The sequence below is a fragment of the Mycobacterium sp. SA01 genome (assembly GCF_041287105.1).
GTDB lineage: Bacteria > Actinomycetota > Actinomycetes > Mycobacteriales > Mycobacteriaceae > Mycobacterium.
Genome location: NZ_JBGGNO010000011.1, coordinates 57672 through 115342, shown reverse-complemented (window position 1 = coordinate 115342; position 57671 = coordinate 57672). Strand labels below are relative to the sequence as shown.

At 64.1% G+C, this 57671-nt stretch carries 54 protein-coding genes (2 of these 54 cut by a window edge); 33 read left to right on the top strand and 21 right to left on the bottom strand.

What is annotated here, in order from left to right; translation table 11 throughout:
• Positions 1-23 carry the 3' end of an SMP-30/gluconolactonase/LRE family protein gene (locus AB4879_RS03125; protein WP_370506393.1) on the top strand. Its footprint begins 826 nt before the window's first position, so only the last 23 of its 849 coding nucleotides appear in the window; the start codon falls outside the window, past its left edge; the stop codon is at positions 21-23.
• A gap of 2 nt (positions 24-25) precedes the next feature.
• Complete coding sequence (locus tag AB4879_RS03120; RefSeq protein WP_102808357.1) at positions 26-832, top strand: thioesterase family protein; 807 nt, start codon at positions 26-28, stop codon at positions 830-832.
• An 82-nt stretch (positions 833-914) separates the two neighbouring features.
• Here the strand turns inward: AB4879_RS03120 and AB4879_RS03115 are convergent, their stop codons facing one another.
• Both AB4879_RS03115 and AB4879_RS03110 read right to left on the bottom strand, forming a co-directional pair.
• The gene (locus AB4879_RS03115; protein WP_370506392.1) at positions 915-2267 is read right to left on the bottom strand and encodes an FAD-binding oxidoreductase; all 1353 of its coding nucleotides are present in this window, start codon (positions 2265-2267) and stop codon (positions 915-917) included.
• On the bottom strand, positions 2264-5653 hold the full coding sequence (locus tag AB4879_RS03110; protein WP_370506391.1) for a TM0106 family RecB-like putative nuclease: 3390 nt from the start codon (positions 5651-5653) through the stop codon (positions 2264-2266). Before AB4879_RS03110 ends, AB4879_RS03115 begins: the two co-directional genes overlap by 4 nt.
• A gap of 158 nt (positions 5654-5811) precedes the next feature.
• Here AB4879_RS03110 and AB4879_RS03105 point away from each other — a divergent pair, with 158 nt between their 5' ends.
• Positions 5812-6213, top strand: coding sequence for a cupredoxin domain-containing protein (locus AB4879_RS03105; RefSeq protein ID WP_370506390.1), 402 nt, complete (start codon positions 5812-5814; stop codon positions 6211-6213).
• Positions 6214-6231: 18 nt separating this feature from the next.
• On the opposite strand, the gene AB4879_RS03100 is transcribed toward AB4879_RS03105, so the two are convergent.
• On the bottom strand, positions 6232-6780 hold the full coding sequence (locus tag AB4879_RS03100; RefSeq protein WP_199189940.1) for an LppP/LprE family lipoprotein: 549 nt from the start codon (positions 6778-6780) through the stop codon (positions 6232-6234).
• Between the two features lie 71 nt (positions 6781-6851).
• On the opposite strand from AB4879_RS03100, the gene AB4879_RS03095 reads away from it, so the two are divergent.
• A complete protein-coding gene (locus AB4879_RS03095) occupies positions 6852-8546 on the top strand; it encodes a DEAD/DEAH box helicase (protein WP_370506389.1) in 1695 nt (564 codons plus the stop codon).
• Complete coding sequence (locus tag AB4879_RS03090; RefSeq protein ID WP_370506388.1) at positions 8543-9682, top strand: acyltransferase family protein; 1140 nt, start codon at positions 8543-8545, stop codon at positions 9680-9682. The genes AB4879_RS03095 and AB4879_RS03090 overlap by 4 nt, the downstream gene beginning before the upstream one ends.
• A gap of 84 nt (positions 9683-9766) precedes the next feature.
• On the opposite strand, the gene AB4879_RS03085 is transcribed toward AB4879_RS03090, so the two are convergent.
• Entirely contained in the window at positions 9767-11242 is a 1476-nt protein-coding gene (locus AB4879_RS03085) for an acetyl-CoA acetyltransferase (RefSeq protein WP_370506387.1), read from the bottom strand.
• A 265-nt stretch (positions 11243-11507) separates the two neighbouring features.
• Here AB4879_RS03085 and AB4879_RS03080 point away from each other — a divergent pair, with 265 nt between their 5' ends.
• From AB4879_RS03080 to AB4879_RS03065, 4 genes are all read left to right on the top strand, one after another.
• The gene (locus tag AB4879_RS03080) at positions 11508-12137 is read left to right on the top strand and encodes a TetR/AcrR family transcriptional regulator (RefSeq protein ID WP_370506441.1); all 630 of its coding nucleotides are present in this window, start codon (positions 11508-11510) and stop codon (positions 12135-12137) included.
• Positions 12138-12321: 184 nt separating this feature from the next.
• Positions 12322-14745: a CoA transferase gene (locus tag AB4879_RS03075; protein ID WP_370506386.1), complete on the top strand. Its 2424-nt coding sequence runs from the start codon at positions 12322-12324 to the stop codon at positions 14743-14745.
• A complete protein-coding gene (locus AB4879_RS03070) occupies positions 14742-16208 on the top strand; it encodes an aldehyde dehydrogenase (RefSeq protein ID WP_370506385.1) in 1467 nt (488 codons plus the stop codon). Before AB4879_RS03075 ends, AB4879_RS03070 begins: the two co-directional genes overlap by 4 nt.
• A gap of 6 nt (positions 16209-16214) precedes the next feature.
• Positions 16215-16703, top strand: a complete 489-nt coding sequence (locus AB4879_RS03065; RefSeq protein WP_370506384.1) for a MaoC/PaaZ C-terminal domain-containing protein — start codon at positions 16215-16217, stop codon at positions 16701-16703.
• Between the two features lie 37 nt (positions 16704-16740).
• Here the strand turns inward: AB4879_RS03065 and AB4879_RS03060 are convergent, their stop codons facing one another.
• Positions 16741-17151: a DUF732 domain-containing protein gene (locus tag AB4879_RS03060; RefSeq protein WP_370506383.1), complete on the bottom strand. Its 411-nt coding sequence runs from the start codon at positions 17149-17151 to the stop codon at positions 16741-16743.
• A 397-nt stretch (positions 17152-17548) separates the two neighbouring features.
• On the opposite strand from AB4879_RS03060, the gene AB4879_RS03055 reads away from it, so the two are divergent.
• From AB4879_RS03055 to AB4879_RS02965, 19 genes are all read left to right on the top strand, one after another.
• Complete coding sequence (locus AB4879_RS03055) at positions 17549-17785, top strand: hypothetical protein (RefSeq protein WP_115322042.1); 237 nt, start codon at positions 17549-17551, stop codon at positions 17783-17785.
• Positions 17786-18500: 715 nt separating this feature from the next.
• Positions 18501-19394, top strand: coding sequence for an ABC transporter permease (locus AB4879_RS03050; protein WP_370506382.1), 894 nt, complete (start codon positions 18501-18503; stop codon positions 19392-19394).
• Positions 19394-20242 carry an MlaE family ABC transporter permease gene (locus AB4879_RS03045; RefSeq protein WP_370506381.1) on the top strand — a complete coding sequence of 283 codons (849 nt, stop codon included), beginning with the start codon at positions 19394-19396 and terminating at the stop codon, positions 20240-20242. Before AB4879_RS03050 ends, AB4879_RS03045 begins: the two co-directional genes overlap by 1 nt.
• Before the next feature lie 10 nt (positions 20243-20252).
• On the top strand, positions 20253-21365 hold the full coding sequence (locus AB4879_RS03040) for an MlaD family protein (protein WP_370506380.1): 1113 nt from the start codon (positions 20253-20255) through the stop codon (positions 21363-21365).
• Positions 21362-22366, top strand: coding sequence for an MlaD family protein (locus AB4879_RS03035; RefSeq protein WP_370506379.1), 1005 nt, complete (start codon positions 21362-21364; stop codon positions 22364-22366). Before AB4879_RS03040 ends, AB4879_RS03035 begins: the two co-directional genes overlap by 4 nt.
• Positions 22354-23334: an MlaD family protein gene (locus AB4879_RS03030; protein ID WP_370506378.1), complete on the top strand. Its 981-nt coding sequence runs from the start codon at positions 22354-22356 to the stop codon at positions 23332-23334. Before AB4879_RS03035 ends, AB4879_RS03030 begins: the two co-directional genes overlap by 13 nt.
• A 125-nt stretch (positions 23335-23459) precedes the next feature.
• Positions 23460-24428 (top strand): MlaD family protein, encoded by a 969-nt coding sequence (locus AB4879_RS03025; RefSeq protein ID WP_370506377.1) that lies wholly within the window; start codon positions 23460-23462, stop codon positions 24426-24428.
• Positions 24425-25423: an MlaD family protein gene (locus AB4879_RS03020; RefSeq protein ID WP_370506376.1), complete on the top strand. Its 999-nt coding sequence runs from the start codon at positions 24425-24427 to the stop codon at positions 25421-25423. The genes AB4879_RS03025 and AB4879_RS03020 overlap by 4 nt, the downstream gene beginning before the upstream one ends.
• Positions 25420-26373, top strand: a complete 954-nt coding sequence (locus AB4879_RS03015) for an MlaD family protein (protein WP_370506374.1) — start codon at positions 25420-25422, stop codon at positions 26371-26373. Before AB4879_RS03020 ends, AB4879_RS03015 begins: the two co-directional genes overlap by 4 nt.
• Positions 26374-26425: 52 nt before the next feature.
• Entirely contained in the window at positions 26426-27070 is a 645-nt protein-coding gene (locus AB4879_RS03010; RefSeq protein WP_370506373.1) for a hypothetical protein, read from the top strand.
• 56 nt (positions 27071-27126) lie between these two features.
• Positions 27127-27714, top strand: coding sequence for a hypothetical protein (locus AB4879_RS03005; RefSeq protein WP_370506372.1), 588 nt, complete (start codon positions 27127-27129; stop codon positions 27712-27714).
• Between the two features lie 25 nt (positions 27715-27739).
• Positions 27740-28249 (top strand): hypothetical protein, encoded by a 510-nt coding sequence (locus AB4879_RS03000; protein WP_370506370.1) that lies wholly within the window; start codon positions 27740-27742, stop codon positions 28247-28249.
• A gap of 77 nt (positions 28250-28326) precedes the next feature.
• Entirely contained in the window at positions 28327-28749 is a 423-nt protein-coding gene (locus tag AB4879_RS02995; RefSeq protein ID WP_370506368.1) for a hypothetical protein, read from the top strand.
• Positions 28749-29276, top strand: coding sequence for a hypothetical protein (locus AB4879_RS02990; RefSeq protein ID WP_370506367.1), 528 nt, complete (start codon positions 28749-28751; stop codon positions 29274-29276). Before AB4879_RS02995 ends, AB4879_RS02990 begins: the two co-directional genes overlap by 1 nt.
• Before the next feature lie 45 nt (positions 29277-29321).
• Positions 29322-29636 carry a DUF732 domain-containing protein gene (locus AB4879_RS02985; RefSeq protein WP_370506366.1) on the top strand — a complete coding sequence of 105 codons (315 nt, stop codon included), beginning with the start codon at positions 29322-29324 and terminating at the stop codon, positions 29634-29636.
• 292 nt (positions 29637-29928) lie between these two features.
• Positions 29929-31191: a cytochrome P450 gene (locus AB4879_RS02980; RefSeq protein WP_370506365.1), complete on the top strand. Its 1263-nt coding sequence runs from the start codon at positions 29929-29931 to the stop codon at positions 31189-31191.
• Positions 31192-31247: 56 nt separating this feature from the next.
• Positions 31248-33473: a molybdopterin-dependent oxidoreductase gene (locus tag AB4879_RS02975; RefSeq protein ID WP_370506364.1), complete on the top strand. Its 2226-nt coding sequence runs from the start codon at positions 31248-31250 to the stop codon at positions 33471-33473.
• 36 nt (positions 33474-33509) lie between these two features.
• A complete protein-coding gene (locus AB4879_RS02970) occupies positions 33510-35129 on the top strand; it encodes an FAD-dependent oxidoreductase (RefSeq protein WP_370506363.1) in 1620 nt (539 codons plus the stop codon).
• A complete protein-coding gene (locus tag AB4879_RS02965) occupies positions 35126-36649 on the top strand; it encodes a class I adenylate-forming enzyme family protein (protein ID WP_370506362.1) in 1524 nt (507 codons plus the stop codon). Before AB4879_RS02970 ends, AB4879_RS02965 begins: the two co-directional genes overlap by 4 nt.
• Positions 36650-36685: 36 nt before the next feature.
• Here the strand turns inward: AB4879_RS02965 and AB4879_RS02960 are convergent, their stop codons facing one another.
• From AB4879_RS02960 to AB4879_RS02950, 3 genes are read right to left on the bottom strand one after another with little or no spacing between them, the layout of a single operon-like run.
• Complete coding sequence (locus AB4879_RS02960) at positions 36686-37327, bottom strand: TetR/AcrR family transcriptional regulator (protein ID WP_370506361.1); 642 nt, start codon at positions 37325-37327, stop codon at positions 36686-36688.
• Positions 37328-37378: 51 nt separating this feature from the next.
• A complete protein-coding gene (locus AB4879_RS02955) occupies positions 37379-38605 on the bottom strand; it encodes a cytochrome P450 (protein WP_370506360.1) in 1227 nt (408 codons plus the stop codon).
• Positions 38606-38633: 28 nt separating this feature from the next.
• The gene (locus tag AB4879_RS02950) at positions 38634-39500 is read right to left on the bottom strand and encodes an SDR family NAD(P)-dependent oxidoreductase (protein WP_370506358.1); all 867 of its coding nucleotides are present in this window, start codon (positions 39498-39500) and stop codon (positions 38634-38636) included.
• Between the two features lie 389 nt (positions 39501-39889).
• Between AB4879_RS02950 and AB4879_RS02945 the strand changes: the two genes are divergently transcribed.
• Positions 39890-40681, top strand: coding sequence for an SDR family NAD(P)-dependent oxidoreductase (locus AB4879_RS02945; protein WP_370506440.1), 792 nt, complete (start codon positions 39890-39892; stop codon positions 40679-40681).
• 83 nt (positions 40682-40764) lie between these two features.
• Here AB4879_RS02945 and AB4879_RS02940 read toward each other — a convergent pair whose 3' ends face one another.
• The 6 genes from AB4879_RS02940 to AB4879_RS02915 all read right to left on the bottom strand — a co-directional run bounded on the left by AB4879_RS02940 (position 40765) and on the right by AB4879_RS02915 (position 46787).
• A complete protein-coding gene (locus AB4879_RS02940) occupies positions 40765-42279 on the bottom strand; it encodes a class I adenylate-forming enzyme family protein (RefSeq protein ID WP_370506356.1) in 1515 nt (504 codons plus the stop codon).
• 30 nt (positions 42280-42309) lie between these two features.
• Positions 42310-43473, bottom strand: a complete 1164-nt coding sequence (locus AB4879_RS02935) for a transporter (protein WP_370506355.1) — start codon at positions 43471-43473, stop codon at positions 42310-42312.
• Positions 43470-44225 (bottom strand): Zn-ribbon domain-containing OB-fold protein, encoded by a 756-nt coding sequence (locus AB4879_RS02930; RefSeq protein WP_370506354.1) that lies wholly within the window; start codon positions 44223-44225, stop codon positions 43470-43472. The genes AB4879_RS02935 and AB4879_RS02930 overlap by 4 nt, the downstream gene beginning before the upstream one ends.
• Entirely contained in the window at positions 44222-45121 is a 900-nt protein-coding gene (locus tag AB4879_RS02925) for a hypothetical protein (RefSeq protein ID WP_370506353.1), read from the bottom strand. Before AB4879_RS02925 ends, AB4879_RS02930 begins: the two co-directional genes overlap by 4 nt.
• A gap of 4 nt (positions 45122-45125) precedes the next feature.
• A complete protein-coding gene (locus tag AB4879_RS02920; protein WP_370506352.1) occupies positions 45126-46304 on the bottom strand; it encodes an aromatic ring-hydroxylating dioxygenase subunit alpha in 1179 nt (392 codons plus the stop codon).
• A 288-nt stretch (positions 46305-46592) separates the two neighbouring features.
• Entirely contained in the window at positions 46593-46787 is a 195-nt protein-coding gene (locus AB4879_RS02915; RefSeq protein ID WP_370506350.1) for a ferredoxin, read from the bottom strand.
• Positions 46788-46935: 148 nt separating this feature from the next.
• On the opposite strand from AB4879_RS02915, the gene AB4879_RS02910 reads away from it, so the two are divergent.
• Positions 46936-48486 (top strand): aldehyde dehydrogenase family protein, encoded by a 1551-nt coding sequence (locus AB4879_RS02910; protein ID WP_370506349.1) that lies wholly within the window; start codon positions 46936-46938, stop codon positions 48484-48486.
• Positions 48487-48919: 433 nt separating this feature from the next.
• Entirely contained in the window at positions 48920-49573 is a 654-nt protein-coding gene (locus tag AB4879_RS02905) for a TetR family transcriptional regulator (RefSeq protein ID WP_370506348.1), read from the top strand.
• Between the two features lie 72 nt (positions 49574-49645).
• Here AB4879_RS02905 and AB4879_RS02900 read toward each other — a convergent pair whose 3' ends face one another.
• From AB4879_RS02900 to AB4879_RS02880, 5 genes are all read right to left on the bottom strand, one after another.
• Positions 49646-50239, bottom strand: a complete 594-nt coding sequence (locus tag AB4879_RS02900; RefSeq protein ID WP_102808418.1) for a TetR/AcrR family transcriptional regulator — start codon at positions 50237-50239, stop codon at positions 49646-49648.
• Positions 50239-51468 carry a cytochrome P450 gene (locus AB4879_RS02895; RefSeq protein ID WP_370506347.1) on the bottom strand — a complete coding sequence of 410 codons (1230 nt, stop codon included), beginning with the start codon at positions 51466-51468 and terminating at the stop codon, positions 50239-50241. Before AB4879_RS02895 ends, AB4879_RS02900 begins: the two co-directional genes overlap by 1 nt.
• 189 nt (positions 51469-51657) lie before the next feature.
• A complete protein-coding gene (locus tag AB4879_RS02890; RefSeq protein ID WP_370506346.1) occupies positions 51658-52185 on the bottom strand; it encodes a hypothetical protein in 528 nt (175 codons plus the stop codon).
• A complete protein-coding gene (locus tag AB4879_RS02885; protein ID WP_370506345.1) occupies positions 52170-53351 on the bottom strand; it encodes an NADH:flavin oxidoreductase in 1182 nt (393 codons plus the stop codon). The genes AB4879_RS02890 and AB4879_RS02885 overlap by 16 nt, the downstream gene beginning before the upstream one ends.
• A 136-nt stretch (positions 53352-53487) precedes the next feature.
• Positions 53488-53994 (bottom strand): DoxX family protein, encoded by a 507-nt coding sequence (locus AB4879_RS02880; protein WP_370506344.1) that lies wholly within the window; start codon positions 53992-53994, stop codon positions 53488-53490.
• Between the two features lie 320 nt (positions 53995-54314).
• Here AB4879_RS02880 and AB4879_RS02875 point away from each other — a divergent pair, with 320 nt between their 5' ends.
• Positions 54315-54956, top strand: coding sequence for a TetR/AcrR family transcriptional regulator (locus tag AB4879_RS02875; RefSeq protein ID WP_370506343.1), 642 nt, complete (start codon positions 54315-54317; stop codon positions 54954-54956).
• 199 nt (positions 54957-55155) lie between these two features.
• Here AB4879_RS02875 and AB4879_RS02870 read toward each other — a convergent pair whose 3' ends face one another.
• Both AB4879_RS02870 and AB4879_RS02865 read right to left on the bottom strand, forming a co-directional pair.
• The gene (locus tag AB4879_RS02870) at positions 55156-55785 is read right to left on the bottom strand and encodes a TetR/AcrR family transcriptional regulator (RefSeq protein WP_370506342.1); all 630 of its coding nucleotides are present in this window, start codon (positions 55783-55785) and stop codon (positions 55156-55158) included.
• Positions 55769-57091, bottom strand: a complete 1323-nt coding sequence (locus AB4879_RS02865) for an aromatic ring-hydroxylating dioxygenase subunit alpha (RefSeq protein ID WP_370506341.1) — start codon at positions 57089-57091, stop codon at positions 55769-55771. Before AB4879_RS02865 ends, AB4879_RS02870 begins: the two co-directional genes overlap by 17 nt.
• Positions 57092-57194: 103 nt before the next feature.
• Here AB4879_RS02865 and AB4879_RS02860 point away from each other — a divergent pair, with 103 nt between their 5' ends.
• Positions 57195-57671, top strand: the start of a protein-coding gene (locus AB4879_RS02860; RefSeq protein WP_102808367.1) for an amidohydrolase family protein. The gene runs 1284 nt beyond the window's last position; the window shows 477 of its 1761 coding nt (coding positions 1-477); its start codon is at positions 57195-57197; the stop codon falls past the right edge of the window.

Here is a 57671-nt window from a genome sequence, read left to right as displayed (position 1 = left end):
GCTTTCCGTCAATCGAGAGGTGACCATGACCGACAGCTACTACGAACTCGTCGACGCCGACGATCCCCGCGGGGAGAGGTTCCGGGCCACCGACATGGTTCGCAGCACCTGGACGTCGCACATCCAGCACGGCGGCCCGGTGTCGGCACTGTTGGTCCGCGCCGTGCAGCGTTGTCAGCGCCGCGACGACACGCGGCTCAGCAGGGTGGTCGTGGACCTACTGGGCCCGGTTCCCGCAGACGGTGATCTGTGGATGACCGCGACCGTCGAACGACGCGGCAAGCAAATCGAATTGGTGTCCGCCCAGATGCTCGGTACAGGTCCGGACGGGCAGCCCCGTCCGGTCGCCAGCGCGAGCGGATGGCGGATGCTGACGCTGGACACCGGAGCACTGCTGTCGGCGCCGGTCGCTCCGCTGTCACCGCGCTCGGCGGGGGTGAACCGCAACCTTGCCGACAACTTCGACCCCAATTACGTGCACAGCCTGGAGTGGCTGTGGCTGACTGACCACATGGCACCGGGTCCGGGCGAATCGTGGCTGCGGCCCCAGGTCGATCTGGTGCAGGGCGAGGAGATCACGCCGCTAGAGCGGTTGTTCGCGGTCGCCGACTGCGCCAATGGCATCGGCTCGAAGATCGACATCAGGAAGTACACGTTCCTCAACACCGATCTGGTGGTGCATCTTCACCGGGTTCCGGTCGGCGAATGGACGGGTATTCGATCGGAGACGATGTACGGGCCTGACGGCGTGGGGACTACGGTCGGGACCCTGTTCGACGACGACGGGGCCGTCGGCGTCATCGCGCAGTCGGTGTTGGTGCGCCCGCGGTAGCTCCAGGCTTAGCTCGCCGAGCGTAACGTCACGGCGCCAGAATCCGGATTCTGCCGCCCTGGCGTTACGTTCGAGGCCATACCTAGTCGAACAGCACGGCCGGATTCAGGTAGCCCGTCGGGTCGAAGGCCGACTTGATGATGCGCATCGCGGCGATGTCTTCCGCGGTGCGGGCCATCGACAGGTAGGCGCGCTTGCGGCTGCCCACGCCGTGCTCCGAGCTGACGTTCCCGCCATGTGCAGCAATCAGATTCATCATCGCGGCGTACAGGTGGGCCTCCTGTTCGGCTCCGCAGCGCAGCACGTTCAGGTGCAGATTGCCCTCACCGATATGGCCGAACAGCACCGGTATCGCGTCGGGTGCATGCTCGGCGACCAGCGCCGCGGAGTCTGCGGCAAAGGACGGGATCGCCGACAAGGGCAGGGAGACATCGAATTTCAGCGGTGGCCCGAACAGTCCGACCACCTCGGCGGTGGACTCCCGAACCAGCCAGAGCCGCTGCTGGGCGGTGCTGTCGACGCCGACGGCAGGCTCACCGGCCAGCTCGGCGTCCTCCAGCGCATCGGCCAGTCGCTCGGTCAGATCGGTCTCACCGGCCAATTCGATCAGCAGCAGCCACCCGCCGTCGGTAGGCACCGGTACGTCGAGGTGCTCGGCCGCGAGTGCCGCCGCCCGTCCGTCGATGAGTTCAAGGGCCGCAATCGATTCGGTGTCACGCAGCGCGCGCCCCGCGCTCACCAAGGCCTCCAGGTCACGGAATCCGCATACCGCCGTCACACGATGCGCGGGCACCGGGTGCAGCCGAAGGTCCAGCGCCGTGATGACGCCCAAAGTGCCCTCGGCGCCGATGAACAGCGAGGCCAGGTCGTAACCGGTGTTGTCGGCTCGCACCTGGCTGTGCCGGTGTACCACCGATCCGTCGGGCAGTGCGATGTCCAGGCCGAGCACCTGTTCGCCCATGTTGCCGTAACGGACGGTGCGCAGGCCGCCGGCGTTGGTGGATGCCATCCCGCCGGCGGTGGCCGAATCCCGCGCGGCGAGGTCGACACCGAACAGCAGGCCGGCCGCAGCTGCCGCGCGCTGGACGGCCGCCGCGGTCACGCCGGCGCCGACCCGGATCCGCCGCTCGACGACGTCGACATCGCCGATCTGCGTGAGCCGTTCGGTGGACAGCAACACGTCATAGTGCTCGGGAACGGTTCCGGCCACCAGCGACGTGCGGCCGCCCTGGACCGTCACGCACACCCCGGACTCGCGGCACTCCCGCAGCACCGCGGCGACCTCGTCGGCCGAGCCGGGCCGCACCAGCGCGCTGGCCCTGCCGCGGTAACGCCCGGTGTAATCGACGCTGCGGCCGCCCAGGACGTCGGGGTCGGTGACGACGTGCGCCTCACCCACGATGGCCCGGAGCCGTTCGGCCAGCGAAGAACTCATGCCGTGGGTTTACCACACATGGCCAGGAATGCCCCCAACTCCACCAACCCCGCCGGCGTGGAGGGCAGATAGTCGGTCAACAGTGCCGAACGCACAATCACCGCCGCATACTTGGCCCGGCTCACCGCGACGTTGAGCCGATTGCGGTTGAGCAGGAACGAGATTCCGCGTGGCACCTCGGCGATCGAGGAGGCCACCAGCGTCACGAACACCACCGGGGCCTGCCGACCCTGGAATTTGTCCACCGTCCCTGCCTGCACGTCCGAGAGCCCGGCCGCGTCGAGCAGCCGCCGCAGCAGCACCACCTGCGCGTTGTACGGCGTCACGATGAGCACGTCGGCGGCGGTCAGTGGCCGGGTGCCCTCTTCGTCGGTCCAGGCCGATCCCAGCATGTCCCCGATCGCGGCGACGATCGCCTCGGCCTCTTCGCGGCTGTCCGTCGAGTTGCCGTCGTGGTCGACGGTCATTACCTGGACGCCGGGCTCGGCACCGTCGAGGTGGCGGGCCGCGGTGCGCTCCTCGACCGAGTGCAGTCGATTGCCGTAGGACAGCCGTGACACCGCGGCACACACTGCCGGATGCATTCGGTAGGAGCGATCCAGAAAGTAGCCGAGATCCTCAGGCAGCGTGTGCTGCCCGTCGACCAGCCAGCCGAGGGCCGAGGCGTCCACCGGTTCAGGGTGGGTGCCCTGGCTGACCTGGGGGAGTTGCTGTGGATCGCCGAGCAGCAGCAGGTTGGTCGCGGATTGCGCGACGGCGATCGTGTTGGCCAGGCAGAATTGGCCGGCCTCCTCGATGACCAGCAGGTCCAGGCTGGCCGGGGGTACCCGCGACGAGTTCGCGAAATCCCATGCCGTTCCGCCGATCACGCAGCCGTCGTTGTCGGTGATGAACGCGGGATAGGTCTTCTCGTCGATATCGGTCCACGGCCCCTCGCCGCTGGGTTTCTTGGCGACCAGGGCCGGGCCCACGCCGGCGCCGATGATGTCGCGAAACAGGTTCTCCACCACGGCATGTGACTGCGCGACAACGCCGATGCGCCAGTGGTGCTCGTTGACCAGGGCGGCGATGACCCGGGCGGCGGTGTGCGTCTTGCCGGTGCCGGGCGGCCCGTGGACCGCCACGTACGACGAATCCAGCGCCAGCAGTGCGGCGGTGATGTTCGCGACGCAGTCCTCGGTACGCGGCAGCGGCCCACCGGTACGGGGTGGGCGTCGCAGCAGGATGTCGACCACCGGCGACTGCGGCAGCGCGGGCAGTCCGGCCGCGATCTGGCCGGCCGCCGCGTCGATCGATTCGCGCAGCGCCTTCGTCGGAAACGGCGGACCCGGCGTCAGCGCGAATGGGACAGCATCGAAAATGCCACCGCTCTTCGGTTCTCGTTCCATCACCAGCACCTCGGTCGGTGCGGCCGGGTCGTCGCACCCGAGCACGGTGACCGAGGAGTACGCCCGTCGCTCCGGGTCGTCGGACAGCCCGGGCGGGCTGGGCGGCTGGTACATGGCGTACATGTCGCGGTCGAGCTCGCCGGCCGCGATCGAGCCGGTGAATATCAGCCGGCGCTGCTGTTTGCGGGCTCGCGGCGGCACGTTCCAGTCGGTGTCGACAGTCACGCCCTCGGCGAGGAAAACGCCGGGGGTGTCCGACCATTCGTCGACGGGACTGTTGAGCCGGTCGAAGTGGCCCCACCAGAACGGCTTGTCCTCGCGGCGGTGATACCCGCGGGCCGCGGCGATCATCGCCACCGCCCGCTGCTCGGGACTGCGCGCGGTGACGTCGTCGCCGGCGAACGCGCCCAGTGCACGGGACAGATCATCGTCGATGTCGAGGTGCTCGCCGTCGGCCACCGGTTGTGCGCCCAGCGGCGGGACGCCGGCCTCAAAGGCGCGCTGCAGCAACCAGTCCCGCAATATCCGGGTGGACCGGCAGTCGTAGAGGTTGTAGTCCTCGATCTGCTTGAGTACCGTCGCGGCCTCGTCGGCCTGGCCGTCGGCAAGCAGTTCGCAGTAGCGGGCGTACTCGGTGATCGAGTCGGTGGCGGTGGTGACATCACCGGCCCGAAGCTCGGCTCCCATGTACAGCGGCTCGAGTGACTTCAGGCTGTAGTTCTCGGTGCCGACCCGAATGCTCTTGCGCACCAACGGATACAGGTCCACCAACACGCCGTTGCGTAACAGATCGTCGACCTCGTTCTCGCCCTCTCCGTAGCGTCCGGCCAGCCGCAACAAGGCTGTCCGTTCGTATGCCGCGTAGTGGTAGATGTGCATCTTCGGGTACCGCTTGCGGCGCTTGCGCACCATGTCCAGGAAAGCCTTGAGCGCCTTGCGTTCTTCGCGCCGGTTATGGGCCCACAGCGGCCGGAAGTCCCCGCCCGCGCCGAGCACCCCGAACATGTACTCCAAACCCCAGTCGGTGCCGTCGGCCGTCCACAGCGGGTCGCCCTCGAAATCGAAGAACAGGTCACCCCTGTCCGGATCCGGAAGCAGCATCAGCGGCTGCGGATCGGCGACCTCGTACGGCGGTTTGCCGGCCGCCCGCGGGGCGATCTGCAGCCGGGCTTGGCCTCTCAGTGTGTCGACCATCCGGGCCGGCATGTCCGGCACCGGACCGCTGTGCTGGGCCAGCTGGTGCAGCGTGGTGATGCCGGCATCGAGCAGGCGTGCGCGCTGGCTGACCCGGATACCCGCGACCAGCAGCAGGTCGTCGGACTCGCGCACCTGCGTCTCGCATTCCGGGCAGCGCATGCACGCTCGCACGGTGTCGTCGGACCAGCTGACCGCGGTATCGCCGGCCAGGTGGCGATCCAGCAGCCCCTGCAGCTCGGCGCGACGGGAACGGTAGACCGGCAGCAGTTCGTCGACGCGGTAGGAGGTCGTCGACCCGTTGCCCAGGACCAACTCGACCTCGTCGTGGACGGGCACGCCGGCCGCCGCGAGTGTCTCGGCGTACGCGGCGAGCTGCAGCAGCGCCTCGACCTTGACCGACCGGGCGAGTTTGGTGTCGCGCAACCGGTACCGGTCACCGTCGAGCACCAGGAAGTCCGCGAATCCGACGAAACGGCCGTCGAACATGGCGGCCTGGTAGATGACGGGTGCGCGCCGTTCGACCGCGCGCATCGTGGCCTCGGCGGCCGCGGTCAGTCCGGCGACTGAGTAGGACGGCCTGCCGATGACGGCGACATCGGCCAGTGAGCGCAGCTCATCGAGATGACGCTGCTCATGTTGGTCGCCGAGCTCCGCGGTGCGGGCCAGCAGCTCGTCTTCGACCGACACCGCGGGGCCGCGGCCGAGCTTGGCGTCGAAGGCGCGCAGCAGCGCGTACTCGCATCGCGCGGCGGCGGCGAGGTCGGAGGCACTGTAGACGACCCGGTCGTCGGCGACGAACACAGACTCACTGTAGGCCTGGCGACCGACGGCCTCGGGCGTGGCGAGTATGAGCGTTTCAGAACCGTGCCGTGCGGGGACTCGTACCGTGTATTCGTTCGGCTGTTCGCGGATTTTGAGGTTGACGGCCGGCCGGACGCATACCGGTGGGAGGAAAGATCATGGGGCGCACAGCGATACTGATGTCGACATCGCTGCTTGCCGCGGCGTTGCTGAGCGGGTGTGGCGGCAACTCGCAACCGTCGCCTCAGCCTGCGGAGCCGGTTACGTCGGCGGAGTCGGCACCAATCTCGTCGACCGTCGCCCCGGCCGCCGCGGGCGACATCGTCATCTCGAACATGAGCTACACGGTGCCGCCGTCAGTGAAACCGGGCCAACGGTTGACGATCGTCAACAACGACTCCGAGAACCACACCGTCACCGCCGACGCGAACGATCTCTTCGACGTCCGAATCTCGGGTGGCGGCGGCAGGGAGACTCTGACGGCCCCGACGACGCCGGGCACCTATCCGTTTCACTGCAAGTACCACGCCAACATGCAGGGCGTGCTGACCGTCGCCTAGTGGGAGCGCATCGACGCCTCAGCCGTTGCCGATCAGCTCCACGCCGTTGCCGTTCCAGCGGAATTTCACCACGCTCTGCATGCCCAAGCCGTTGACGTAGGACAGCGCGACGGTGTCGCCGGTGCTTTGTGTGGTGTCGACGCCGTTGAAGCCGTAGGTGTCGGGCACCCCGGTCGGGATGAACTTGCCGAGATGGAACATCACCGCCCGGGTGTTCGGATTGGCGGCGTTGGTGTTGGCCTTGATGATGATGGCCGACAGTTGCGCACACTCGTTGTAGTTGCCGGCTATCGGGACCGGGTACCAGCCCTGGTTGCTGTTCGGGTCGCGGGGGAGTTCGGAGACGGTCTGCGCGATGGCCGGCGCTGCCAGATTCACCGCGCACGGGTCCGGCGGCGGCGTTGTGGTCGTCGTCGGCGGTGGTGGCGGCGGGGGCGCCTCGGTGGTGGTCACCGCGCTCGTCGTCGGCTGCGGAGTCTTGGCCACCGTCGAGTCACCGGAGCTACAGCCCGCGAGTGCCGCGGTCAGCGCGACTGCCGCCGCAGCTATCGGTAGGCGATCCCACACACCGGCGACGGTACCGGCCTTCTGGAGCAGAAGCGGGTTACGGCACGCTGCGGCAGTAGACTGCAGATCCGATGACAACCCCGGACGACGCCCCCCAGACCTTCGCCGACCTGCAGATCCACCCCGCGGTGCTGCAGGCCGTTTCCGATGTCGGCTACGAGACCCCCTCCGCGATCCAAGCCGCCACCATCCCGGCATTGCTCGCCGGCTCCGACGTGGTGGGCCTGGCGCAGACCGGCACCGGCAAGACGGCGGCCTTCGCGATCCCGATCCTGTCCAAGATCGACCCCGCCAGCCGCACCACTCAGGCGCTGGTGCTGGCGCCGACCCGTGAGCTGGCGCTCCAGGTTGCCGAGGCGTTCAGCCGCTACGGCGCCCATCTCAAGGTCAACGTGCTGCCGATCTACGGCGGCTCCTCCTACGTGCCGCAGCTGGCGGGCCTCAAGCGCGGCGCGCAGATCGTCGTCGGGACGCCGGGACGCGTCATCGACCACCTGGAGAAGGGCAGCCTCGACCTGTCGCACCTGGACTATCTGGTGCTCGACGAGGCCGACGAGATGCTGCAGATGGGGTTCGCCGAGGATGTCGAGCGCATCCTGGCCGACACTCCCGAGTACAAGCAGGTCGCGCTGTTCTCGGCGACCATGCCGCCGGGCATCAAGAAGATCACCACCAAATACCTGCACGATCCGGTCGAGGTCACGGTCAAGTCGAAGACCCAGACCGCCGAGAACATCACCCAGCGCTATTTCCAGGTGTCGTATCCGCGCAAGATGGACGCGCTGACCCGGCTGCTCGAGGTCGAGCAGGGCGACGCGATGATCGTGTTCGTTCGCACCAAGCAGGCCACCGAAGAGGTCGCCGAGAAGCTGCGGGCCCGCGGGTTCGCCGCGGCGGCCATCAACGGCGACATCCCGCAGGCCGTGCGCGAGCGCACGATCAGCCAGCTGAAGGACGGCACGATCGACATCCTGGTCGCCACCGACGTGGCGGCCCGCGGATTGGACGTCGAGCGCATCTCGCATGTGGTGAATTTCGACATTCCGCACGACCCGGAGTCCTACGTCCACCGCATCGGGCGCACCGGCCGGGCCGGCCGCTCGGGTACCGCGCTGTTGTTCGTCACCCCGCGGGAACGCCACCTGCTGAACTCGATCGAGCGAGTCACCCGGCAGAAACTGGTCGAGGGCCAGCTGCCGTCGGTCGAAGACGTCAACGCCCAGCGGGTGGAGAAGTTCCGCGACTCGATCGCTGAGGCACTGAACGCACCTGGGTTCGAAATGTTCCGCAGGCTGATCGAGGATTACGAACGCGACAACGACGTGCCGATGGTCGATATCGCCGCTGCGCTGGCGCTGCAGAGCCGCGACGGCGCGGAATTCCTGATGACCGAGCCGCCGCCGGAGAAGCGGCGGGAAAAGCCCGACCGACCCGAACGGGGCGACCGCGATCGCCCGCCACGCAAGACCCGCGACGACCTGGCCACCTACCGCATTGCCGTTGGCAAGCGGCACAAGGTCGGTCCGGGGTCGATCGTCGGGGCGCTGGCCAACGAAGGTGGCTTGCACCGGAGCGATTTCGGCCACATCACGATCAAGCCTGATTTCTCGTTGGTCGAGCTGCCCGCCAAGCTGTCCAAAGAGACACTGAAAGCCCTTGAGAAGACTCGTATTTCCGGGATCCTGATCGATTTGAAGCCGGATCGCGGCAACCCCAGGTACGACTCGCGGCCCTCCGGCGGGAAGCCTCGGCGCACGAGCCGATGATCGCGTCCAGCCAGGTCGACCAAGGCGGACTGGAAGCAGTCTCGGGTGTCGACCGGGTCGCCTCGCTGACCGGTGTCCGGGCGGTGGCGGCGTTGCTGGTGCTGGGCACGCACGCCGCCTACACGACCGGAAAGTACACGCACGGCTTTGTGGGCCTGGTGTATTCGCGCCTGGAGATCGGCGTTCCGATCTTCTTCGTGCTGTCGGGCTACCTGTTGTTCGGTCCGTGGGTGCGCGCCGCCGCGGCCGGGCAGGGGGCGCCGTCAGTGCGCCGGTATGCCTGGCACCGGGTACGGCGCATCATGCCGGCCTACGTGATCACCGTGCTGGCCGCCTACCTGATCTACCACTTTCGGACCGCCGGGCCGAATCCCGGCCACACCTGGATCGGCCTGCTGCGCAATCTCACGCTGACCCAGATCTACACCGACAACTACATGTTCAACGGCTATCTGCACCAAGGGCTCACGCAGATGTGGAGCCTTGCGGTCGAGGTCGCGTTCTACGTCGCGCTGCCCGTCCTTGCGTGGTTGCTGTTGGTCGTGGTGTGCCGCCGGCGGTGGCGTCCCGGACTGCTCCTGGCCGGGCTTGCGGTATTGGCGCTGATGAGCCCGGCCTGGATGGTGCTGGTGCACACCACCGACTTTTTACCCAGTGGTGCTCGGTTGTGGTTGCCCGGTTATCTGGCCTGGTTCATCGGCGGCATGCTGCTGACGGTGTTGCAGGCCATCGGAGTTCGGGTGTTCGGGTTCATCGCTGTGCCGCTGGCCGTCGTCTGCTTCCTGATCGTGTCCACCCCGATCGCCGGGGAGCCGACCACGTCACCGACCGGTATCGCCGAGGCGTTGGTGAAGACCGTGTTCTACGCCGTGATCGCGACGTTGATCGTCGCGCCGCTGGCGCTGGGCAACCGCGGCTGGTACGCCCGCGCGCTGGCCACCCGGCCGATGGTCTGGCTGGGCGAGATCTCCTACGAGATCTTCCTGGTCCACCTGGTGGTGATGGAGATCGCGATGGTCGAGGTGCTGCGCTGGCCGGTCTACACCGGTTCCGCGCCTGCGCTGTTCGTGGTCACGCTGATCATGACGATCCCGGTGGCGTGGCTGCTGCACCGGTTCACCCGCGTGCGCACCTAGTCCTTGCGTTGAGATCGCATCCAGAGCGAAGAATCTGCGAGATTCTCGCTCTCAGTGCCGTTTCAATGGCGTCTTCGTCTCCGCTTATTCCAAGGCAGCGATGCCCTCCGCACTGACGGTCACCCTGGCGCCGGTGATGTCCTCGGTGACGGTCGCCGCCGCCTGAGACGGATCGGTGATGACAGCTAGTGCGCGGCTGCCCGTCGGGGTGCGGACCGCAACGAAGGCCTTTTCCGCGGTGTCCTCACGTGTGAATGGGGTGGTCCACGTTTCCACCATGCCGGTGCCGACCCACCTGTCTTCGGCGACCACGGTTGGTTCGGCGTCGACAGCTGATTGCACGTTCTCCCAGCGGAATTCATCGGTGGGCGGCTTGGTTCCGTAGATCCCGAAACTGTGTTTGGTCAGATACCCGCCATTGGCGGTGATCAGCCCGACCGAGCCGGACGCGTCGGTGAGTCGTTCGGCCATCGTCGCGATGGAATGCGACACGTAGTTGTTCCACGGTCCACCGGCGAAGGTGAGTCCCCCGGTGACGGTGAGTGGTCGGCGTGAATCATCGATGGGCAGGCCCAATTCATTGGCTCCCACCTGAACGGCGCTCGGGAAACAAGAATAAATGTCGATCAGATCGACGTCATCAATGCCACGCTGGGCCAGCTCCAGCACCCGCTTACCGCCGATGCGGATACCCGGGGACGCACCGAAACTAGCCCGCTGCCCGATCAGAAATGTGTCGTGCGCGTCGGTGCCCGCGTACGGGAACACCCACCGCTCCCGCGGAATCCGAAGATGCTGCGCCTTGGCTGCCGATGTCAAAATCAGTGCGGCACCCTGATCAACCATGTTGTTGGAGTTCATCAACTTGGTGTAGGGCCAGCTGATCATCCGGTTGGACGGGCCTTGCTGCCAGATCTGCTCGGGCGGTACCGCCGTACGGTTCCAGGCGTGCGGATTGTCCCGGGCCACCTCGCTGAACCGCGCCCACAATGCCCCGATGCGCTGCCGATGCGCATCGGCGGACTCCCCGGACGCGATACGCAATGCTTGCTCGAACATCGGATACACGTACGCAGGACGGTCGAGCGCGATCCGGGCCTCCGCGGGTCCGGCCAATGCGAACTCCTCGTCGGCCCCGGTGGGCAGCGGCACCGACTCGTCCTGTTTGGTTCCGACCAACTTCTCACCCCGTGCCCGCATCCGGGTACGGCTGCGCCAAGTTTCACCACCAGCGATCAACACCACCTCGTTACGCCCCTGCTGAATGTCCAGGCACGCCTGGTTCACCAGTGACTGCGGAACGTTGCCACCAATACTGGTGTAGCGGGTCGCCGCGTCCGGGGCGCCGATGCGCTGGGCCAACAACAAGCCCGCATCCCGATACCGCCACGACAACAGATTTACGACCCTCACCGCATCAACGGCCTCGAGCACTCGTGAAGCCGCAGAAACCCGCGCCGCCTGCTCCATCAAATCCACCGGTTCGGTGACCGCACTTTCTTGGCGTTGGTTGACCTGGCCATAACCGACGAGTACCGGAGTGCGGGGGTTGAGGGACATGTCCGGAGTCTAATCACTATAGGTAAAGTGTTTGGACCGCTGGTGGGATTGGCTGCCAGGCGGCGGCTATCGGAGCACAGTTGCACTGCTGCCATCCCGCTTGTCTCCTTCACGATTTGTAATACCAGGTAGCAAACGTGCTGCGCCACAGATTGTTATGGCCTAACATCGGTAGATAAGATGCCAAGCGGTCCGCATGACCGGTGAGTCAAGGAACGCATGAGCACAGAATCTCAGTCGATCGTCGATCCGGGTAGGGTCTGTGATGGCCCGACCCGATAAGCCTCTGGTGAGCCGCTCGACTGCGGTGCTGGCCGCGGTGGAGATCATTGGTGCCGAAGGGCTGGACGCCTTCACAATGCCGCGGCTGGCCGATGAATTCGGCATCCGAGTGCCGTCGCTGTATCACCACTTCCGCGACCGGGACGACGTCCTGCTCGCGGTGGTGCGGCATGTCGCCGGAACCGCTGTCGCGACGTCAGAGGTCGTGCCGGGCCCCGACTGGCCAGACTTCTTCGTTGCACTGGCGGTGAACTTTCGACGGTCTTTCATGTTGCACACCAACACTGCGCCGCTGCTGTTGCGCTACCGCCCGCGTGATCTCCTGCCGGGCGGGTACGAGGCCGCGGCAGCGTTCTTGAAACGGTCCGAAGTGCCGGTGGCACTGCATATCCGCATTCTCGACGGTATGGAGACGCTGCTGATCGGGGCTGCCCTCTGCGAACTCATCAATCCGGCGCTAGATGCGGATACCAGTTTTCACAGCTGTGATGTCGAACCGGGCTCCGCTTTGGCCAGCGCACTGAAGGCCTGCGATCTAAGCGCCGATGCGATGTTCGAGGGCAAGGTGCGCGCCTTCCTGCTCGGCGCGACACAGACAGTGCGGACGAGCTGACGATGCTTCTCCGTTAAACCTAATGCCATGAGGTATTGACTGCGGCGCGCACACCTGCATACTGTGATCGCAGGCCGCGCCGTCCGCCGTGTGGCGCCTTTGCGCGGCGCACGCGATCGCCGAACGAGACGAGTCGGGGCGCCCATGCATTACGCCGATGCGGTGGCTGAGAGGAGTGCGAACAGTGACCTGGGCATCGACAGATGCGCCACTGGCCGGACTGCGGATCGTGGACACCACGACCGGCGAGGTGGCCCAGGTGACCCGCCTGCTGGCCGATCTGGGCGCTGACGTCGTAAAGGTCGAACCTCCTGGCGGGTGCGAAGAACGCCGCCGACCGCCGCTGATCGACGGTCAAAGTGTCGCCTTCGCGTTGCACAACGCCAATAAAAGAAGCGTCATCCTGGACGCTTCCGATGACGGCGACCGTGAAATATTCCTGGCCTTGGTGGGTGCCGCCGACATCATCGTCGATAGCGGAAATCCGGGACAGGCCAGCGCATTCGGCGTTCCTATCGTGAGCCTGGCTGATCGTTACGAGCATTTGGTGGCAATGTTGGTGACCGATTTCGGCACGCAGGGGCCCCGCTCGCACTGGCGCGCCGATGATTCTGTGCTGGTAGCGATGTCGTCAGTGCTGTCCCGTTCGGGTGCGCCGGACGGCCCACCGGTACTGCCGCCGGCGGATATCGCCTCATCCACAGCCGCTGCTCAGGCGGCGTGGGCGGTGCTGCTTGCCTACTTCCAGAGGTTGCGAACAGGGCACGGTGAGTATGTCGATTTCTCCCGCTATGACGCCGTGTTGCAGGCACTCGATCCACCATTCGGCGCGCAGGGGCAGGCTGCCGCGGCGCGCGGGCTCAGCACCGCGCGGCGCGGTCGGCCTAAGAACCAGGACTCCTACCCGATCTTCGCCAGTAGGGACGGCTGGGTGCGCATCTGCATCTTGTCACCTCGACAGTGGCGCGCTATGCGCGCGTGGCTGGGCGAGCCGGCCGAGTTCCAGGACGTGAAGTACGACAGCATCGGCGCCCGCGCAGCCGATTTCGACAGAATTCGCATAATGATCGCAACGCTGTTCGCGCGATACTCCGGCGAGCAACTCGTCGCCGAAGGCGCCGCGCGGGGAGTGCCGGTCGCGGCCATCCTGACTCCAGCAGAGGTAATGGAGTGTGGGCATTTCAACGCCGTGTCGGCATGGACCGATGCCGCCATCACCGACGAGGTGATCGTGACGGTTCCCGACGGCTGCGTAGTGGTCGACGGTGAACGCGCCGGTGTGAGGTGGTTGGCGCAACGAGCCGGTAGTGCAGAACCGGTGTGGCCGGAGCGGCCCGCGACGGTGACCGGTGTGGAAGCCGCGGCGCGCCCGCTCGACGGCGTGACGATCCTGGATCTCGGGGTAATCGTCGCCGGGGGAGAGCTGGGCAGACTGTTCGCCGACATGGGCGCCGAGGTGATCAAGATCGAGAGCCCCTCGTACCCCGATGGACTGCGGCAGGCGCGTCCGGGCCAGATCATGAGTGAGTCGTTTGCCTGGACGCGCCGCAATCAGATGGCGCTGGGACTGGATCTGCGCGCAGACGCCGGTGCGGAGGTGTTCAGACGACTTGTCGCCGACGCAGATGCGGTATTCGCCAACTTCAAGCCGGGAACCCTTGCCGCGCTGGGTTTTTCATTCTCTCAGCTGAAGGAGATCAACCCGCGACTGGTATTGACCGAAAGCAGTGCCTTCGGGGACGACGGCCCGTGGAGCTCCCGGCTCGGCTACGGTCCGCTGGTACGGTCCTCCACGGGCATCACCCAGCTGTGGGCCACCGAGGATCCGCCGCGCACGGACTCGCCCTATCCGTTCTCCGACGCCGTCACGGTGTACCCCGATCACCTTGTGGCGCGCTTGGCGGCGATTTCGACTCTGGCCGCGCTCACTCGACGTCGCCGTACCGGTGGTGGGGCACAGATTCACATCTCCCAGGCCGAAGCAGCGGTCAGTCAGCTAGACGCGCTCTACACGACATCGTGGGCGCGGGCCCGCGGCACCTCGGTGACCGAGGATCTGACCCTGCATGGCGTCTATCCGTGCGCTGGTGACGACGAATGGTGTGTCGTGACCGTAGGTTCCGATCGCGACTGGAGTGCTGTCCTACAGGCACTCGAAGCCGCCGGACTCGACACCGATCCACGATTCGGCTCAGCCCCTCAACGCTGGCGGCACCGCGTCGAATTGCACAGTGCGCTCGCGAATTTCACCTGGCGGCACGATGCTCATGCTCTCACCGAGGCGCTGCAGCAGACCGGTGTTGCGGCCGCACCCATGCTGCGGGGCAGTGACATCATCGATGAGCCGCAGGTGCGGGCCCGCGCCCTGTACACGGAGATGACGCATCCGTTGTTCGATGTGCCGCTGCCGACTGAGACAGGTCCGGCGCAGTATCGGCGCATTCCGCCGGCTGACCTACGCCCGGCCCCGCAACTCGGCGAGAACACAGTCGAAGTGTGTCGGCGGCATCTGCAGATGGACGGCGCGGCGGTCGACCGTCTCATCGCCGCGGGTGTCCTGTACGCACCGACCGCTGCAACTTCGATTGTGAAGGACTCACTGGCATGACGTTATCGAGCCAAGCGCCTGCCGACACCGACACCGCCCGCATCTTCATCGGTGGCACGTACCGCGAAGCCGCGCGGACCATTCCGGTCATCGATGCGGCCACTGGCGAGGCTTTTGCCGACGGCCCCAACGCCACGACGTCCGATGTCGACGATGCTGTGGCCGCGGCGCGGGAGGACCCCGCGCTGCGGTGGGCGTCCGCCGCGCCTGCGGAGCGCGCCGAGGTGCTCAAGCGGTACGCCGCGGCGCTGCGGTCCCGCGGTGAGGACACCGCGCGGATCGTCTGCCGCGAGAACGGCATGCCGATCACCTTGTCCCGTGCGGTGAACGGGATCTTCCCGGCTGCGCTGGTGGGCTACTACGCGAAGTTGGTCAAGGCGTGGGAGCCTGAGGAAACCCGTCCGGCTCTGGTTGGGCACACCGTGGTGCGGCGTGAGCCGGTCGGCGTAGTGGGGGCCATCACGCCCTGGAATTATCCACAGGCACTGGCGATTATGAAGATCGCACCGGCTCTCGCCGCCGGGTGTCGCGTGGTACTCAAGGCTGCCCCCGAGACCGCACTGGATGCGCTGGTGTTCGCCGACGCGGCCGTCGAGGCGGGTCTCCCGCCGGGAGTGCTGAGCGTCGTGCCCGGGGACAGCGAAGCCGGCGCCCATCTGGTGAGCCATCCCGGGATAGACAAGGTGGCGTTCACCGGATCCACCAATGCCGGTCGGCTCATCGGCGCCGAGTGCGGTCGACTGATCAAGCCGGTCACCCTGGAGCTCGGTGGCAAGTCCGCGGCGGTGATCCTCGACGACGCCGATCTGGAGGCGACGGTGGCTGGCTTGCGGACTGCGTCGTTCGTCAACAACGGTCAAACGTGCCATCTCAGTTCGCGCATTCTGGTTCCGAACTCGCGCTACGCCGAATTCGTCACCGCCATAGCCAACTTGGCGACAAGCCTCAAGGTCGGCGACCCGCTCGACGAGACGACCGATGTCGGTCCGCTGGTCAGTGCTCGGCAGCGGGACAAGGTACTCGAGTACATCGAGATCGGCCGCAGCGCAGGGGCCCGGCTCGTTGCGGGTGGCTCGGTGCCGCGGGACCGGCCGCACGGCTGGTACGTCGCTCCCACGGTCTTCGCCGATGTCGACAATCGTGATCGAATCGCTCAGGAGGAGATCTTCGGCCCGGTCATCACCATCATCGGCTATGACGACGAGAGCGAAGCAATCAGGATGGCGAACGACACCGAGTTCGGCTTGGCCGGCACGGTGTGGTCGCGCGACACCGGGCGAGCGCTGGAAGTGGCCCGGGCGATGCACACCGGCTCGGTGGGAGTCAATCACTATCAGCTGGATATCCAGTCGCCATTCGGCGGTGTGAAATCCAGCGGTTTAGGCCGTGAGCTCGGTCCGGAAGGTCTGGACGCCTATCGGATCACCAAATCGATCTACTGCGCCGACCCGATCTCAGGTTAGGGCCCGATGGCTGCTGTCAACGGGAATGGGCGAGACCTTGCCGACCGAGTCGACCTCGCACCATGGCACGCCGAGGATCTGCGCGTTGGTGACTGGATGAACCTGGGCACCGTGCAGGTGCACCGCGACGACGTGCTGGCCTTCGCCAGCAGGTTCGACCCCTTACCCATCCATCTCGACGAGACCAACCCGGTGTTCGGCGATGTGATCGCCAGCGGCGTACACACGATGGCGTTGTTCTCCAGTCTGGCCTCGCGCGAGTTCATTCCACGGCTGGCGCTGGTGGCCGGCAAGGGAATTGACCGGCTGCGCTTACCCTTCCCGGTACGCCCGGGCGCGACGCTGGCCGGGGCCGTTGAGATCGTGGATATCGCTGAGCGTTCGGCCAGGGCCGACGTGACGTACAGCTCGACCCTGACCAACGAACGTGACCAGGTGGTGTTGAGTTTCATCGGGATCACTGTCGTGTCCCGGCGTCAGGTTGCGAACCTCTAATTGCTTGCTGTGCAACGCTGAATGCCGAATCGCTTGGTCAGAACGATCCTCTATGCGGGCAGAGGTGCTGAACGGAGCGGTCGGCGAAGTGCAGGGCCAGACCCATTCCCCAGCTTGAATGCATCGAGGCGACGTGACGTCCGGCGTCCCAGAGTGAAGCGTCGTTGGGCGGTCGCATGAGATTGCAGACGGCCTGTCCCTCAAGGATGGCCTGTTGGCTGTCCAAAACGATCCCGTCCCCGGCGATCGCCTGGAGGAACACGGAGTAGTTTGCGGTGGGGTCGACACTGTCTGGCGCGGCGTATGCCGGCGCCATGAACGAGATCGTCAGCAGCGTAAAGGTGCTCACCGCAATCCATCTCCACATTGATCGCATCCTGACCTCGTCGCGCTCGGACCGGAATCCAATCGGCGCGGGCGTGCGGTGGAGGTGGCCCAAGCTGATCATGCCGATAAAACTACAATATGTAGATAAGTAGTCAATCCAAATCCCGATGATCGGGGGGCTGGCGGCTGCTCCCGGACCGCAGACGGGGAGCGCCCCTGCCTCGCACGGAGGGTGACGGTTGACACACTTATCCTACGGTCATAAGGTTACTTGCAGTGCGCTGTGTCGGTGTTCGTGTTCGATCCGCGAGTGGATCCCGGGGGAATCATTACCCTCGAGCCGCCTACCGCTGGATGCTTTATCGAGTTGAGTGCGACGACTGATGCGTACACGACACCCTCGCCGAAGCGTGTACCAGCGCTCAGGGCGCAAGTGTCCGAAGGAGATTGTGTTGATCGCATGGAATTTTTCGTGGGCTGCGGCAATCGGAGCGTTCGCCCTGGGCGTGAGTGCTGCCATGCCAGCGCACGCCGATCCGTTGGTCCCGCCCACGCCGGCCGAAATCAACTTCCTCGATCAGGCTCGCCGGGTGTTCGCGGCCAGTCATAACCCGGTGTCGTTCCGCAGCGATGGTGAGTTGCTGAGCGACGGTTGGTACGCCTGTGACAAGCGGGCCGCGGGCTTCGTGGGGACCGAAGCGACCCTGGTGACACCGGCGCTCACGCAACTGGCCTTCATCTACTTGTGTCCGTGATGCACCCGGTGTAGTCGGCCGTCTCCGCCGGCGCACACGCTGTGTTTGGGGAGTAGCGAGCGCCGGAGCTTGCCATCGAACGTCTCACCCCAGCTCGATACTTACCTCAGATAGCTCTGCAGGCGCCCGTTCGCGCGCGGTGAGTGAACCCAGCTTGGCGACCAAGCGTGGAGTCGAGTCGGGCCGGCGTCGCAGCATCGGACGGGTTGAAAGCGCTTTCGTCCTCAACATCTAGTGCGACCGCGCAATCGACTATTGCAGAACGGCTTTGGAGATCCCATTTGTCTTTGTCCAGGCGGGTGCGCCCAGGTTCGCTCGGGTTCACGCATGTGCTGGCACAGGCGTGGACGGCGTCGGGTTCGGGACTAACGACAGTGAAAATAACGCGGTTGCATTTGGGGCTTGGCAACTAAAGCTATTAGGTATAGGTTGTTACTCGCTGTGAGCCAAACCACTTTGCTATAGGTTTAGCGTCACCGCCCACAACCCAGTTGCTCGAGGTCGACGTAGCGGAGGGGCCGCGTGCAGGATTCGGCGCCATATCCGGGATACGACCTAGTCCGTCCAGGACGGCGATGAGCGACACGAGTACCGCAAGCCGGTTCACCGGCCGGGATTTCACAAGCGACGATGGGAGAGCAGGAGTGGCTCAGTCGAGGCTCGCTGTTACCGAGCATCGAGGTGCGTGCCTGATCTCATGGTCTGGGTTGGGCGGATGGTAGACGTCGCGGATCCTCCCGCTGCGACCGGCCGGGCTAGCAATCTTCGCCACCATCAGCCACAGTCCGGCGCGCTCCACTCGGCGAAGCGGACCGCGACACGGCTCGCCAAGGCGCCGGTGGCAGCCGCCGGGACTACCGGTCGCGGTATTGCTCTTGCCATTTCCGTTCTGCGCTATGCCGTTCAGGACACCGTCACCGGCCGACTGCCGGCGGGTGAGTTTGTCTGGCAAGCATGGGCACTGTTCAAGGTCACCGCGACCCCGGCTGTATTGATGGCAATACCGATCGGCGGGATCGTGACGGTTGTCGTGTCGGGACTGGTGGCCCAAGTGGGTGCAACCGCGCTACTCGGCGCGGCAAGTGGGGTGGGGGTTTTGCGGCAGGGGGCACCTGTCACAGCGGGTCTGCTTATGGGCGGTGCCGCGGCATCGGCGATCGCATCTGACTTCGGTGCGCGGGCCATTCGCGAGGAGCTTGACGCCATGCGAGTGCTCGGTGTGGACCCGGTTCGTCGCCTCGTGGTACCTCGTTTCTTGGCGCTGTTGCTGATCGCACCCATGCTGACTTTGGTCATCATCGTGTCGGGAACGGCGTCTGCGTTCCTGCTCTCGGTCTCGGTGAGCGGCGTAGCGCCGGGGAGCTTCTGGAACTCATTCGGAACGTTCGCCAAGATGACCGACGTTTACTTCGCAATCGGGAAGGGCCTCGTTTTCGCCGCGATCGTGGCCGTCATCTCCTCGATGCGGGGCATGGAGGCGAAGGGCGGCCCGCGCGGTGTCGCGGATGCCGTCAACGCGGCCGTGGTGATCAATGTCGTTCTCATCCTGTTCGCGAACCTTGCGATCACGCAGATCGCGACGATGTTCTTTCCGACGGCGGTGGCGTGATGTCGGCACCCTCTGGTTTCGGGCGCGCGAGTGCAGCCGTTGGCGAAACCGTGAAGAAGCCCGTGAGCGGATTTGGCCACTGGATCTTGTTCATCGGTCAGGTCTTCTACTACTTGCCCCTGACCGTGCGGCGCTACTCTCGTCAGACCCTGGCCGCGACGCTCAACATGGCGTGGGGCAGGGGATCGCTGATCGTCGATGGCGGCACGATCAGCGTGCTACTCCTACTAGGCATCGCGACCGGTGCATCTCTCGGGATCGAGTCGCTTGCGGTATTGAACATCCTGGGATTCGGATCGCTATCGGGCATCATCGGCGGAATCGGTGCCGTCCGAATTCTCGGACCTATTGTCGCTGGAATCGCGTTCATGTCCCAAGCGGGTACGCGAATGACCGCCGAAATCGGCGCCATGCGAATCGCGGAAGAAATCGACGCCGTCGAGGCGATCGGCTTGCGGCCCATCCCCTTTGTCGTCGGCACCCGACTCATCGGCGCGTTGACGTGCGTGATACCCGGCTATCTGCTGACCGTCATGGCCGTCTTCTACACGATCCAAACGGTGGTCGTTGTCTTCAACGGCGAACACGGAGGTACGTACTTCCACTACTTCGCCATGTTCCTCACGCCGATTGATCTGCTCTATTCGACGATCAAGTTGACCATCTACTGCGTTGCGGTGACGCTGATCCATTGCTACTACGGATATTTCGCGTCGGGTGGGCCGGTGGGAGTGGGCATGGCGTCGGGTCGGGCCGTACGCGCGAGTCTGGTGACCATCGTCGTCCTGGACTTCACCACCACTGTGCTGCTGTGGGGCCTGCAGCCCGAGTTCATCTTCAAGGGATAGAGGGAATCTCATGCTGAGAGGATCCGCGCAGCGCCAAGAACGGGTGCTGATGTCCATCAGCGCGGCCGTCGTCTTGTGCATCGCTGTGGCGGTATCAATCGTCGTCGCCGATCCATTGGGAGAACGGGCCAAAGGGCTTTACTCCGTTGTGATTTCGACACCTTATGTTGGCCAGGGTGTGCAAGCGGGCACGGCAGTCGTCTTGCACGGCGTCAAGGTCGGGCAGGTCACCGATGTCACCAACTTGGCCGGCGGTGGCGTGCAATTGGAGACTGCCCTGCAGTCGCAACCCACCAAAGGCCTGACCGACAGTGTCAGCATAGATTTCAGGCCGATCAACTACTTCGGGGTACCGGGCATCAACCTCGTGCCGAATCCGGGGGGTCGAGAACTCAAGGACGGCAGCAGGCTCAGTCTCACACCGTCGGGCAACTTCACCCTTTCGGAACTGCTCAATCAGCTGGGCAATGTGTCTGAAGCATCCCTTACCCCGCAGTTGATCAAGGTGATCGATCGCGTGACCCGCTACACCGACGGCTTGAACCCGCTTTTCGAAACTGCGGTGACCGTAACTCGGGCCGTTGAAGCCGTGCAGGTACACCCGACGGAGGACCAACTGATCAAGCTGTCTTCGGCAGTCGAAGCCGTACCACCGTTCGCGAACGAGGCGATTATCGCCGGCAGGCGGATCATCGACTACAGCTACTACCCCGGGCAGATCCGTCGACCTGCGTCGTCCAGCGGTCCGAAATTCGAGTTCCCATTCCTGACCGACGTCGACACACCGAGCCTCGGTGACATCTCCCCGGAGTTCTACGCCAAGCACTGGGACACCTACCTGAGCCTCGCGCAGAATGGCCTGTTCGGTGCGGTGGGTAAACTCGTAAGCAGCCACGTAGATGATCTCATCCCGTTGATCAGCGGTATCAAAGCGATCACCGATACCGGACCCGTTCTGCTGCGACCGAAGGATGTGGCGGAGAAGCTATCGGACCTGCGTTCCCGATTCGAGAATCTCTATGCCGGAAACGGCACGCAACACGCCGTTTCGGTCCGGATTCTGCTGGACAGCTTGCCCGGCGTGGCGTCGTCGGTCGGTATCGCGACAGAGGGCACCCCGTGAAGCCATTGGCTGCCTCGTGGCGGATCGGTGTTGCACTCGTCGTGTCGGTCGTGCTCTTCATCCTGCTGTCGAACACCCTCATCAATCCTGTCAATGTCCAAACACGAACGTATGTAGCGGAATACACCGATGCCTCCGGTCTTCATCAGGACGGCGATGTACGGGTTCGGGGAGTTCGTGTCGGCAAGGTCGAATCGGTCGACCTGGCCCGAGTCGACGGCCAGAATGTCGCCCAGGTGAAGTTCACGCTGGACCGCAAGTACGGTGTCGTGCCCGACACCCGGCTCGCCATCAAGTTCCAGGCGCTGACCGGTGTTCGCTATGTCGATGTGACGAACCCGGCTGAGAACTATGCCGAGGCGAACTTGGTCAAGCAGATACCGACTTCTATGACTCAGCCTTCCTTCGACGTGACCGCCCTCTTCAACGGTCTGCAGCCCGTGCTGGCAACGTTGAGCCCCGAGGAGATCAACACGTTCACCGCCAATGCCGCATCCTTCTTGACCGGCGACGGCAGTGGATTGGAGCCGCTGCTGCAAAGCATTCGCCGGCTTACTGAATTCGTGTCTGACCGTCAGCAGGTCGTGGCAACATTGATGAACAACCTCTCCGAGATCGCCAATGGGATCGGCGGCACCTCCGAGCGGTTCATCCACATCATCGACCTGGTGAACCGGCCTGTGGACAAGGTGAATTCGGTTCTCGACGAGTTTCGCAAGGATCTGCTATACAGCAAGGACTTCTTCGATCCGGTCACCCGCCTGCTGCACAATGCCGGGTTCAGAAACGGAAACAACGTCGACGATGCATTGGATCGGGCATCGAGCAACCTCGATAACTTCTTCGACGCCTTCAAGCTGGTCCCGGTGATCAACGAGAACGTCCCACCGCCGGGCAACGACGGGACCGAAGTGCAGCCGTGTTCGAGGGGCAACTTTCAACTTCCCGAAACGATGGATGTGCTGCTGAATGGTCAACGGGTGGTGTTATGCAATCGCTGATGTCGAATCGTCTTCTGCGGAGCCCGGTGTCCTGGGGTGTTGCGACCATCGTGGTCGCTGCCGTCATCGGACTGGTGTTGGCATACGTCTACTACAACCCGCCGGGCCAAGAGCAGGCCGTGTCCTTTTACACCGATGACGCAAACGCGATACGTGTCGGAGATGAGGTGCGCATGGCCGGAATCAAGGTGGGGACGGTGACCCGGTTGACGCTGGAGCCGAATCAGGTTCTGGTGCAATCGAAGATCGATAATCAAGCCTTCGTCGGCGATCAATCGCAGGTCGACGTTCGCATGCTCACCGTTGTCGGTGGCTATTACGTCAATCTTGCGTCGATGGGTGATGCCCCGCTGGGAAATCAAAAAATCCCAGCATCACGAGTCACTATGCCGTACAGCCTGATTCGGACGCTGGCCGACACCACCAAGATCACCGAGCACGTCGATACCAAGCCGTTGAACGAGTCGCTCAACCAGATCTCGCAGGGCTTGACCGGCACCAACGTACAGGTGGTCGCCACCACGATAGATGCTGGCAACGCACTGATGTCGACCGTGGAACGGCAACGCGGTCAGGTCACCGAAATTCTCAACCTCTCCGATGAATACATCCGGGCGCTGGCGCAATACCGGGATAAGTTCACCCAGCTGGTGCGGAAGGTCTCGATCGCCACGCAGACGATGGTGATTTACGACAAGGGCATCTCCCAGACGCTGCAAGGTCTGGGCGAAGTCCTCCTCGCCATCAAACCGCTGGCCGACACCTACGAGGCTCACCAGGCAGAATTCGTTGAAAAGATCAGGGATTACCTCGAGCGTGGCCGGTCCTTCGTCGAACGCAACGGGCTGACCATTCGTGCACTCAAGCGGGTGCAGAATCTGTTCGATCGAATCCTCAACGCTCAGAACGCCGACCCGGGACTACTGGCAACAGACCTTTGCGTACCAGTGCCTGGGAGTGCCTGCTGATGAGTCCGCTGCGTCCACCCCGGATCCGGGCCTTGGCATCGGTGTCGGTCATTGCGATCGCCGCGGCCGCCTGCTCCTCGTGCACGTCACCTACCAAGGCAGACGCCGCCCACTATTGCGCGATCATGCCTGACAGCGTCGGACTCTATGTCGATAACCCCGTCACGCACTTGGGCTTTCCCATCGGCAAGGTCACCGCGCTGACTCCGTCTGCTCAGTCTGTTCGGGTGGATTTCATCGTCGATGATGGACGGAAGATCCCCGCGGATGCCAAAGCAGTCACCAGATCGACATCGATCCTTGCCGATCGAGCATTGGAACTCGTCGGAGATTACGAGCAGATGCAGAAGTTGCTCCCGAACGACTGCATCCCACTCGGTCGATCGTTGACCCCGAAGAGTCTGTCTCAAGTCATCGGATCCTCGACGAACTTCATCAACTCGATCAATCCCGCAGGCTCGGACAACATCGGGCAGATGGTGACCGGTATCGATCGAGCGCTGCGCGGCCAGGGGCCGGGGGCCAACAGGTTGCTCACCACCACGTCGTCGGTCGTCGATGCGCCCGACCAGGCCATCGGTGATCTTGCTTCGGTGACCCGAAACCTCAGGCAGTTGACCACGACGCTGGTCGATGTCGAGCCGACGCTGCACGGGGTTTTCGACGATCTGGCCACCTCCGCAGGCGAAGACGCCGCCGAAACTCTTGAAGGCGCCTCGAAGACGATGGAAGGAATCATTCCAGTCATCGAAGCGGCCGGAAGCATCGAGAAGGAACTGGGCCCACAGATTCAACAGCTACTCGAGGCGGTGTCGGTCTTCCTCAGGAAGGCAAGTCCGCGCGCACCGTATTACGCGAGTCTGCTCAACGTGGCGCCGCGCGTGCTCAACGGGTTGATCAACCTCGTCAACAACCACGACTTCACGCTGCACTACCGGCCGCCGCTGTACCGGATTCGCACGCCCGACGGCGTTGCTCAGTGCAACATCATGAACGCGTCGGTCCCGGGCAGTTGCGCAAACGTCAAAGGAACGCCCTACGCGGTGGACGTGGCACTACTTCAGTATGTCCTCACTCTGGCGGCGGCCAAATGACACGGCACTCCCGGTGGCTGGCCGGTGTCATGACAACCGTCGTCCTGACGGTGTCATCCTGTGCCGCAGTCAATGTCGATGCGCTACCGCAGCCAGGTCCCTCATACGACGACGGCTATGACATCGTCATGAAGTTCGACAGCGTCCTGAACCTCCCCGACCGCGCGAAGGTGGTACTGGACGGCGTCACCGTCGGTGTCGTCTCGAAGGTGACCCTAGCCAGCGAAGACGTCGACGTGACCGCGCGGATGAAGCGCGGCATTATCATCCCGTCGAATATCCATGCCGTGCTGCAGCAGGCAACCGTATTGGGCGACATCTACGTTGCGCTGGAGCGGCCGGCGGCTGACACGGGGCCGGCCCCCGCGCTGGCGCGGGGCGGGGTTATCCCGGTTGCTCAGACGACGTCCCCGCCGCAGCTGGAAGACACCATCGCCAGCCTGGCCAACTTCGTGTCCAGCGGGTCCATTCAACGGGCACAGAACACCATCATTCGGCTCAATCGCGTCGTGCCGTCGAGTGACGAGGTGCGGATCTTGACAGGCCGGGTCGAGACCGATCTCTCAGCCCTGGCGGGAAACCTCGATTCGGTTGACCAGCTGCTCGACGGAGTGGCGAAATCCGCCGAGGTCGTGAAGAACCGGGTTCCGGACCTGCAGTACCTCTTCTCGCCGAAGGGGCAGCTCGGATTCGAGCATCTGGTCGCGGTGCTGGACTACATCGGCACCATTCTGCCCAGCGTCGGCAGCATCACGTTGGGTGGCTACTGGCTTGTGCCATTCCTCAATTCGCTGGCGGACTCTACCGGCGCGCTGCAGGAGTCGAAGGTGGCAGGTGAAGCCGAAATACCTAAGTATCGCAAGGTGTTCACCGAGATGTTCCTCCCAGTCGACAAGTACCCGGCCATCAACATCACTTCGATCATCGGGCCGGACGGCCGCGAACTCTCCAACAACGTCCAGGACGTTCTGCGCATTCTGGGGGCCACGCCGTGAGCGTCATCAAGGTGAAGGACGTCATCTCGTATCTGGTCTTCGCGGCAATCATCGCGATTGTCCTGTGCTACTTCGCTTCCCTTGGACTTCGTATCCAGCCGCCGGCGCACCGGACGAACCTCTCCATGGATGTGCCAGACGTCAACGGCCTCGTGCCCGACTCGAATGTTCTCTTACGCGGTGTGCCCGTGGGCAAGGTGACGAGCACATCGACGTCCATGCATGCGGCTTCCATCGCGTTCTACGTCGAGGATGCCTATCAGATTCCCGTCGACACCGAGGTGCAGCTCCAGAATCTGTCGGCGCTGGGCGAATCGTACATAGAACTGGTTCCGCGCAGCGATGGCGGTCCGATGCTGAAGGACGATCAACACATCTCCACGGCGTCAGTCGTCCAGCCGCCGTCGATCTCCGAGTTGGCGACAAGCATTGTTCGCGTCCTGCACCAGATGGATCCCGAGGCACTTGCTCGCATCATCAACGAATCTGATGCCGCCCTGCCGGATCCCGTCGCGGTGTTGCCCAACTTGTCGCGCGCCAGCAACCAGTTCAACAACATGCTCAACGGGCTGGACGGGCAGGGCCGCGAGCTGCTCAGCAACTTCGGGACGCTCATTCACAATTCCGAGTGGGTGAACCCCGATTTGACCACTTTCACGCCGGTGGCGGCGAAGGCCGGGGTGAACTGGCAGGACTTCTACAAGCATCTCCCAATCCTCATGAGCCGCAACCAGCCCGAAGCCATTGCCGGGTTGAACAACCTTGTCGCGCGTCTCCAGGCGTTCCTCGATACGAGTGGCGGGGATCTGAAGCTCGTGGGGGAGGCGCTGCAACCGAAACTCAACACCATCGCCGCGACGTTGATGAACTTCGACACCGGACAGATCCTGGACCACTTCCTGCAACAAGTGCCCGCAGACGGGCTGATCACGCTACGAGTCACCCCGTGACACCCCGGCGAGCGGTTGCCCGCCCGGCATCCCTCTCGAGAAAGGCAACACCATGACCGTCAATGACACCGACGTCCAGCAGACGCGGGAAGCCGACCTAATGGTTGACGCAGAGACGAACTCAGCGGACGTCGCTGCCGCTGAAGAGTCCGGTGTGACGTCATCACGTGGGCCGCGGGCCATTTCGTTGAGTCTGAGGGGTCTCATCCTCGGCGCGACCATTGCGATACTCGTCGTCGCGGTCGCCACTCTGGGTTGGCTGTATGCGGGTGCGCGTCACCAAGTTGACGCGGAGGCCGTCAAGTCAGCCAACGACGCGCATGCCGAGAAGATTGCGCTGGACTACGCGGTCAACGCCGCGACGATGGACTTCAAGGACCTGCAGGCCTGGCACGTGAAGCTCGTCGCCGGCACCAGTCCGGAGCTTACGAAGAAACTCTCCGACGCGGGCACCTCAATGGAGCAGGTCCTGGTTCCGCTGCAGTGGAGTTCGAGCGCGAAACCTCTGATCGCCAAGGTCAGATCGTCCACGGGCGGCATCTATGTCGTGGACAGTTTCGTCAGTGTGCAAACCAAAACCGTGCAGGCGCCCGAGGCGCTGCAATCGACGGCGACCTACAGCACGACGATCGACAGCAATAACAACTGGTTGATCACCGATGTCGGGGGCATCGGATCCGCGATGGGTTCGAAGTGAGACATCGAATCTTGCGCAGCAGGTGTGCTGTCTACTCCGCGGTGAGTCTCTGCGCGGTGGCCCTCTTGACGGGGCCGTCGGCCGGCGCCGATCCCAACGCCGATATCCCCATTCCTGGTCCTCCGTCTGATAGTTCGTTGATCAGGCCATTGCCGGTCATCACCCCGGCACCTTCCAACTGGGCACCGAAGTTCCCCTTTCCGTATGACCAGACGAAAGACAAGGTCACCGCCGCGGATCTGACAGCAATGAGCGAAATGTGCCAGTGGTACAACGCTCAGTACGCCACGTTGCGATCCCAGATCGCAAGACTGCAGAAGAATCGGATCGGTCCCGACGGCAACGATTTCGACTACACCCGAGACAACATTGGGCAGCAGGTCGACATCGTGACGGGCAACATCGGCCAGGCTCTTGATTTCTTGACACCCCGGGTACAGGCGCTCACCCAAGCTCAGAATCCCTACGGCGACAATTACTTTCCCATCTACAAGGGCGAAGCCTTCTACAAACTGTGGGAGCAGTTATCCAATGTCAATGCCGGAATCCAGGCGCATCAACCTGACTGGTTCACCGCGCCATCGGTACAGAAGGCGCAGCGCTGGGGTAGTGATATCTACCGATCGCGCGTGTGCGAGCAATGACAACATGTGGGTGAGGTTGTGCAACATGATGATTGAGCAGCTCATTGCCAGAGCCCAGTGGGTGACGGGGCTCCGCTTCGAGCTCCCTTCTCGCGTTCGGATCACAACCGGGATGCTCGCCACCGCTCTCAGCTTGACCAGCGTATGCATGGCGCCGGCAGCGCTGGCGGATTCCACGGACCTGCTGCGAGCGGCGGTGGCGGCTGCTCGGCCGGCAGCGTGTCCGCTGCGGTCCAACCCGGTGGTAGACCAGGCGGCCGAGGAGATCAACCAAACGACCGACAGATGGATCAACAACGCGGCCCGGGCCGTTCCCGAGACCAACGCGCTGACAGTACTGCGGGATCTCGGCTACGACGGCACCACGGCGTCGATCTTGTCCGGCGCTGCGACGGCTCCAGCCAACGCCATCAAGGCAACCCTACTTCAGGGTTTTGACAAGCTGCCGGACTGTTCATACAAGGACTTCGGCGTGAGCACCCTGTACAACGCGAAGAAGGACATGACCCTGACAACTGTCGTACTGGCCGCGTAACGGACCTTTCGGTCAACGTGAAAGCTCGACGTTCATTGCTCAAAGGTGGAGGAAGCCAGATGAATGGGATTCGCTTGGTGACGGTCTCGCTTACCGTGTGCCTCACCGGTTTGTTCCATCTGCCAGTGGCGCACGCTGAAGATACGGTCACCTACGAGATATTCTCGGACTCGGTCGGCCAATTGGCAGGCGTCGAATATCGCGACACCGCAGGCAAGCATCTGCTCCAGGACGTGCCACTGCCCTGGACTCTCACGGTGCCCGTGGCCGATGCGACCAGCCCGACAGCGGATGGCGCCGAGCTGCGAGCCGACTGGAGACCCAACTTTCGCACCGCAGCGACCGTCGCGCGAGTTCTGCAGGGTCACTTCGTGACGGTGCGTATCACGAAGGGTCAAAGCGTGCTCTGTGAAAGCATTCTCGACCTGGGCAATGCAACTTGTTACGGCAGCGTGCCGCACACAGCGGAAAACGAGTCGTCGCCGGGGAACCTGCCATGATGAGCCAAACGTGGAGCACCTCGCGGCGAATCAGCCAATGGCTGTTGATAGTTACCGGAATCGGCGCGATCCTGCTGACTGGTTCACCGGCTGTGCTCGCGGAGCCCAACGGGGGTGCTGCGACGAGCCCCTACCCCTCGACCTACCTCATTCTCGACTATTACGACAAGGTCAGATACGACGACTATTTCACCAGTAGCGCTGGGGGTGTGTGGTTCTCGACCCCACTGGGACTGAACTGCGGTATCTGGGATCGAGGTAGCTTCGGATGCGTCGGTGATATTCGTGGCGCACCTCCGGGAACTACGAACATCGGTTGGATCAACGGAAACGTCGTGACCCGATACGACTGGCTGCTGGGAGTTCAGTTTCCGCAGGGGCGAGCCGAACGCGAGCTGTCACCCCGCAGTTACATCGAATACAACGGGACGCGGTGCGCGACCATGGCCGATACCAGCACCTACTGCGCACGCGGTCCCTTCAGGTTCTTCGTCACGCCAACGCGGACCTGGCTGAGCCCCCCATGACGCCGAAAACTCTCGGCTGAGTCACCACTATGAAACGGAGCGTGAATGCACACTGCTGCTGGGGTATTCACCTGCCTCGCCGGGATGGGGTTGGTATTGGCGGCAGCCCCGCTCGCGCACGCCGACGACGCCGACGTCATTCGTGAGGCACGAAACATCGGCATCTTGAACAGTGATGTCAACATCATCAGCGCGGGTCGATCGGTCTGCTACGTGCTGCGATTGGGCAACCGTCCGCCGGTGGAGATCAGTGGCAAGATCGCACGAACCTTCGTCATTGACCAGGATCAGGCTCGCCGATTCTCTTTGGCGTCCGCGAACGAGTGGTGCCCGCAATGGAGTGGATTGTTCGCCGAATGATCGGCTCAATCCAATTCTGCCGGAGCAGAACTGAGGCATAGGGCAGTGAGACTTCTCGCGCCAGCAGGGAAGCGCGGACGATATTCCACTGCTCCATATTCGACACCGCCTCCTGGAGACTTCAGAGTAAAACTAATATTGATAGGTATAGCTAAAACCATTCGGGTCGTCTACTGGCTCCGATGGCTGAGTTGAATCGCGGTCGCGACACCGCGCCGCTGTGACCTTGACCACCTATTGCCAATAGGTTTATGGTCGTGGCACGCCAGCTTCCAAGGAGGGTGCACAGCAAGTGAGCGCACACACGATTGACCTGCCCGAGCGTCTCGTGACCGATTTCGACATCTACGACCCGTCGTTGGGCGGTGAAGTGGATCGACTCAACGAAAAGGTCCGCGAGCTTGCCGACGCCGGCCCCATTGTGTACTCGACCGCGCACGGTGGGCACTGGATCATCACTGGCTACCAGGAAGCGCACGCGGTCCTTCGCGATGCTGAGACGTTCTCCAGCTATCCCAACAACTTGGTGGGCGCCGGGGATGGCAAGTTCATTCCGATCGAGCTCGATCCGCCCGAGCACACTTCCTACCGGAAGGTCCTTCAGCCGCTCTTCAGTCCACGCCGAATGAAGGAGATGGAGGCCGAGATCCGACTGGTCGTCGACCGGCTCATCGACAACTTCGCCGACCGGGGCTCTGCCGAATTCGTTTCCGAGTTCGCCCATGAACTACCCACCTCGGTTTTCTTGACGCTCATGGGCTGGCCGCTGGAGGACGCACCGCTGTTCACCGGGGCTACCGATATCGCCATCTTGGGCAAGCCCGGTGCGACCGAGGAGGAGAATCTAGCTGCCCGCCATCAAGCCGCGGGCCAGATGTTCGGTTACTTCGCGCAGGTGGTGGCTGACCGCCGGGCCCGCCCCGACGCCACCGACATCACCAGCGTCATCATCAACACCCCGCTGGACACCCCGGAGGGGCCGCGGCAGCTCACCGACGATGAGCTGTGCCGAATGTTCTTTCTGCTATTGATCGCCGGCTTGCACACTGTGCAGGGCACGCTGGCATGGAGCGTCATCCACCTGGCCGGCCGGCCGGCCCTGCGCCAACAACTCATCGAGGATCCGGGACTGCTTCCTGGCGCCGTCGAGGAAATGCTGCGGTACGAAGCGGCGGTCTCGATGGGGCGCAACGCCACCGTCGACACCGAGATCGGTGGTCTGCCGATCAAGCAGGGCGACCAGCTGGTCGTGATCCTGGCCGGGGTGAATCGCGATCGCGGCGAGTTCGTCGACCCCGATGAGGTGCAGTTGGATCGCACCCCGAACCGGCATTTGGCCTTCGGGTCGGGCCCGCATCGCTGTATCGGGTCCCACCTGGCCCGAATCGAGGTGGCCGCCGCGCTGGAGGCGATTCACCGGCGCATCCCCGATTACCGCATCGATACGTCGAAACCAGTGCTGTCGCATGCATCGCAGGTCCGCGGCGTCACCCAGCTGCCGATCCTGTTCACCCCGGAGAATCGCAGTGCCCGACCGATTACGTTGGCAACCTAGAGACAGCAGGTTTCCCGGTGGCCGCGCGGCCGATAGAACAGGAAAATGCACATCAGATGGCTGTGAGCGCGCCGTCGACCCAGGTCAGTCCCCGGATATGCCCACTCTGTGAGTCGACGTGTGGACTGTTGTTCACCATGGACGGCCGCCGGATCGTCGAGATCACCTCGAACCGGTCCGACGTCTTCAGTGCGGGGCACAGCTGTGCCAAGGGCATCGGGCTGGCCAGCGTCGAGAACGACCCGGACCGAATCCGCACGCCGCTGCTGCGCACGGCTTCCGGCGACTTTCGGGAAGCCAGCTGGGACGATGCGTTCGCCGTGATCGACGAACGTCTGCCCGAATTCGTCATCAATGACCCGGGCAGCTGCGCGGTCTATCACGGCAATCCGGCCGCACACCATCTCGATTCCCCGTTCTATCTCGGCGAGCTGTTGGCCGCGCTCGGGACACGCAACATCTACTCGCCGGCCAGCGTCGACACATGGCCCAAGAACCTCGCCCAACTGCTGCTCTACGGTTCGGGGTTGGGTATCACCGTGCCGGATATCGACCGCACCGACTACTTGCTCGTCATGGGATCAAATCCGTTGGTATCCAACGGGAGCACGATGACCGCGCCGGGAATGCAACGACGTCTGGAGGCGCTGCGCACCCGAGGCGGAAGACTGGTGGTGGTGGATCCCGTGCGCACGCGCACCGCCGAGGTAGCCGATCTTCATGTGGCGATCCGGCCGGGGACTGATGCGTTGTTCCTCCTTGGCGTGCTGGCCGTCATCGCCCGCGAAAACCTCGTCAAGCACAGCCTCATTCCCGACGTGGTTGACAACCTCGCCGAGGTCGTCGCGATGGTCGCCGACTACACCCCGGAGATCGTCGCGGTACCGTGCGGCATCGACGCTCAGGTCATCTACCGTGTCGCGCGCGAATTCGCCAGCGCGCCTGCGGCAGTCGCCCATTCCCGCATCGGCAGTTGTCTGCAGGAGTTCGGCACACTGGCGAACTGGCTCATCGAAGTTCTCTCAGTGGTGACCGGAAATCTGGATCGGCCTGGCGGCGCGATGTTTTCGCTGCCGCCCGGCGGCGGCCCAAACACCTGGCCGGTGTCCAAACCGCCGCGGCTGATGTTCGATCGGTGGCGGTCCCGGGTGCGCCAGCTGCCAGAGCTGCTGGGCGAGTTGCCGGCCGCCTGCTTCGCCGAGGAGATCCTCACCCCGGGACCCGGTCGCACCAGGGCGCTGATCACTCTCGCCGGTAACCCGGCGCGTTCGGTGCCCAACAGCAATGCCGTCGAAGCCGCGCTCCAGAACCTGGAGTTCATGGTGTCGGTGGACTGCTACCTCAACGAGACGACCCGGTACGCCGATGTCATCTTGCCGCCGCCGCCGGTGTCCACCCGCGGCCACCACGACATCCTGTTGGCGCACTTCCAAGTCCGCAACGTTGCCCGCTACAGTCCTCCGCTCATCCCGCTGTCCGAGAACGAATTCGCCGAGTGGCAGTTGCTGCTCCGAGTTGCCGCCGCGGCGGCCGGCCAGCCGAACCGGTCGATCGCCGACATGGACGACGGCGTGGCGGCCGTCGCCGCGCGCCGCGCCGCTGCGGTCGCCGGCGTCGATATCGACCGGGTGCTGACCGAGACAGCCGGGCGAACCGGGCCGGCACGGCTGCTCGACATGCGGCTACGCAGCGGCCCGTACGGCGACCGGTTCGGGGCCAATCCGGGCGGGCTCACCCTCGAACAGTTGGAAGACAGACCCAACGGCATCGACTACGGCCCGCTGCAGCCGCGGCTACCCGAGGTGCTGCGGACCCCCAACGGCCGTATCGATCTGGCACCGCCGATGATCGTCGCCGACCTGCCCCGGCTGGCGGCCAGCATCCACCGCCCGATACCGGAGTTGACGCTGGTGAATCGGCGACAGCCGCGCGGCATGAACTCCTGGCTCCATAACGCACTCCCGCAACCACATTCGGGACTGTGTGCGCTTCTCATGTCCCCACAGGATGCCGTGGTGCAGGGTCTGCTCTCCGGCGATCAGGTGATCGTCACGTCCGCAATTACGTCGGTGATCGCCGAACTGCGCATCGACTCAGCGCTGCGACCCGGGGTGGTCAGCATGCCGCACGGCTGGGGTCACACCGGCCCCGGCCTGCAGACTCCCCACGCGGAATCCGTGCCCGGGACAAACTACAACGCCCTCGTCGGCGATGGTGCACTTGAACCGCTGACCGGGTGTCCGATCGTCAACGGGATTCCGGTGGCCGTGTGCCTGGCGTAGGCACCCATCGAACCAACGACCCGACGAGGAGTTGCGATGACCTATGTGGTGACACAGAACTGCTGTAACGACGCCACCTGTGTGGAGGTATGCCCGGTCAACTGCATCCATCCCGCACCCGGTGAAGCGGGCTACGCCAGTGCCGAGTTGCTGCACATCGACCCCAGGGCATGCATCGACTGCGGCGCCTGTGCCGAGGTGTGCCCGGTGGACGCGATCGTGCCCGACGACGACATCACCGACGCCAACCGTCGCTATCTGGACATCAATGCCGCCTTCTTCGAGCGCCCCCGTAGCCATGAGCCGACAGTCACCCGCCGGGTGAAACCTACTGCGGCAGCGCAACCCAAGCGTCTTCGGGTCGCCGTCGTCGGGTCCGGACCATCGGCGTTCTATGCCGCCGAAAACCTGCTAAGCCGCCGCGATGTGGACGCCGAAGTGACCATGATCGAACGGCTGCCCTTCGCCGGCGGACTCGTGCGCTACGGCGTGGCTCCCGACCACGCGAAGACAAAGTCCATCGAACGCACCTTCCAACGCACCCTGCGGCGCCCGGGGCTGACCGCCTACTTTGACGTCGAGGTGGGCGCCGACCTGAGCATCGACGAACTCTCGGCACACCACCATGCGGTGCTGTTCGCTTCTGGTGCCTCCGAAGATCGCCGCCTTGGCATCCCCGGAGACGACCTGCCCGGCAGCTACTCCGCGCGCGAGTTCGTCGCGTGGTACAACGGCCACCCGGATTTCGCCGACCGCACCTTCGATCTATCCCACCCACAGGTGGTCATTGTCGGCAACGGCAACGTCGCCCTAGATGTCGCGAGGATCCTCACTACCGACGTCGATCGCTTGCGGCACACGGACATTGCCAAGCATGCGCTCGATGCGCTGAGCGCCAGCGCGGTGCGCAACGTGATAGTGCTGGGCCGTCGCGGTCCCGAGGCGGCGGCATGCACTACCCCCGAACTGATCGGGCTTGCAGCCGACCCCGGGGTGGACATCACCGTGGACGACGCAGTCTCAGCAGGCGATGAGGCACCGCTGAAGGTGCAAGTCCTCGCCGAGTACAGTCGGCGCGTCCGACGGCCAGGCAGCCGGACCATCAACTTCCGGTTCCACACCACGCCGGTCGAATTGGTGGGGGACACCCACCTCGCCGGTGTGCGCGTGCAGCGTCGGGGGATCGCGGGCTCGTCGGTCGTGGACTGCGGACTTCTGTTGCAGTCCATCGGGTATCGCGGCACGCCCATCCCCGGTCTACCCTTCGACGACACGACGGGCACGGTGGTCAATCAAACTGGACGTGTCTACGATCCGGCCTCTGGCCAATTGGTCCGAGGGCGCTATGTTGCCGGATGGATCAAGCGTGGCCCGACCGGCGTCATCGGGACCAACCGATTCTGCGCCGACGAGACGGTGCACTGCCTGGTCTCAGATTTTCGCAACGGCATACTCAGGCAGCCGACCGCCGATCCGGAGGCACTTAAGCGGCTCATCCAGTCCCGCAGCCCGCACAGCTTCGGCGTCGACGGCTGGATCGCCATCGACCGGCACGAGCGCGCCCAGGGTCGGCGCCTTGGCCGTCCGCGCGTCAAACTCATCGATACCGAGTCTGCCCGGATGACCCTTGCCGCCGAAGAAGGAGCCCGGCCGTGAGCGGCACCGTCATCGACGCTCTGACTTTTTGGGCGCGTACCAAACCCGCCGCGACCGCGATCGACTTCGATGGCGACACGGTGAGTTACGCCGAGCTGGTGCGCTGGGCCGACGGCGTCGGCCATGATCTCCTCGAGCGCGGTGTACGACCCGGGGATCGAGTCAGCTTTGTCGGGATGAACTCACTGGAGTGGTGTGCCGCCGCATTGGGTGCCCTCGTCGTGGGTGCCGTCGCCGCGCCGTTCAACAACCGGATGGTCGCCAGGGAATTGGCCGACTTGGTGAGCGATTGCCAGCCAGCCGTGGTGTTTTGCGATGAAGCTCTACAGCCGCGACTAGATGACGTGCACGCCCAGGACCCGTCCTTCGAGATCGCGGTCTTCGAGCGTGATGTCCGCCGACTCCGGCACAGCTGCCCGCCACCGGTGCGCAGGCCGGTCCTGGATACGGACATGCCCACTGCCATCGTGTTCACCAGTGGCAGCACCGGCCGGCCCAAAGGGGTGATCTTCACGCACGACACTATCGCCGGGGTCGCCCATGAGTGGTCCCTGTTGGAACCGGTCTCTGGGCGAGATCTGCGGCCCCTGATGGTGTTACCGCTGTTCTCGGCGGCCGGGATCATCTGGGGTATCGCACGAACGATCCTCAATGGCGGGACTTTGTACCTGCAGCCCCGCTTCGACCCGGTCCGGGCGCTCGAGGTCCTCATCGAGGACAAACCCAACACCCTGACGGGACCGCCGATCCTGTTCGAGCAGATCGCCGGCGTAGATGGCTTTGACGACGCGGAGCTGAGCCATCTGTCTACTGCGCACGTCGGAGGTGCACGGGTCTCGGTCGAGCTGCTGAGCAGGTGGTCGCCTCGCGGCGTTGCCCTGCGTCAGCTGTACGGTCAGACCGAGATCGGCGGAACTGCGAGCGTGACGCCGCTGGAGGAATCCGCAAGCGGTGCCGAAACCTGCGGCAGAGGTGGAATATTCACCAAGATCAGGGTGGTCGACGCGGACGGAGTCGACTGCCCGCCGCACGTGACTGGCGAAATTCTGCTGCGCGGACCGGGCATGATGCCCGGGTATTGGCGCAACGAGGAAGCCACTCGCGCCACCCTCGTCGACGGGTGGCTGCGCACTGGAGACCTAGGAAAACTCGACGAGCGGGGATACCTGACGTTCGTCGACCGGCTCAAGGACATGATCATCTCCGGCGGCCTGAATATCTCGCCCGCTGAAATCGAAGCGGTGATCGCGACGATGCCGGGTATTGAGGAGGTGGCGGTAATCAGCGTGCCCGACACCAAGTTCGGTGAGACCGCGGCGGCTCTGATCAGGGCGTCACAGCCCCTTGCCGAGAGCGACGTCGTCCAGTACTGCAACCAGCGGCTCGCCGACTACAAGGTGCCCCGCTATGTGGTCCTGTGCGAGGAGCCGCTGCCCAGATTGGCCAGCGGCAAGATCGCAAAACCGCTGTTGCGTTCGACGTACGCGGACATCCCCGGCAGTTATGCTCGTAATAGGTGACGTACGGATCTACTGTGGCAGTCAACTATTCGCGTATCACCGACGGTGGTGGGCATCGCCTTCCGCGGTGCGGACTGGAACAAAAGCCGGCAAGACGAACTCGCGCAGCATCTTTCGGTGTCCTGGATCTTCAGCGGAAGCGAAGTCGAGCCGTCCGACAAGGATGAACTGCACCAGGCCCAGCCATTCGCTGACCGCATCGATATCCAGATCAGGTTTGGTCTCACCTCGCGCCATCGCTTGCCGCAAGACAGGCGTCCACATCTCAGCGGTCAGGTTGGTGGCTAACTGCGCGCCACCGACGATGGGGGTCGCCAGTTCCATGTGCTCGGGGCTCACCAACATCCGGACGATCGGATCCTGGCGACCGTGGTCGACAAGATAGATCAACCCTTCGATGAGCTGCTCGGCGAAAGTGGCGTGACTGAGGATGAAGTCGTGGGCGCGTGCGAACAGCATCCGCGAGCGCCGCTCAATCAGGGCGGCTAGCAGAGCGTCGCGGTCACCGAAGTAGCGATACACGGTGGGCCGGGACACCCCGGCCTCTTTGCCGATGTCGTCCATGGTCGTCTTGGGCACGCCGTATCGCATGATCACCCGCTCCGCTGCGGCAAGGATCTGCTGGCGGGCTTCGTCAGCGTCGGAGCTCAGGCCGGTGCCGCTCTTGCGGCGAGCCATCTGGTCTCCTGTCGCTCGGCTTCTCGGAGTTCGTGATTCTACAAGCGATCGCTAGGTCTCTGGAGTGAACCGGATGGGCAGGCGCGCACAACCGCGGACCTGGCTGGAATGAAAGACCGGCGGATCGGACTCGATGAGCTGATAGTCCGGGATCCGGCGGTGGATCTCCTCCAGCGCGATGACGAGCTCAAGGCGGCCCAGGTGTGAACCAAGGCAGCGGTGTACGCCGGCCCCGAAGGACAAGTGCCGGTTGGGATGACGCTCGATGTCGAAGTCGGTCGGAGTGGGGAATTCACCGGAGTCCCGGTTGGCTCCGCACAACATGACGATCAGCTGGTCACCTTCGGCGATGCTGACGCCGCCGAGCTGGACATCTTTGGTCGCCCGTCGCCCCGGGATGATCGCCGCCTCAATCCGCAGGATCTCCTCGACCGCCTTGGGGATCAGCTCCGGGTCGGCGACCAGTGCGGCCCGCTGTTCGGGATTTCGTATCAGGTGCACGATCGCCCAGCACAATGAGCCCTGCACGGTATGCAGCCCGCCGATCAACAGCAGGAAGAACATCCGGTTGAGCTCTTCGTCGTTGAGCAGCCGGGAGCCGTCGGGCAGTGTGACCTCGGTGTGGATGAGCGTCGAGGTGATATCCGTACCGGGATTGGCGCGCCGGGACTCCACGATGTTCTGGAAATAGCCGAACATCTTCAGGCCGGCCATCATTCGTGCCTGATTGGACTCATCCTCGGTGCCACCGGGCTTGCCGAACAGAATTGTGTCGGTGGCCTCGGTGAACAGGGGCGCATCGGCCAGAGGCCAGTCCATCAGGGCGAGGAAGATCCGGGCGGGAAGCTCGTGGGCAAATGCCGACACGTATTCCACTTCGCCCTTGCCCGCGAACTCGTCGAGCAATTCGTTGACCACGGCCCGGATGTCGTCGGACAGCTTTTTCATCCGCTGCGGGCTGAACAGCGGCTGCAGCGCGTGCCGGTAGGAGGTGTGCTCCGGCGGGTCCAGCTCCAAGGGGATGAACTTGCCGATATCGCTGGTGACCAGATTGTTGGGGTAGCTGGAGAAGGTCTCCGGATTGGTGAGGACCTCTTGAATCTCCTTGTAATGCGTGACAACCCAGTGCCCGCCGTGGGCACGTGAGTAGACCACGGGTCCGATCGCCGCCAGTTCGGCCACCTTGTCCTGCATCACATCGACGGGGCTGGCCAGGGCGGGGTCGTAGACGTCGAAGTCCACGACCAGTTCTGTCGGGACGCTGGTTGCTGCGGTCATAATGGGGTGTTCTCCGGTGTGTGGGTGGTCAGGAAACGGGCTGGGGGTTCAGGTCCTCGTCGAACCACATCCCGACACGCGAGAGCGTGCCGCCGTCAGTGGCGCCGATAGTGGCGCCGGAGATGTAGGCGGAATCGTCGCTGACGAGGAACAGTGCGACCTTGGCGTTGTCATCGATCGACGGCGGCCGCTGCAGTTTGAGCGGGATGGGCGAAACAGTCGGGTCCCAGGGCCCGGCGACCTCCTCGTAGGACTGGCCAACGACCGGAGTTCCGGGGGGCATGAGGAAGTTGGGTGACATCCCGTGCGTTGGCGCGATCGCGTTTACTCGAATTCCCCAACGGCCCAGATCAAGTGCGAGTCCGCGAACCAGACCGTTGACGCCGGCCTTGGTGGCCGAGTACATGGCGATGTTGTGGTAAGCCACCAGCGACGCGGCCGACGAGGTGGCCAAGATTGTGCCACCGCCGTTGGCCTTCAGGCTCGGGATGGCGGCCTGGGCGGTGTACACGACGCCGGACAGGTTGACCCCCAGCACGTGCTGCCAATCGGATTCGGTCAGGTCCTCGAATGCGACGTATTCACCACCGGCGACAGAGGGAACGCCGCCCCGCGACACCACGCCGGCGTTGGCCCAGGCGATGTCCAGCTTGCCGTAATGTGCCACCGCCTCGTCGACCGCCGACTGGATCTGTGCTTTGTCGGCCACGTCGGCGGTGATCGCGATCGCGTCTCCGCCCGCCTCCTGCACGAGCTTGAGTGATTGCTCAGCACGATCACCGTCGATGTCGACGATGGCGACCGTGGCGCCTTCGGCGCTGAAAATCTGCGCACATCGGCGGCCCAGCCCGGACCCGGCGCCGGTGATGAGCGCGACTTTGTTCTCCAGCTTCATGATCCTCCTTGGGTTGGGCCCCGCAGACCCCGCGCTTCGCTCGGGGCGCTCCACAACGTAGTGGCACTGTGACGTGAGACACCCGTCCGGCCAAACCTTACGCCGATAGGTATGAGACGTCAATCAAAGAATGTCAGACGATACGTAGTCGGCGTTGTCGCAGAGCAGAGGGGTCTTGGTCGGACTGGCGGAGCGTGCGGGCCGCCGTGACCGGTGGCGCCGGCGCAGGCCCGCATCTGGCATCTTTGAACCCGCCTAGGCTAATGTCATTAGATTAATCTGCGTTGGGACGACCGTGCTCTCCTTCGTGACCCCAGCTGATGGCGCAGACCGACGAGCTGTTCTGCGGTGCCTTGCCTGCATTCGACGACAAACGGAAGGACGATGCGGTGTCATCGACGACCACACCCGAACCAATCGACTCGATACTTGAGCTATATGGCCTTGCGGGTTCGGTGGCGATCGTGACCGGGGCTGGTAGCGGACTCGGTGCGGGATTCGCCCGAGCGCTGGCCGAGGCCGGGGCGGATATCGTCGTCGCGGGCCGGCGCAGGGCACAGCTCGATGCGACCGCCGCGGCCGTTCGCGCCACGGGCCGGTCTTGCCTGGTGGTCCCCACCGATGTCACACAGCCCGAAGCATGCGCAGAATTGGCCAGCGCCACACTCGCGGAGTTCGGACGGGTGGACGTGCTGGTGAACAATGCCGGGGTCTCCCATGTCGCGCCGGCGACTTCGGAACGGCCGCAAGACTTTCAGGCGGTGATCGAGGTGAACCTGATGGGCGCCTACTGGGCGGCGCAGGCGTGCGCACGCATCATGCAGCCCGGCGCCAGCATTGTGAACGTGTCAAGCATGCTGGGTCTGGTGAAGTCCATCCTGCCGCAGGCGGCGTATACCGCAAGCAAGGCGGGGTTGATCGGGTTGACTCGTGATCTGGCGAACCAGTGGTCAGCGCGGAAGGGTATTCGGGTCAATTCGATTGCGCCTGGCTTCGTCGAGACCGACATGATCGGCGAGATGTCCCAGGAGACACTGGCACGGTTCCTCGCCGCCTGCCCGATGGGGCGGGTGGGTACGCAACGTGAGATCGACGCTGCCGTGGTTTTCCTTGCCAGCCGGGCATCGAGCTATGTGACCGGATCGACGCTGGCCGTCGACGGCGGCACGTCAGGGCACTGACCGATCTGTCGGCAATGCGCAGTCCCGGGATGTGAACCGGCTGTTCTACGACGTGCGGCCGAGCACGCCCGCCTGGGGTCACCCTAGCGGGCGCGCGGAAACCGTTCTGCGACATCATGATATTCCGAGCGGATGGCCCGCTTGTCGAGCTTGCCGCTCGGCAGGCGGGGCAGCGGCTGATCGCGAAGCACCACATATCGGGGGATCTTGTAATCCGAAAGCAGTGTCTCGCAGTGGGCGATGACCACCTCCTGGCTGGTGACTGTGCCGGTGATGATCGCGGCCGGGGTCTCGCCGAATCGGGCATCGCTGGCCGCGATGACGGCGACCTCTTCTACCCCGTCGAGGGTGCCGATGGCCGATTCCAGTTCTACGGGCGAGATGTTGATTCCGCCCGAGATGATCAGATCCTTCATGCGGTCGACGAAGGTGATCCGGCCGGACTCGTCGGCGACCCCGAGATCTCCGCTGTGCAACCAGCCGTCGCGAATGGCCTGTGCAGTGGACATTGGGTCATTCCAGTAGCCCGGGGTCACCAGAGGGCCGCGCACCACGATCTCGCCCTGCTCGCCGGGACCCCGAAGATCTCCGTCCTCGCCCATGACCCGTACATCAGTAAAGATCGACCCGATGCCGCAGGAGCCCGGATGCCCGAGCGCCTCATGGCGCAGCGTCGCGGTGGCCACCCCGCCGGCTTCGGTCATTCCGTAGATCTGGCGAAGCAACACGCCCTTGTCAGCCCACCTGCCGAGCAGTTCCACCGGCACCGCGGCGCCGCCGACGATCGCAGTCTGTAGCGAACTCAGATTCGCCTCGGCGAACTCGGGTGCCTTCGACATGGCTTCGAAGATCAGTGGTACGCCGAAAAGTGCTCGGACACTGTGGCGTTCGATGAGAACCACCGCACGCGAGGGATTCAGTTCCGGTTCCACGATCAGCGTCCCACCGAGCACGGTGGTCATCAACAGGCCGTAGACCAGACCTGGTGTGAACGCCAGCGGGAGGACCAGCAGGGTCACCGTACCGGGACGGAAGCCATCCTGGGTGAGCGTGTTCTCCAGCACGATGGACAGCAGACCGGCGTTTGTAAGAATGACGCCCTTGGACAGGCCGGTCGATCCGCTGGTGAAGATGACGGCAATGGCATCGTCAGGGTCGCGGTCAATCTTGAAGTCGTCGGGTTCACCGTTGCGTTCGACCTCGACGATGTCCAAGTCCAAAACCTCGAACTCGTGGCCGCCGGGGCGGGCGTCCTGCGCTGCAGCCACGTGAGCCTTGCCTGCCAGGATCAAGCTAAGCCCGGCGTCGTCGGCGATCTTGCGGATCTCGGCCGGCTTGAGCCGAGCGTTCAATGGCACCAGCACCGCACCGCTCTTCATGATTGCCAGTGCCGCCACCGGCCAGGCCAGAGCGTTGGCGCTCAGCAAGCCGACCCGATCACCGGGTTTGACGCCGTCCTCGGACAGTCGCCGCGCCAACCGGCTTGACCAGTCGTGCAACTCCCGATAGGTCAGCCGGTCCTCGGCAACAATGAGGGCTGCTTCCTCGCCTGTGGTTCTTGCCCACCAGTTCAGGGCGGACCCGACGCTCGCTGCCATCTGCTCCTCGTTTCAAAGCTGAGACCGGGGTCAGGCTGTTGCCGGGGACCCAAAGACTGTCGAACTCACCAGCGGGGCCATCGGGCCGCCGATCAGCAGTGAGATGTCGGCACCCGCGACCGGGTTCGGAGATCCGCCGCGAATTTGACGTACCGCCTCCACTACCAGGCCGATGCCGTGCACGAAACCCTCTGCAATATTGCCGCCAGCGGTGTTGATCGGGAGTGTACCGGTTTCCACAGTCAGGTTTTCGAAGGTGAGGAATTCCCCGGCTGCGGGTCCGCCGGGTGACAGGCCGTGGTCGATGATCGAAGCGACGGCCGGTCCAGTGAAGTTCTCGTAGACCTGTGCCACGTCGACATCATTGGGTCCGATTCCGGCACCGGCCCACAGCCTGGCCACCATCGCAGGATGGAAACCCGCAGTGCTGTAGTTGGTCTCGTTCTCGACCGATTCGCCCCAGCCGGCGGCGGCGCCTTGCACCCCGGATAGGATAAGAGCGGGCACGCCGCTGTAATCCCCGGACCGGTCCGTGCTCACCACGAGAATTGCTGCAGCGCCGTCATTCTCGCGTGAGCAGTCGAACAGGTGCAGCGGTTCGGAGATCCAGCGGCTGTCCTCGTAGCCGGTGTGGTCGACGGGGCGGCCGTACGCCACGGCGTCAGGGTTGTTCTGCGCGTGGTGATAGCCGGTCAGTGAGATCGCTTCCATAGCGGACCGGGGCACCCGGTCGACTTCGAGTAGACGCTGTGTGCGAAGCGCGCATATCTGGGCTGGCGCGAGCACGCCGTGTGCGGCGTACAGCGATCCGATGTGCCCCTTGGCGAAAGCGCGGCGTCCGTCGGTGCCCTCGGACAGTCCGCGGTAGACGGCGACGCAGTCAGCCTGCCCGCTGTAAACGGCGGCGGCGGCGCAGTTGACAGCGGCGGCGATCCCGCCGCCCCCGCCGCCCCACACTTCAGTGGACCAGCGAATCTCACGCACACCCAGTGCCGTGCCGATGGCCAGGCCCTCACTGGAATCGCCTCCGTAGGAGACGAAGCCGTCGATGCTGCGAGGATCGGCGTCGGCGTCCTCGCACGCTCGCAGTATCGCCGTGAGTACCAGTTGAGCCGATGTCAGCGGGCTGGAGCCGCGCTTGTAGTAGCCGGTCGAGCCAGTCCCGACGACGGCGGTGGATCCGCGGAAACTCATGACAGTGGGTTCTCCAGGTGCCAACGCAGCAGGGGCCAGTGCTGTTCGTCGGGTGGGGGCTCGATGTCGCCGCGTACCGGTGCTCCGATGGTGGGCGTGACGCCGTCGGCATTGGCGAGGACGCCGACCACCCGTGCACCATCGGCGCCAGGCAATTCGACGAGGACGACGACGTAGGGCAGGTGACCGGTGCTCTCCGGGGTGAACGGCTGCCAGGTGCGGGTCCAGGAGTACACGGTGCCGACCGGTGCGACGACCTCCCAGCGGGTGTCCATCGAATGGCAGGACGGGCAGATGGGCCGCGGCGACCAGATCCAGCGGCGGCATTCCCCACAGCGCTGGATCTTGAGCTCACCTTCGCGAAGCGCATCCCAATGCGGGGTGTCCAAGCCGTCCTCGCCGGGCCCAGTAATGTTCATCCAGGGGGCGGTGGCCGGGATATTGCGCACGCTGAGCACCCGCCAGCTGCAGTCCGCGAATCGCACCCAGCGGCTGCGTAATTCGAACCATTCGTCATCGAGCTTGCTGTATCGGATGACGGCGTCGTAGCGGCCGTCGCCGACGTCGGTGATGGTGCGCACCTCGGCGCTCTTGAGCGGCGTGGGGACATCGGCTGAGGCGATGAGTTGCCCGATACGGTCGGGTAGGAAATCGGCGAGCACCGTTCGGTTGTCGCCGGCGGCCACGGCCTTTCCGTGAGCTTCGACGGTCGCGGCAAGGCCGGCGGGCAGCAAATCGAGTTCGACGCTCATTGGTGGCCTCCGAGTTGTAGGAGCACGTCCGTGCGGTCGTGCTGGAAGTTGACCAGACGGCAGGCATTCACCCAGGCGGTGTCGTCGGAGTCGACGTGGATGACCAGCCCGGTGAGGCCGGCTTCGTGGGTGAGAGCTGCGGCTCCGTTGAGCAGACGCTTGCGGGAGTCGGCGTCCGCCTGTGGCGTGGCGGCCAGTGCTTGCACGGTCCCGCAGCAGCCGAACTCCTCGGATTCCACTGCGGTGAAGTCCATGCTGACGGCACCGATGATGCGGCCGCCCTCGCGGAGCGCGTGAAGGGGTCCGGTGGTGGCGACCAGTGCCGACGCCCACGGGAATTCGGCGAGGGCGGTCGTCGAGACCGGTTCCAGCACAGGCGCTCCGTTGGCATCGCTGACCGAGTCCGTCGGTCTGATCAACTTCCATACCCGCCGGGTGCGGGCAATCAGGAACCGGTTGCTGATCCGGCCGGAGGCGGGGTGATTTCCCTTTGCCCACGCTGTCACGACGTGCGCACCAGTGCCCTGCCAGCCCTGTGGTCCGGAGGTGTCCAATCCGATCCGTTCAAACAGCAGAGTCATGATGCCGATCGACCGCAGTGGCGGATCGACCACGGCGGACGCTTCCGCGGTGCCGTCCTCATTGACCGTCAGTCGGATCACGCCGGCGATGCGTTCGGGGTGATCTTTGGCCCTCAATGCCGTGGCGTAGGGCAGCATCCACACCAGCAGGTGCCGGTATCGGGGATCGCTTCGTGCCATCGCGTCGGCGATGTCAGCGAATTCGATGGTGGTGTATCCGGGCTCGGCGTCGTAGTCGGCCGCACGGCGCAACAGGTCCGCCAGCTGGATCGACTCTTCGTCGCTCAGAGTGTCCCGCCATTCGTATTTGATCATCTGGTCAGGACTCGGCTGCACCTTCGGCCAGCAACTTTTTTGTCTCGCGGCGGAACACTTGGTTGGCGGTCTCGTTGCGGCCCAACAACATGTCTCCGGCATCAGCGCTGGCCATCCCGCGCTGCGAATTTCGCAGCAGGGGGAAGTCCTCGTTGTGCAGGACGGCCAACAGGATCTGCCAGTTCTTGTCCCAGAGCTTGTTCCAGTGCTCTTCGGTCATCCCGGACCGTTCGACCGGTGGCACTATCAGGCGCTGCTCCATCCGAGACTTGCCGGGGTTACTGATGTCCGGGCGGAACGTCAAGAGCTGGAAATGATCCGGCTGCCGAAGCAGGGTGCTGTTGGGCAGCAAGAAGTGCGTCTCGGTGACGTAGCGGTCGAGATTCTGGTCGCCCGGATCCTCTTCCAACCAACGGTCAATGGACTTGCGTGGCGCGATGAAGCGGCAGTGCCGGCCGAAGTCCTCGAAGGCCATCACATTGGTGTGGATGATCTTGCCTGCGGTGTTGGGATGGGCGTACTGGATGTGATAGCCGTCCAGAAAGGCGTCCTGCATGATCTTCCAGTTGGTCGGCTCATCGAAACCCGCCGAGCGGACGCAGTGCAGCTCGTCGAGGTGGTAGCCGGCCAGGATGGCATCCATCTCCGGGCCCAGCCAATCCGCGACATCGATGGTCGCGTGGGCATTGTCGACCAGCCAAATGAAGCCGTGGCGCTCCTCGCACGGCAATTCGATGAGACCGCGTTCCTTCCGGTCGACCTCGCCGAAAGTGTTGTCGCGAGTGATCATTCGCAGTGAACCGTCGGGGTCGTATGACCACCGGTGGTACTGGCACGAGAAGAACCGGCAACGGCCCTTCTCGTTGTCTTCAAGCATGGCGCCGCGGTGCCGACACAGATTGACGAATGCCTTGATGCCACCGTCGCGCTGCCGGACCACGATGACGTTGTTGCGCGGCATCTGCACCGTCAGGAAATCGAACGCTTTAGGGAGCTCGGATCCGTGCGCGACAATCGACGGAACCCGGCCAAAGATGGCGTCACGTTCCTGCTGGGCCAGTACCGGGTCGGTGAACTCTTCGGCAGCGAACGCGACGACGTCTTCGAATTTGTCGGTGGTCTCATTGCGCAACAGCTCAAGTGCTCGGCGGATGCGGTCTTGCCTGGGGAGCGATGTCGTCATGATGTGCCTTTACTACTGTGCGGTGAATTGACCGGTCACTGCGGTCTCGCAGGTTCGTAATTCTGTCCGGAAGCGCGTCGTGTCAACGGTGGCCGGAACCGACCCGCGACCCGCGCCGCCGATGCACAAACCTTACGCCGATAGGTATGAGACGTCAATCAAGAATTGTCCGTTGGTGCACCGCCTCCTTTGTCCCGTCGTATTGCTATTTGCATCCAGGGAAAGGGATCTCGGCGACAGCACCTCCCGGTACTGACGTCGCTCAAGCCGATCCGGGCCGCGCCGCATTCAGTCGTCCTCGATGATCAGCGCCAGTTCGGGGCAGGATGAGGCGCCGTCACGGATGACGCCCGCGTCGGCGGGGTCGACTTCGTGCGGTTTGAGGACGGAGTATCCGTCATCGTCGATGGGGAACAGGTCGGGATTGACGGCATAGCACTGAGCATGGCCGGCGCACTTGGCTCTTTCGAGTCGAACTCTCATGTGGATGCCTCCTTGGCTGACGGACGAAGCAGTGGCAGGTAACAAAACTATAGGGCGTAGGTTAGTGAGACCGATAGTGGCCGACAATCGGCCAAAACCTTACTCTTTTAGATATGGCGCGCCGGCCACCGAAGGGAAAGTACTTTTCATGAACGAAACCGCCACTTCTTCCGAGCTCGATCCGCGAACCGCCATCACGGTTCGGTGCCCAGGAGATGGGCAAGTAGTGGGCGCCGTGCCCGGCATGGACGCAGCGGCGGTGGCTGCATTGGCATGCCGGCTGCGATCAGCGCAGCCCGCGTGGGAAGCTCTTGGGCCCCGGGGACGCAGTGCGCATCTGCTGCGCTGGCTGGACTGGTTGCTCGACAACGAGCGCAGGATCCTGACCCTGGTCCAGCAGGAGACCGGGAAGTCCTGGGCCGATGCGTCTCTGGAGATGGCAGTCGCCATCGACGTCATCAATTACTTCACGGCGAACGGTGAGAAGTTCATGGCCGATCGAAGGGTGAAGCCTGCGGGCGCCGCCAACAAGGTGCGGCGGCTGCGAGTGCAAGTCCGGCCACATCAGCTCGTAGGGCTCATCACCCCCTGGAACGGACCGCTGGCCAGCCCGATGATGGATGTCGTCGGAGCATTGGTCGCCGGTGCCGCTGTCCTGTGCAAGCCGTCCGAGGTGACGCCGTTGGCGTGGACGGAGGCCGTGCGCGGTTGGAACGAGGAGATCGGCGCTCCGCCGGTGCTGGGATGCGCCAACGGCGCGGGGTCCACGGGTGCGGCCGTTGTGGACCAGGCGGACATGGTGATGTTCACCGGGTCGGTGCGCACCGGCCGGGCGATCGCGGTGCGCTGCGCGCAACGACTCATCCCGTGCAGCCTGGAACTCGGCGGCAAGGATGCGCTGATCGTGCTCGCCGACGCCGATATCGAGCGGGCGGCGGCCGGCGCAGTATGGGGAGGCATGACGAACTCCGGGCAGGCATGTGTCGGGGTGGAACGCGTTTACGTTGAGGCGCACGTTTACGACCGCTTCGTGACGCTGGTGACCGAGAAGGTCGCCGCGCTGCGCCAGGGCATGGATCAGCCAGGCACATTTGCCTGCGATATCGGCGCCATGGTCACACCGGCTCAGACCGCAATTGTCGCCGACCACGTCGCCGATGCGGTGGCCAAGGGTGCGCGCGTACTGACCGGGGGACACCGGAGTCCGGAGGGCAACTTCTTCGAACCCACTGTGCTTGTCGACGTAGACCACACCATGACGTGTATGCGCGAAGAGACCTTCGGGCCGACCCTCGCCATCATGCGGGTCAGCAACGAAGACGAAGCGATCGCGCTGGCCAACGACTCCGAATACGGACTCAGCTCCAGCTTGTGGACCCGCGATCGCGCCAGGGCTGACCGGCTCTCGCGACGGATCGAAGCGGGTTCGGTATCGGTCAACAACGCGGTGGTGGCGACATTCCAGATGCCGATACCAATGGGGGGCTGGAAGAATTCTGGACTGGGAACGCGGTTCGGCGGCGCACACGGCGTGCTGAAGTACTGTCGGCAGCAATCGGTGGTCGAGGAGCGGTTCACCCTGAAGACGGAGCTGCTGTGGTACCCGGTGATCCCGGCCAAAGCCAGGATCATCGCCAGGGCAACGCGGCTGCTTGGCGCGCACGACTGGCGACGGCGACTTGGTATCAGCCGGTCGTGAAGGCGGGTATGAATCTGTGTAATGCTCTGCGGGACTGGAGCATCGGCTAGTGCCCAACCTCACGCAGGGCTATCCGCCGGACAGAAGGCAACCGGTCCAGCAGGTGGTGGGCACGGCGGCCGCGAAGCCACCGGGCCGTGGTCGCCCCGGTTCGCCAAGGCCGGGCAAGTCACTGACTTCAGGGCAAAGAATCATTGTGAACCAGGTAGTCGCGCAGGGATTTACGGGGACGGTGCGGAACACCCGTCGAACTACTCGGACTACCCCCAGGTGACGGTCACTGGCGGGTGCGCCGCTGGCACCGACAAGGGGTGGGGTAGTAGGCCGTAACGGCAGGGTCGATGAGCTGCGGGATCAATGCAGACATAACCGAACCGGGCACCGGACAAGGTATGCTAAACAAGCATCATTAGGTTAAACCCCGGGGAGTGGCATGGCGCGACCGTCTAAACCGCTGATCACCCGGACGGCGGCAGTCGCAGCATCCATCGAGATTATCGATTCTGAAGGCTTGGAAGCCTTCAGTTTGCCGCGACTTGCCCAGCACCTCGGGGTTCGCGCTCCCTCGCTCTATCATCATTTCTCTGACAAGAACGAGATCCTCACCGCCATCGCCAAGCACATCGCGGGTAAATCTGTCATAAAACCCCGGCGTCAGCCCGGCCCCGACTGGCCGGAGTACTTCGTGAGTTTGGCGCTGAATTTCCGGCAGTCCGTCCTGCGCCACCGGAACGCGGCCCCAATTCTCGTCGAGCACCTGCCGCGGGAGATCTTGATCGGTAGTTTTGAGGACGCGGCCCAATTCCTCAGCGACTCAGGGGTGCCCCTGCACCTGCATATCCAGATTCTTGATGGCATGGAGATGCTCTGTATTGGTGCTGTGATGGTTGAACCGATGCGCCGTCCCGCAGGAGGGCGCAGTCTGTTTCCGAACATCGATGCTGGTGCGCATCCGCATCTCGCTGAAGCTGCCGCGGCAAACCAACTTTCGGTAAAAGAGATGTTTGCCGAACGTATCCGAAGCTTTCTCTACGGTGTTGTTCTCAGTGACGAAAACCGGCAGGCTCAAGACGAAGAGTCGGCATAGTCCCGTCCGCATCGGTCGGCGCTCGAGCTCCGCATTGAGACGCGCCAAGCGAAGATTCTGCAAACTGGGCTCTCAGTGCGGTCTCAACGAGGAGCCAGAGTCGCTGGGGCACACCATCGGAACGACGAACTCCTCGAGGATCGCCCGCTCGTCCTCGGCGTCGCGGCCGGGGAAGATCAGCAAGGACGTCAGCACCCGAACCAGCCAGCGGGCGCGACGATGGACGACCTCGGGGTCGTCGGGCCGAAGCGACAGCAGAAAGCCTGACGTCAGTGCTTGAATGACCTCGGACTGCTCGGCGATCTCCGCGCCTATGGGGGAGTCGGCGGTGGCGAACCACGATGACAGCGCGGGACTGTCGCGCACCAGCGTCATGGATGTGGTGAGCCCGGTCAGTAGCCGCTCGCGCGGATCGGGGATGCCGTCGATCAGTTCGGTCAGCTGCTCGTAGAGCCGGTAGGCCTCGCGGTGCACGTACGCGGTGTACAGCACCTCCCGGTTCTCGAAGTAGCGATACAGCGTGGCTCGCGAACACCCTGCGGCGCGGGCGATGTCATTCATCCCGACATTGCGGACATCGTTGCTTGCGAACAGCTCACCGGCGGCGTCGAGGATGCGATCGGTGGCCACCTCTGCCCGCCGTGAACTCAGCCAGTCGCCCGCCATCAGCCGCGCACCCGGAACGGCACCGACAGCGGCCGCCGCACATATCCGCCGCCCGCCCACACGATGCCCGCCTCGTCGATTTCGAAATCCGGGCAACGCGAGAGCAATTCGGTCAGGGTCACCCGCGCCTGCATGCGCGCGGCCGCGGCACCGAGGCAGTGATGCGCGCCGTGGCTGAAGGTGAGGATATTGCGCGGACACCGGGTGACGTCGAGTTCGCCGGCGTCCGGGCCGTATTGGCGTTCGTCGCGATTGGCCGACCCGTACAGCAGCAGCACTTTGCGTCCGGCCGGAATGGTCTTGCCGTGCAGTTCCACGTCGCACGTGGTGGTTCTGGCCAGTCCCTGCACCGGGGAGGTCAGTCGCAGCAGTTCGTCGACGGTGTCGGGGATCAGCTCCGGTTGCTCGATGAGCAGCCGGCGTTGGTCGGGACGCTGGTGCAGCAGCGGCATCGAACCGCCGAGCATGCCGGTGGTGGTGTCGTTGCCGCCGGTGACCATCGTGAAGGTGAAGGCGAGTACCGACAGCGTCCCGGCGATGTCGCCGTCGGCACCGACACCGGCTGCCACCAGATGCGACACCGTGTCGTCTTCGGGTTCGCGCCTGCGCCGTTCGATCAGCTCGGCAAAATAGCCCATCATCGAACCGACGGCGTCGCCGACCGATCCCAGAGCACTCAGTCCGCTGGCATTGGCGGCGACGATCGCCTCGGTCCAGCCGTCGAACTGGTCGCGATCCTGCTCGGGAACGCCGAGGTAGTGCGCGACGACCATCGACGGCAGGGGCTTGAACAGTTCGGTGACGATGTCCCCGCCGCCGTCGGCGCGTAGCCGTTCGATGCGTTCGACGACGAACTCGCGCACCTTGGGCTCGACGGCCTCGACCTGCCGTGGGGTGAAGCCACGCGACACCAGCCTGCGGAACTCGGTGTGTACCGGCGGGTCTTGCATCACCATCGGCGGGTTGTCCTGCAGCCCAATCAGTTCCAGCTCGTTGTAGGTGACGGTCAGGCCCTGGGCCGAGGAGAACGTTTCGTGGTCGCGGGCGGCGGCGAAGATGTCGGCATGCCGGGACAGCACCCAGTAATCGTGGTCGGGGTTCTCCGGGACGACGTGGTGCACCGGATCGAGGTCACGCAGGGCCCGGTACATCGGCCAGCGGTCACCCCAGGTCTCGGCGGTGGCCAACTCGAAGCGGGCCTCGGCGTCGTGAGACACAACAGCGGTCATGTCTTATGATTACGACAAGTCCGCAGTTGTGTCAAGAGCGGGCCGGGATCCCAAGAGATTCGTTCTTGGCATTCCGACTGCCGGGACGGAAGGCTGCATCACGTCACTGTGTGAGCGACGCGCCGCTCAGTCGCGTCTCCAGGGGAATGCCGCGAGCTGCACTGGTCGGTGTCGGCGACGCCAACAGCGTCACGTTTCGCGGTGATCGTTGTTGTCGTTATTCCACGATCTAGATTTCAACAGAATCCAGAAGATCATCAGATGTGCGACAACCACCGTCGGGGCGTAGAACGTGTAGATGAAGTAGGCGGCACCGAGGTTGAAGTTGGGTAGGTCTGTCTGTATTACACCGCGCACTGTGTTCAACAGGTCGCCGAATCCCCATGCGCTGAACACCCACACCAGTGGAATGGCGAAACGCCACGCTGCCCGCAGCGCGAAGATACAGGCCAGGGCCAGCGCTGCAGCTAAGAGATCACCGTAGGCGGAAGCGGTCAGTGCTTCTCGGGGCAGCCTCGGATCAACCATGCCCGTAACCAACAAGACCATTCCCACGTAGCGGAAAACGTGGACGAAGATCAGTGGAATGAGAGCAGAATTGAGGGATAGTTTGGTCAGTCTCGGCCAGACGTACCATTTCGCGATCAGGGCGCATACGGCACAGCTCACGAGAACCTGCAGCCAGAATATCGTGACGCTGTCTATCGCAAGTCGCATGTGCCGTCTTCCTTCGTGGGCGATATTCGGGGTATTTCGTGATGGGGCGCGGGGTCGGCGACTTCCCAGTCTTTGACAGTCGCGAGCGGCCTCAATAGATCGGCTGGGGGGTCAAGTGAGAGCGATTGGCCGGCTTGGACGCGGCGCGGCCAGTCCCGGTTGGCCAGCGCGGATTTGGCCAGAGCAACGACCTCGGCGGCGCCGGAGTCGATTATCGTGCCGGCGTCATTTGGGTCATCCAGGTGACCGTTGGCGATGATTGCCAGCCCGCTGTAGTGCTTGGCAAGTGCTGCCAGCGTCTTATTGGTGTCGTCGAAAGCTGGTGCCAGTGCGCGGTATTCGGTGGTGTGGATGTAGTCGATGCCGGTGTCGGATAGCGCGGTGAAGATAGCGGCTGCGTCGTCTTCGCCGCCGGCCCATCGATGATCGTTGTCGGAGACCTTGCCCTGGGAAATACGGATACCGACGGCGATGTCGTTCCCGACAGCGGCTGCAACGTCACCGCAGACCTCGGTGGCAAATCGGACGCGGTTGGTGACGGTGCCGCCGTAGTCGTCGGTGCGGGTGTTGAGGTAGCCGGTGAGGAATTCGTCGAGCAAGTAGCCGTTGGCGCCGTGGATCTCGACACCGTCGAATCCGGCGTCACGTGCGTGTAGGGCGGCGTTGATGAACGCCCCACGGACCTGCTGGATGTGCTCAGCGGACATCGTCTCGGGAATCTGAAACGGCCCCGACCCGCGATACATCGCCAGCTGCGCGCCTTTGGGGCGCACGGCTGAAGGCGCCCAGGCGGTGGCTGTGTGGGGGTTGCCTTGCGATTGGCTGCCGGCGTGCATGAGTTGGGCGAAGAACTTCGCGCCGAAGGCATGAACGCGGTCGACGACCGGCTTCCACGCTGCGGCCTGCACGGTGTTGGCGATACCGGGTTGGAAGAGGTACCCCTGGCTGGTCTGGTCATCGATGTAGAGACCTTCAGTGATCAACAGGCCGAATCCGCCCTGCGCAAACCTCTGGTAGTAGCCGCCAATTTGATCGGTGGGGACGCCCTCGGCTGTCGCACTGACTCGGGTCATCGGCGCCAGAGCGACGCGGTTGGGCAGGTCCACCCCTCCGATGGATACCGAGCGGAAGAGGGCGTCTTGCGGGGGATGCTGCTGCAGAGACATCGGGGTCGTCACCTTCGTCGAGGACCGTTGGGGAACAAGAGATTTGCCGGTGTCTCCTGTGCTCGCCACCTTCGCGGTTCGCGCCGACGACTCGGGCCCGGCGTCCCCTGCTGCGTGCACTGGTGACAGGGGTCGTTCACTTGGCCTGGCGCGCCGTCTTCGATCTGCTCCTGCTCGCGCCGAAGAGCCGGTACAGGTTCAATGCCGCCAAGACCATGACGAACAACGGGATGAACGGAGGCTTGATCCCGAGGGGCAGCACGCTGGCCGGGACATCCGGCTGCAGATGGACGTACGTCGCGACCGCCATGTTGACAACCAGCCCGGCAGACGCAGCGAAGACCACGGGGCCATACAGATCAACGATCTTCTGCCTGAAGCAAGCGGGTAGAAGCAGTCCAAGGCCGATAGCCATTTCCGCGACTTTCCCGAAGGGAATGCTGATCGGTGGCAGGTCGCTCTTGGCGATCTGGACATCAAACATGGTCCGAAAAGGTTCGAAGAACTTCAAGAAACCGAACAACAACATGAACACACCCAAAAACATTGAGTTGTAGGCCAAGACCCGGTCGTCTTGTAGTCGCTTCACGAGTTCCTCTCTTGTTGTCTGCCGATCGGCTGACGTGTCGGTACGTTCTTGCACGGCTTTTAGACTTTCACGAAACTACCTATGCGCCAACAATGTTCGCTTACGGCCGTTCGATCATCTCGACGTGCTCCGTGCTGACATAGTCGGTCCACGCCTCGCATCAAAAGATCGCGCTGGATTGGTATTCCGCGGGTACCCGGGGAGGCAGCCTGACAAGCTGGACGTGGTGTCATCGATGGTGAATGTCCGCCGGATGCAACAGCCGGCGTGTGTGACAAGCCGATATCGAGCTCCTTCAACAATATTGGTTGACTGATCGGCATTGTGCTGGCTGAAAAGTGGACCGACAATGCCAATTCGGATACTGTCCGGCCGTGGTGCCAAAAGCTGATCGTCCCTCGGCCCGACTCACGTCCCGCGGGGCGGCGACGAAAGCCCGCATCGTGGCCGAAGCGGCCTCTCTGATCCGGGAGCGCGGTGTGGCGGGAACAAGCCTCGACGCCGTCATGGCCGCCAGCCAGACCAGCAGATCGCAGCTCTATCACTACTTCGTCGACAAAGACGCTCTTATCAGCGAGGTGATCAAGACTCAGCTCGGCCGTGTCATCGCCGCGCAGGAGCCGCGTTTGCGCGAGGTCTCGTCGTGGGATGGTCTGCAGCGCTGGTGCGATCAGCTCGTAGCCACGACTCGGACGACGCAAGGCATCGGCGGCTGCCCGCTGGGGTCGCTGGTGAGCGAACTCGCCGACCGATCGGACTCGGCACGCCTGGAGCTCGCGCGGTCCTTCGCCACCTGGCAGTCATACCTGTCCACCGGCCTGGCGGCCATGCGCGACAACGGTGAACTCGCCCCCGAAGCCGACGTGGACGAACTCGCGTTGACCATGATGACCGCACTACAGGGCGGACTCCTCATGGCGCAGACCACGCGCAGCGCCCGGCCACTCGAACTGGCCCTTGACATGGCACTTAGGCACGTCGCCGGATACCGAGACAGTCCGACCTCAAACCCCTGAGCTACCTGAGCTGAACGTCGGCGGGCCGCTGACAGCGGTGTCGCCGGCGAAGCGCACCGGGATGGACGGGACCTACCAACTATGGGGCACCGTTGTTCAGCGGATCTGAACCATTTGTGAAATAGCCATTGGGAGGTTGTTTTATGCCCCGGAATAGCTCCTCCGGCGTCCGCCCACGTGACCGGAATTTCGAAAAGACCTATGAGCCGGTGGGATTCGCAGGCAAGGTCGCCAACAGCGCCGCCAGTCCGTATTCAAAAACGGCGTCGTAGTCGGTGGGGGACTGCAGCGCCCGGACCAGGTCACGGTCCGGCCAGTCGTCGGCCCACAGCGTCGGGTCTTCCTCGTCGTGCTTGGGGCCGCGCACCGCGGAGAACTGCATGATGGCCGACGAGATGACGTGAACCTCGATGGCCCGCAGCACAAGCGCGCCGTGGGTACCGGTGACGCCGAGGCGGGCAAGTTCGGTGGCCAGGCGCTGCTGCACCGGCAGGAACAACGCCGGGGTGCGGTTACGTTCGTGTGCGATGCCGAGCAGATGCTGGCGGTCGATGAGCGCTCGGCGCTGTGCGCGGGCGAGGGCGGCGATGCGCTCAGCGGGCTCCTCGGCGTCCGCAGGCAACGCCGCCATGTCGCCGAGCAACCGTTCAACGAGACTGTCGAGCAGCTTGTCGCGGCCACCGACGTGCCAGTAGATCGAGGTGACCGCGACGCCCAGTTGCTCGGCGAGCCCGCGCATCGTGAACGCGTCGACGCCGTCGTGCTCGATCATCCTGGCTGCCGCGTCGAGGATGGAGTCCGCGGTAACCGGGTCAGGACTGCGGGCCACCGGGCTCACCCCCGGTCATGCGCTCAGCCTCCGGGAGGTCGAGGTAGCGCTCGAGGTTGCGGTGCAGGTTGATCACGCGCCGCTCCTCGTTGGACAGCGTCAGGTGGGTGAACCCCGGCTGACGCAGCCCGCGCTGCAGGCCGGCCAAGACCGAAATATCCTGCGTCAGAACCAGACCGGGATGAGCCTCCTCAGCTGTCATGCGCACGTCGACCGGACGGGTACGCGGTGCGCCCGGCGCCATCCGGGTCCACAGGTACATGACGAGCTCGCCGTGTTCGGGATCGGGGCCCGGGTGTGACGTCATGACGGTCAGGTGGTCGGCGTTGGTCAGCAACGTCAGGTTGGGGAACACGTTGTACTGGTGTAGCAACATGATCTGTTCGGTGCTGGCCCACCCGAGGTCGACCCCGCGACTGGCCGCGAACTCTCTTGTGCGACAGGCAATCGCATCAGGCACCGAGTCACCGCCCGGGTACGGTGTGCCCTCCTCGACACCCATCAGCAGGCCCTGGGTTGTCACGTACGCGGCCCAGACGTCGTCGTCGGAGATGGGCTCCTTGAGGTGCGGGCTCGGCACTCCGTAGAACTGCTCCGACTTCCCGGTGTGACCCCAGATCTGTTGCGGTGCAAAGACGTCATCCATGCACCGGTGTAGCTCGGGGTGCAGCGTCTGAATGTGGTAGGTCTCGCTGTAGCCGTCGGCGATCGTCTTCCAGTTCGCGTCCACCTCGATCGTCATCGTGGCGTAGCAGTGAAAATCCTCGAGCCGGTTCCATGCGATGTCGGCGGGCATCGCCTCCAGATAGCCATCGAGCGGCATCGCGTCGGCGTCGAGGTTGACGAACACCAGCCCTGCCCAGACATCGACGGAGGCGGCGACCAGAGGGAAGTCCTCCATGTGCAGCGCACCGAATCCCTTGCGGTTGGGCACGCGCTTCAACACCCCGGCGAGGTCCCATGTCCAGCCGTGGTAGCCACAGCGCAGCTCGCGCAGCTCCGAGCCGGCGCCCGTGCACAGCGAATTACCGCGGTGCCGGCAGACGTTCTGGAATGCCCGCAGTTGCGTGTCGTCGCGGACGATCAGGACCGAATGCGGCCCGCATCGGTATTCGAAGTAGTCACCTGGCTCGGCGACATGATCGAGCGTGCAGGCGACCTGCCAGACGCGCGGCCAGAGGTGTTCGCGCTCGAGGCGGGCGAACTCCGGGGAGTGGTAGCGAGCGGCGGGCACGCGGGTCGGGCTGGCCGGAGGCGGGCCGATCGCGTCCTCGCGTCGAACATCGTGCGCCGTGTGCGTCACCATGCGCCTCCTTGCGAGATCTTCTCCAAACGGTATTACACGAGGCCCTGTAACGGTGTTACATTGGCGACGGAATCCCATTGACATCGTGTGTCGAGGAGTAGCCATGTTCGACCTCAAGATCACCGGCGGGACCGTCGTCGACGGCACGGGCGCCGACCGTTACATCGCCGACGTGGCCGTCAAGGACGGGAAGATCGTGGAGGTGCGGCGCCGCAGCGCATCTGATGCGCCGCTGGCGGGCGAGGCAACCGAAACCATCGATGCCACAGGCAAAGTCGTGGCGCCCGGGTTCGTCGACATCCACACGCACTACGACGGTCAGGTGAGCTGGGACAGCCTGCTCGAACCGTCGAGCAACCACGGCGTCACCACCATCGTCGCAGGCAACTGCGGCGTCGGTTTCGCACCGGTGCGGCCCGGTTCCGAACAGTGGCTCATCCAGATGATGGAGGGCGTCGAGGACATTCCCGGCAGCGCGCTCACCGAGGGCATGACGTGGGGTTGGGAAAGCTACCCCGAGTACCTCGACGTGATCGGCAAGGGAAACTACGCCGTCGACGTCGGCAGTCAGGTGGCGCAC

Bases quoted from the DNA above. Each gene is read 5' to 3' on its own strand.
- AB4879_RS02955 (WP_370506360.1), bottom strand. From the start codon at position 38,605: ATGACCGCAGCAACCAGCGTCCCGACAGAACTGGTCGTGGACTTCGAC.
- AB4879_RS02970 (WP_370506363.1), top strand. From the start codon at position 33,510: ATGACCTATGTGGTGACACAGAACTGCTGTAACGACGCCACCTGTGTG.
- AB4879_RS02865 (WP_370506341.1), bottom strand. From the start codon at position 57,091: ATGGTGACGCACACGGCGCACGATGTTCGACGCGAGGACGCGATCGGC.
- AB4879_RS03105 (WP_370506390.1), top strand. From the start codon at position 5,812: ATGGGGCGCACAGCGATACTGATGTCGACATCGCTGCTTGCCGCGGCG.
- AB4879_RS03020 (WP_370506376.1), top strand. From the start codon at position 24,425: ATGACACGGCACTCCCGGTGGCTGGCCGGTGTCATGACAACCGTCGTC.
- AB4879_RS02990 (WP_370506367.1), top strand. From the start codon at position 28,749: ATGAGCCAAACGTGGAGCACCTCGCGGCGAATCAGCCAATGGCTGTTG.
- AB4879_RS02905 (WP_370506348.1), top strand. From the start codon at position 48,920: ATGGCGCGACCGTCTAAACCGCTGATCACCCGGACGGCGGCAGTCGCA.
- AB4879_RS02920 (WP_370506352.1), bottom strand. From the start codon at position 46,304: ATGACGACATCGCTCCCCAGGCAAGACCGCATCCGCCGAGCACTTGAG.
- AB4879_RS03115 (WP_370506392.1), bottom strand. From the start codon at position 2,267: ATGAGTTCTTCGCTGGCCGAACGGCTCCGGGCCATCGTGGGTGAGGCG.
- AB4879_RS03085 (WP_370506387.1), bottom strand. From the start codon at position 11,242: ATGTCCCTCAACCCCCGCACTCCGGTACTCGTCGGTTATGGCCAGGTC.
- AB4879_RS03060 (WP_370506383.1), bottom strand. From the start codon at position 17,151: ATGATCAGCTTGGGCCACCTCCACCGCACGCCCGCGCCGATTGGATTC.
- AB4879_RS03030 (WP_370506378.1), top strand. From the start codon at position 22,354: ATGCAATCGCTGATGTCGAATCGTCTTCTGCGGAGCCCGGTGTCCTGG.
- AB4879_RS02960 (WP_370506361.1), bottom strand. From the start codon at position 37,327: ATGGCTCGCCGCAAGAGCGGCACCGGCCTGAGCTCCGACGCTGACGAA.
- AB4879_RS02985 (WP_370506366.1), top strand. From the start codon at position 29,322: ATGCACACTGCTGCTGGGGTATTCACCTGCCTCGCCGGGATGGGGTTG.
- AB4879_RS02885 (WP_370506345.1), bottom strand. From the start codon at position 53,351: ATGTCTCTGCAGCAGCATCCCCCGCAAGACGCCCTCTTCCGCTCGGTA.
- AB4879_RS03025 (WP_370506377.1), top strand. From the start codon at position 23,460: ATGCCTGACAGCGTCGGACTCTATGTCGATAACCCCGTCACGCACTTG.
- AB4879_RS02975 (WP_370506364.1), top strand. From the start codon at position 31,248: ATGGCTGTGAGCGCGCCGTCGACCCAGGTCAGTCCCCGGATATGCCCA.
- AB4879_RS03095 (WP_370506389.1), top strand. From the start codon at position 6,852: ATGACAACCCCGGACGACGCCCCCCAGACCTTCGCCGACCTGCAGATC.
- AB4879_RS02890 (WP_370506346.1), bottom strand. From the start codon at position 52,185: ATGCGACTTGCGATAGACAGCGTCACGATATTCTGGCTGCAGGTTCTC.
- AB4879_RS03055 (WP_115322042.1), top strand. From the start codon at position 17,549: ATGCCAGCGCACGCCGATCCGTTGGTCCCGCCCACGCCGGCCGAAATC.
- AB4879_RS03080 (WP_370506441.1), top strand. From the start codon at position 11,508: ATGGCCCGACCCGATAAGCCTCTGGTGAGCCGCTCGACTGCGGTGCTG.
- AB4879_RS03045 (WP_370506381.1), top strand. From the start codon at position 19,394: ATGTCGGCACCCTCTGGTTTCGGGCGCGCGAGTGCAGCCGTTGGCGAA.
- AB4879_RS03065 (WP_370506384.1), top strand. From the start codon at position 16,215: ATGGCTGCTGTCAACGGGAATGGGCGAGACCTTGCCGACCGAGTCGAC.
- AB4879_RS03000 (WP_370506370.1), top strand. From the start codon at position 27,740: ATGATGATTGAGCAGCTCATTGCCAGAGCCCAGTGGGTGACGGGGCTC.
- AB4879_RS02915 (WP_370506350.1), bottom strand. From the start codon at position 46,787: ATGAGAGTTCGACTCGAAAGAGCCAAGTGCGCCGGCCATGCTCAGTGC.
- AB4879_RS02895 (WP_370506347.1), bottom strand. From the start codon at position 51,468: ATGACCGCTGTTGTGTCTCACGACGCCGAGGCCCGCTTCGAGTTGGCC.
- AB4879_RS03050 (WP_370506382.1), top strand. From the start codon at position 18,501: ATGGTAGACGTCGCGGATCCTCCCGCTGCGACCGGCCGGGCTAGCAAT.
- AB4879_RS03070 (WP_370506385.1), top strand. From the start codon at position 14,742: ATGACGTTATCGAGCCAAGCGCCTGCCGACACCGACACCGCCCGCATC.
- AB4879_RS03010 (WP_370506373.1), top strand. From the start codon at position 26,426: ATGACCGTCAATGACACCGACGTCCAGCAGACGCGGGAAGCCGACCTA.
- AB4879_RS02930 (WP_370506354.1), bottom strand. From the start codon at position 44,225: ATGAGCGTCGAACTCGATTTGCTGCCCGCCGGCCTTGCCGCGACCGTC.
- AB4879_RS02950 (WP_370506358.1), bottom strand. From the start codon at position 39,500: ATGAAGCTGGAGAACAAAGTCGCGCTCATCACCGGCGCCGGGTCCGGG.
- AB4879_RS03040 (WP_370506380.1), top strand. From the start codon at position 20,253: ATGCTGAGAGGATCCGCGCAGCGCCAAGAACGGGTGCTGATGTCCATC.
- AB4879_RS02940 (WP_370506356.1), bottom strand. From the start codon at position 42,279: ATGGCAGCGAGCGTCGGGTCCGCCCTGAACTGGTGGGCAAGAACCACA.
- AB4879_RS02900 (WP_102808418.1), bottom strand. From the start codon at position 50,239: ATGGCGGGCGACTGGCTGAGTTCACGGCGGGCAGAGGTGGCCACCGAT.
- AB4879_RS03090 (WP_370506388.1), top strand. From the start codon at position 8,543: ATGATCGCGTCCAGCCAGGTCGACCAAGGCGGACTGGAAGCAGTCTCG.
- AB4879_RS02910 (WP_370506349.1), top strand. From the start codon at position 46,936: ATGAACGAAACCGCCACTTCTTCCGAGCTCGATCCGCGAACCGCCATC.
- AB4879_RS02935 (WP_370506355.1), bottom strand. From the start codon at position 43,473: ATGAGTTTCCGCGGATCCACCGCCGTCGTCGGGACTGGCTCGACCGGC.
- AB4879_RS03120 (WP_102808357.1), top strand. From the start codon at position 26: ATGACCGACAGCTACTACGAACTCGTCGACGCCGACGATCCCCGCGGG.
- AB4879_RS02925 (WP_370506353.1), bottom strand. From the start codon at position 45,121: ATGATCAAATACGAATGGCGGGACACTCTGAGCGACGAAGAGTCGATC.